59 protein-coding genes, 4 tRNA genes and 1 other RNA gene (1 of these 64 cut by a window edge) are annotated in these 57130 nt (G+C 49.3%); 17 read left to right on the top strand and 47 right to left on the bottom strand.

What is annotated here, in order from left to right:
• From namA to EDM58_RS19740, 12 genes are all read right to left on the bottom strand, one after another.
• A protein-coding gene (gene namA / locus EDM58_RS19795) for an NADPH dehydrogenase NamA (RefSeq protein ID WP_425455631.1) crosses the window boundary here: on the bottom strand, positions 1–214 show its start. The gene continues 812 nt to the left of window position 1, outside the view; 214 of the gene's 1026 nt are visible here — the first part of the coding sequence; the start codon lies at positions 212–214; its stop codon lies beyond the left edge, outside the window.
• Positions 215–275: 61 nt separating this feature from the next.
• Complete coding sequence (locus EDM58_RS19790; protein ID WP_122914845.1) at positions 276–1214, bottom strand: ArsR/SmtB family transcription factor; 939 nt, start codon at positions 1212–1214, stop codon at positions 276–278.
• Positions 1198–2037: a DNA alkylation repair protein gene (locus tag EDM58_RS19785; protein ID WP_122914844.1), complete on the bottom strand. Its 840-nt coding sequence runs from the start codon at positions 2035–2037 to the stop codon at positions 1198–1200. The genes EDM58_RS19790 and EDM58_RS19785 overlap by 17 nt, the downstream gene beginning before the upstream one ends.
• A 9-nt stretch (positions 2038–2046) precedes the next feature.
• A complete protein-coding gene (locus EDM58_RS19780) occupies positions 2047–3474 on the bottom strand; it encodes a pyridoxal phosphate-dependent decarboxylase family protein (protein ID WP_122914843.1) in 1428 nt (475 codons plus the stop codon).
• Between the two features lie 415 nt (positions 3475–3889).
• Positions 3890–4534, bottom strand: coding sequence for a hypothetical protein (locus EDM58_RS19775; RefSeq protein ID WP_122914842.1), 645 nt, complete (start codon positions 4532–4534; stop codon positions 3890–3892).
• A gap of 3 nt (positions 4535–4537) precedes the next feature.
• Positions 4538–5413, bottom strand: coding sequence for an ABC transporter ATP-binding protein (locus tag EDM58_RS19770; RefSeq protein WP_246000891.1), 876 nt, complete (start codon positions 5411–5413; stop codon positions 4538–4540).
• 2 nt (positions 5414–5415) lie between these two features.
• On the bottom strand, positions 5416–7518 hold the full coding sequence (locus tag EDM58_RS19765) for an ABC transporter permease (RefSeq protein ID WP_122914841.1): 2103 nt from the start codon (positions 7516–7518) through the stop codon (positions 5416–5418).
• Between the two features lie 218 nt (positions 7519–7736).
• A complete protein-coding gene (gene argH / locus EDM58_RS19760; RefSeq protein WP_122914840.1) occupies positions 7737–9158 on the bottom strand; it encodes an argininosuccinate lyase in 1422 nt (473 codons plus the stop codon).
• A 24-nt stretch (positions 9159–9182) separates the two neighbouring features.
• Complete coding sequence (locus EDM58_RS19755; protein ID WP_122914839.1) at positions 9183–9911, bottom strand: amino acid ABC transporter ATP-binding protein; 729 nt, start codon at positions 9909–9911, stop codon at positions 9183–9185.
• Positions 9912–9946: 35 nt separating this feature from the next.
• Entirely contained in the window at positions 9947–10606 is a 660-nt protein-coding gene (locus EDM58_RS19750; protein ID WP_023555480.1) for an amino acid ABC transporter permease, read from the bottom strand.
• A gap of 104 nt (positions 10607–10710) precedes the next feature.
• A complete protein-coding gene (locus tag EDM58_RS19745) occupies positions 10711–11538 on the bottom strand; it encodes a transporter substrate-binding domain-containing protein (RefSeq protein ID WP_023555479.1) in 828 nt (275 codons plus the stop codon).
• A 216-nt stretch (positions 11539–11754) separates the two neighbouring features.
• Complete coding sequence (locus tag EDM58_RS19740) at positions 11755–13047, bottom strand: hypothetical protein (RefSeq protein WP_023555478.1); 1293 nt, start codon at positions 13045–13047, stop codon at positions 11755–11757.
• A gap of 206 nt (positions 13048–13253) precedes the next feature.
• On the opposite strand from EDM58_RS19740, the gene EDM58_RS19735 reads away from it, so the two are divergent.
• On the top strand, positions 13254–13940 hold the full coding sequence (locus tag EDM58_RS19735; protein WP_246000895.1) for an MBL fold metallo-hydrolase: 687 nt from the start codon (positions 13254–13256) through the stop codon (positions 13938–13940).
• 1006 nt (positions 13941–14946) lie between these two features.
• On the opposite strand, the gene EDM58_RS19730 is transcribed toward EDM58_RS19735, so the two are convergent.
• Positions 14947–15975, bottom strand: coding sequence for a hypothetical protein (locus EDM58_RS19730; protein WP_122914837.1), 1029 nt, complete (start codon positions 15973–15975; stop codon positions 14947–14949).
• An 88-nt stretch (positions 15976–16063) separates the two neighbouring features.
• Between EDM58_RS19730 and EDM58_RS19725 the strand changes: the two genes are divergently transcribed.
• Positions 16064–16351 carry a hypothetical protein gene (locus EDM58_RS19725; protein ID WP_023555471.1) on the top strand — a complete coding sequence of 96 codons (288 nt, stop codon included), beginning with the start codon at positions 16064–16066 and terminating at the stop codon, positions 16349–16351.
• Positions 16352–16920: 569 nt separating this feature from the next.
• Here EDM58_RS19725 and EDM58_RS26575 read toward each other — a convergent pair.
• The 8 genes from EDM58_RS26575 to EDM58_RS19685 all read right to left on the bottom strand — a co-directional run bounded on the left by EDM58_RS26575 (position 16921) and on the right by EDM58_RS19685 (position 22998).
• A complete protein-coding gene (locus EDM58_RS26575; protein ID WP_483995136.1) occupies positions 16921–17013 on the bottom strand; it encodes an ATP-binding protein in 93 nt (30 codons plus the stop codon).
• Between the two features lie 509 nt (positions 17014–17522).
• Positions 17523–17878, bottom strand: a transfer-messenger RNA (tmRNA) gene (gene ssrA, locus EDM58_RS19715).
• Between the two features lie 176 nt (positions 17879–18054).
• On the bottom strand, positions 18055–18528 hold the full coding sequence (gene smpB, locus EDM58_RS19710; RefSeq protein ID WP_023555449.1) for an SsrA-binding protein SmpB: 474 nt from the start codon (positions 18526–18528) through the stop codon (positions 18055–18057).
• 131 nt (positions 18529–18659) lie between these two features.
• Positions 18660–21170, bottom strand: coding sequence for a ribonuclease R (gene rnr, locus EDM58_RS19705; RefSeq protein WP_122914836.1), 2511 nt, complete (start codon positions 21168–21170; stop codon positions 18660–18662).
• 146 nt (positions 21171–21316) lie between these two features.
• On the bottom strand, positions 21317–21559 hold the full coding sequence (secG, locus tag EDM58_RS19700) for a preprotein translocase subunit SecG (protein ID WP_023555447.1): 243 nt from the start codon (positions 21557–21559) through the stop codon (positions 21317–21319).
• Positions 21560–21679: 120 nt separating this feature from the next.
• Positions 21680–21994 (bottom strand): DMT family transporter, encoded by a 315-nt coding sequence (locus tag EDM58_RS19695; protein ID WP_023555446.1) that lies wholly within the window; start codon positions 21992–21994, stop codon positions 21680–21682.
• Positions 21994–22332, bottom strand: a complete 339-nt coding sequence (locus tag EDM58_RS19690) for a DMT family transporter (protein WP_122914835.1) — start codon at positions 22330–22332, stop codon at positions 21994–21996. The genes EDM58_RS19695 and EDM58_RS19690 overlap by 1 nt, the downstream gene beginning before the upstream one ends.
• Positions 22333–22413: 81 nt before the next feature.
• The gene (locus tag EDM58_RS19685; protein WP_122914834.1) at positions 22414–22998 is read right to left on the bottom strand and encodes a TetR/AcrR family transcriptional regulator; all 585 of its coding nucleotides are present in this window, start codon (positions 22996–22998) and stop codon (positions 22414–22416) included.
• A 221-nt stretch (positions 22999–23219) separates the two neighbouring features.
• Between EDM58_RS19685 and EDM58_RS19680 the strand changes: the two genes are divergently transcribed.
• From EDM58_RS19680 to EDM58_RS19665, 4 genes are all read left to right on the top strand, one after another.
• Positions 23220–23612 carry a YqzM family protein gene (locus EDM58_RS19680; protein ID WP_023555443.1) on the top strand — a complete coding sequence of 131 codons (393 nt, stop codon included), beginning with the start codon at positions 23220–23222 and terminating at the stop codon, positions 23610–23612.
• Positions 23613–23691: 79 nt separating this feature from the next.
• On the top strand, positions 23692–24450 hold the full coding sequence (locus EDM58_RS19675; protein WP_122914833.1) for an ABC transporter ATP-binding protein: 759 nt from the start codon (positions 23692–23694) through the stop codon (positions 24448–24450).
• On the top strand, positions 24447–25205 hold the full coding sequence (locus EDM58_RS19670) for an ABC transporter permease (protein WP_122914832.1): 759 nt from the start codon (positions 24447–24449) through the stop codon (positions 25203–25205). The genes EDM58_RS19675 and EDM58_RS19670 overlap by 4 nt, the downstream gene beginning before the upstream one ends.
• A 17-nt stretch (positions 25206–25222) precedes the next feature.
• Entirely contained in the window at positions 25223–25555 is a 333-nt protein-coding gene (locus tag EDM58_RS19665) for an HIT family protein (protein ID WP_122914831.1), read from the top strand.
• A 67-nt stretch (positions 25556–25622) separates the two neighbouring features.
• On the opposite strand, the gene EDM58_RS19660 is transcribed toward EDM58_RS19665, so the two are convergent.
• The gene (locus EDM58_RS19660; protein WP_122914830.1) at positions 25623–26642 is read right to left on the bottom strand and encodes an ABC transporter substrate-binding protein; all 1020 of its coding nucleotides are present in this window, start codon (positions 26640–26642) and stop codon (positions 25623–25625) included.
• Positions 26643–26849: 207 nt separating this feature from the next.
• Here EDM58_RS19660 and EDM58_RS19655 point away from each other — a divergent pair, with 207 nt between their 5' ends.
• The 5 genes from EDM58_RS19655 to EDM58_RS25830 all read left to right on the top strand — a co-directional run bounded on the left by EDM58_RS19655 (position 26850) and on the right by EDM58_RS25830 (position 30590).
• Positions 26850–27860 (top strand): FecCD family ABC transporter permease, encoded by a 1011-nt coding sequence (locus tag EDM58_RS19655; RefSeq protein ID WP_122914829.1) that lies wholly within the window; start codon positions 26850–26852, stop codon positions 27858–27860.
• Entirely contained in the window at positions 27857–28894 is a 1038-nt protein-coding gene (locus EDM58_RS19650; RefSeq protein WP_122914828.1) for a FecCD family ABC transporter permease, read from the top strand. The genes EDM58_RS19655 and EDM58_RS19650 overlap by 4 nt, the downstream gene beginning before the upstream one ends.
• Before the next feature lie 20 nt (positions 28895–28914).
• Positions 28915–29754 carry an ABC transporter ATP-binding protein gene (locus EDM58_RS19645; RefSeq protein ID WP_122914827.1) on the top strand — a complete coding sequence of 280 codons (840 nt, stop codon included), beginning with the start codon at positions 28915–28917 and terminating at the stop codon, positions 29752–29754.
• A 263-nt stretch (positions 29755–30017) separates the two neighbouring features.
• Positions 30018–30362, top strand: a complete 345-nt coding sequence (locus tag EDM58_RS19640) for a YkgJ family cysteine cluster protein (RefSeq protein WP_122914826.1) — start codon at positions 30018–30020, stop codon at positions 30360–30362.
• A 60-nt stretch (positions 30363–30422) separates the two neighbouring features.
• On the top strand, positions 30423–30590 hold the full coding sequence (locus EDM58_RS25830) for a hypothetical protein (RefSeq protein ID WP_183187565.1): 168 nt from the start codon (positions 30423–30425) through the stop codon (positions 30588–30590).
• 73 nt (positions 30591–30663) lie between these two features.
• Here EDM58_RS25830 and eno read toward each other — a convergent pair whose 3' ends face one another.
• From eno to EDM58_RS19585, 11 genes are all read right to left on the bottom strand, one after another.
• A complete protein-coding gene (eno, locus tag EDM58_RS19635; protein WP_023555433.1) occupies positions 30664–31950 on the bottom strand; it encodes a phosphopyruvate hydratase in 1287 nt (428 codons plus the stop codon).
• Positions 31951–32021: 71 nt separating this feature from the next.
• Positions 32022–33563, bottom strand: coding sequence for a 2,3-bisphosphoglycerate-independent phosphoglycerate mutase (gpmI, locus tag EDM58_RS19630; protein ID WP_122914825.1), 1542 nt, complete (start codon positions 33561–33563; stop codon positions 32022–32024).
• Positions 33564–33576: 13 nt separating this feature from the next.
• The gene (tpiA, locus tag EDM58_RS19625; RefSeq protein ID WP_122914824.1) at positions 33577–34335 is read right to left on the bottom strand and encodes a triose-phosphate isomerase; all 759 of its coding nucleotides are present in this window, start codon (positions 34333–34335) and stop codon (positions 33577–33579) included.
• 12 nt (positions 34336–34347) lie between these two features.
• Positions 34348–35532, bottom strand: coding sequence for a phosphoglycerate kinase (locus EDM58_RS19620; protein WP_122914823.1), 1185 nt, complete (start codon positions 35530–35532; stop codon positions 34348–34350).
• A 97-nt stretch (positions 35533–35629) separates the two neighbouring features.
• Positions 35630–36634 carry a type I glyceraldehyde-3-phosphate dehydrogenase gene (gap, locus tag EDM58_RS19615; RefSeq protein ID WP_122914822.1) on the bottom strand — a complete coding sequence of 335 codons (1005 nt, stop codon included), beginning with the start codon at positions 36632–36634 and terminating at the stop codon, positions 35630–35632.
• Positions 36635–36654: 20 nt separating this feature from the next.
• The gene (locus EDM58_RS19610) at positions 36655–38019 is read right to left on the bottom strand and encodes a Na+/H+ antiporter NhaC family protein (protein ID WP_122914821.1); all 1365 of its coding nucleotides are present in this window, start codon (positions 38017–38019) and stop codon (positions 36655–36657) included.
• Between the two features lie 20 nt (positions 38020–38039).
• Complete coding sequence (locus EDM58_RS19605; protein ID WP_023555427.1) at positions 38040–39065, bottom strand: sugar-binding transcriptional regulator; 1026 nt, start codon at positions 39063–39065, stop codon at positions 38040–38042.
• Positions 39066–39198: 133 nt separating this feature from the next.
• Positions 39199–39468: a glutaredoxin family protein gene (locus EDM58_RS19600; protein WP_425455630.1), complete on the bottom strand. Its 270-nt coding sequence runs from the start codon at positions 39466–39468 to the stop codon at positions 39199–39201.
• Positions 39469–39471: 3 nt separating this feature from the next.
• Entirely contained in the window at positions 39472–40848 is a 1377-nt protein-coding gene (rpoN, locus tag EDM58_RS19595) for an RNA polymerase factor sigma-54 (protein ID WP_023555425.1), read from the bottom strand.
• A 126-nt stretch (positions 40849–40974) separates the two neighbouring features.
• On the bottom strand, positions 40975–42015 hold the full coding sequence (locus tag EDM58_RS19590; protein WP_122914819.1) for a FecCD family ABC transporter permease: 1041 nt from the start codon (positions 42013–42015) through the stop codon (positions 40975–40977).
• Positions 42008–42964: a FecCD family ABC transporter permease gene (locus tag EDM58_RS19585; protein ID WP_051410155.1), complete on the bottom strand. Its 957-nt coding sequence runs from the start codon at positions 42962–42964 to the stop codon at positions 42008–42010. Before EDM58_RS19585 ends, EDM58_RS19590 begins: the two co-directional genes overlap by 8 nt.
• 226 nt (positions 42965–43190) lie before the next feature.
• Between EDM58_RS19585 and EDM58_RS19580 the strand changes: the two genes are divergently transcribed.
• On the top strand, positions 43191–44180 hold the full coding sequence (locus EDM58_RS19580; protein WP_122914818.1) for an ABC transporter substrate-binding protein: 990 nt from the start codon (positions 43191–43193) through the stop codon (positions 44178–44180).
• 144 nt (positions 44181–44324) lie between these two features.
• Positions 44325–44399: transfer RNA gene (locus EDM58_RS19575), tRNA-Arg, on the top strand.
• Positions 44400–44521: 122 nt separating this feature from the next.
• Here the strand turns inward: EDM58_RS19575 and EDM58_RS19570 are convergent.
• Positions 44522–45502 (bottom strand): ABC transporter substrate-binding protein, encoded by a 981-nt coding sequence (locus EDM58_RS19570; RefSeq protein ID WP_246000889.1) that lies wholly within the window; start codon positions 45500–45502, stop codon positions 44522–44524.
• 224 nt (positions 45503–45726) lie between these two features.
• On the opposite strand from EDM58_RS19570, the gene EDM58_RS19565 reads away from it, so the two are divergent.
• Positions 45727–46290: a TetR/AcrR family transcriptional regulator gene (locus EDM58_RS19565; protein WP_246000893.1), complete on the top strand. Its 564-nt coding sequence runs from the start codon at positions 45727–45729 to the stop codon at positions 46288–46290.
• Positions 46291–46354: 64 nt separating this feature from the next.
• Here EDM58_RS19565 and EDM58_RS25825 read toward each other — a convergent pair whose 3' ends face one another.
• Positions 46355–46507 (bottom strand): hypothetical protein, encoded by a 153-nt coding sequence (locus EDM58_RS25825; protein WP_183187567.1) that lies wholly within the window; start codon positions 46505–46507, stop codon positions 46355–46357.
• A 157-nt stretch (positions 46508–46664) separates the two neighbouring features.
• On the opposite strand from EDM58_RS25825, the gene EDM58_RS19560 reads away from it, so the two are divergent.
• Positions 46665–46799 (top strand): DUF4023 domain-containing protein, encoded by a 135-nt coding sequence (locus EDM58_RS19560; RefSeq protein ID WP_122914816.1) that lies wholly within the window; start codon positions 46665–46667, stop codon positions 46797–46799.
• A gap of 75 nt (positions 46800–46874) precedes the next feature.
• Here the strand turns inward: EDM58_RS19560 and EDM58_RS19555 are convergent, their stop codons facing one another.
• Positions 46875–48119 carry a branched-chain amino acid ABC transporter substrate-binding protein gene (locus EDM58_RS19555; protein WP_122914815.1) on the bottom strand — a complete coding sequence of 415 codons (1245 nt, stop codon included), beginning with the start codon at positions 48117–48119 and terminating at the stop codon, positions 46875–46877.
• 234 nt (positions 48120–48353) lie between these two features.
• The gene (locus EDM58_RS19550; RefSeq protein ID WP_122914814.1) at positions 48354–48815 is read right to left on the bottom strand and encodes a copper amine oxidase N-terminal domain-containing protein; all 462 of its coding nucleotides are present in this window, start codon (positions 48813–48815) and stop codon (positions 48354–48356) included.
• Between the two features lie 228 nt (positions 48816–49043).
• On the opposite strand from EDM58_RS19550, the gene EDM58_RS19545 reads away from it, so the two are divergent.
• Together EDM58_RS19545 and clpP are read left to right on the top strand one after the other, a co-directional pair.
• Positions 49044–49271, top strand: a complete 228-nt coding sequence (locus EDM58_RS19545; RefSeq protein ID WP_246000886.1) for a hypothetical protein — start codon at positions 49044–49046, stop codon at positions 49269–49271.
• Positions 49272–49408: 137 nt separating this feature from the next.
• Positions 49409–50011 (top strand): ATP-dependent Clp endopeptidase proteolytic subunit ClpP, encoded by a 603-nt coding sequence (clpP, locus tag EDM58_RS19540; RefSeq protein ID WP_122914813.1) that lies wholly within the window; start codon positions 49409–49411, stop codon positions 50009–50011.
• A 129-nt stretch (positions 50012–50140) separates the two neighbouring features.
• Here the strand turns inward: clpP and EDM58_RS19535 are convergent, their stop codons facing one another.
• The 10 genes from EDM58_RS19535 to EDM58_RS19490 all read right to left on the bottom strand — a co-directional run bounded on the left by EDM58_RS19535 (position 50141) and on the right by EDM58_RS19490 (position 57007).
• Positions 50141–50332 carry a hypothetical protein gene (locus EDM58_RS19535; protein ID WP_122914812.1) on the bottom strand — a complete coding sequence of 64 codons (192 nt, stop codon included), beginning with the start codon at positions 50330–50332 and terminating at the stop codon, positions 50141–50143.
• Positions 50333–50461: 129 nt separating this feature from the next.
• Positions 50462–50719: an HPr family phosphocarrier protein gene (locus EDM58_RS19530; protein ID WP_122914811.1), complete on the bottom strand. Its 258-nt coding sequence runs from the start codon at positions 50717–50719 to the stop codon at positions 50462–50464.
• A 51-nt stretch (positions 50720–50770) separates the two neighbouring features.
• Positions 50771–51718: a DNA-binding protein WhiA gene (gene whiA / locus EDM58_RS19525; protein ID WP_122914810.1), complete on the bottom strand. Its 948-nt coding sequence runs from the start codon at positions 51716–51718 to the stop codon at positions 50771–50773.
• A gap of 24 nt (positions 51719–51742) precedes the next feature.
• Positions 51743–52735: a gluconeogenesis factor YvcK family protein gene (locus EDM58_RS19520; RefSeq protein ID WP_122914809.1), complete on the bottom strand. Its 993-nt coding sequence runs from the start codon at positions 52733–52735 to the stop codon at positions 51743–51745.
• A gap of 76 nt (positions 52736–52811) precedes the next feature.
• On the bottom strand, positions 52812–53693 hold the full coding sequence (rapZ, locus tag EDM58_RS19515) for an RNase adapter RapZ (protein WP_122914808.1): 882 nt from the start codon (positions 53691–53693) through the stop codon (positions 52812–52814).
• A 209-nt stretch (positions 53694–53902) separates the two neighbouring features.
• The gene (gene trxB, locus EDM58_RS19510) at positions 53903–54862 is read right to left on the bottom strand and encodes a thioredoxin-disulfide reductase (protein ID WP_122914807.1); all 960 of its coding nucleotides are present in this window, start codon (positions 54860–54862) and stop codon (positions 53903–53905) included.
• Between the two features lie 68 nt (positions 54863–54930).
• Complete coding sequence (locus EDM58_RS19505) at positions 54931–56586, bottom strand: tetratricopeptide repeat protein (RefSeq protein WP_122914806.1); 1656 nt, start codon at positions 56584–56586, stop codon at positions 54931–54933.
• Positions 56587–56751: 165 nt separating this feature from the next.
• Positions 56752–56827: transfer RNA gene (locus tag EDM58_RS19500), tRNA-Gly, on the bottom strand.
• Between the two features lie 23 nt (positions 56828–56850).
• Positions 56851–56926, bottom strand: a tRNA-Lys gene (locus tag EDM58_RS19495).
• Between the two features lie 5 nt (positions 56927–56931).
• Positions 56932–57007, bottom strand: a tRNA-Phe gene (locus tag EDM58_RS19490).
• Positions 57008–57130: the final 123 nt, after the last annotated feature.

Genomic DNA, 57130 nt, shown 5'->3' with positions numbered 1-57130 from the left:
CATCGGGATCGGTTCTCCCGGCAGGAGAAACTGCTGTCGCCTCTACCATAATGAGCCCTACCTGTCCAACAGCCCTGCTTGGGTAATGGATTTTATGCCAATTCGTAACTTTTCCATCTTCTGCCTTGCAGGCATTCATGCCCATTGGCGACATGACAATGCGGTTTTTTAGAGATACACCGCCAATCGTAATTGGTGAAAAGAGGATGCTCATGATATCGCCTCAATCTTGAACTGTATTTTTGTTAAAAAAATATCGAGCTAAAAAATCCCGACTAATGGAACACATATCTTTCTAACATCTGCTTGACGTCATCAAATACTCCAGCTCGAATTCCAAATTTATCTTGGTTGGAAAAAGGAACATGATGGATCGTGATTAAACCCGCTGTTCGCAACAAAGACAGATGATAATGCAAATTGCTTTTTGACAATTCCATTAGCTCGACCAAATCTGTAAAGCTCCTGTTTCCTGATGAAAGGATTTTCATAATACGAAGTCTTTTTTCGTCCGATAACGCCTTCACCATTCTCATCAAGCTATCTGGAGGCGTGTCATCGTTTCCTGCAAGAGCCTCAACTGGATATAGAATGATCATAAACCCTTTGTAATCATCAAATAGGACGTTCGCAGGTCTTGTATGATAGACAGGAACCAAGACCACTTCTTTCAGTTCTTCGTGTCCTTCTATGATTAACCCATTGCATAGCATTTCTATCGTTTTTTGGGGCCCGTAATGACTCAAGTAGTTATCGAATCGCTTCCGTTCCTGTAAAAGAAGTTCCTGGATCCCCAGCTCCTGGTCTTTGTAGTACTGTGTATACCATTGTGTAAAAACAGAGATGACATCGTTTTTCATTGCCCCAATTTCATTGGGAACGTTCTCAAGGCAAAATGGCGAAACCTGTTCAAATACCTCACCGGCTGTTAAGGTTTTGAGCCAATTTATAATTGCATCCACCTTTGAATTGTCTGGGCATCTCCAGATGAATAAAGCAATCAGTGGAAATGGAAGTGACAGGCTGTCCAATTCCGCTACAAAATCTTGATCCAATTCCGTCTTCACTTTCTTTACCCATTGATCGTCCAAATCGAATGTTTTCGAACATTTATAATAGGCCATTAAGCTTGACAGAAGATCATAAACGGGGCTGATATGCAGTTTTACTTGATACGGCATCGCTTCTACTTCCTCCTCATTTGTCTTGCTCAAACGAATGGTCTCCAAAATACGTAAGGTAGATTTCAGGATCACGTTTCTTTACCGATCGCATTGTGCGATTGAATGCACGTTTTACGATTTTTCTCTGATCATTTGATAAAACCCTCAGTATATTTACACAATCTCCGATATATTTGATTCCCTCGGCAGACGAAAAGATGTATATCATATTCGATCTGACATGTTCATTATCTAAAGCGATCCAACGATGCAATCTGTTCATAAGATGTTTCGGATAGTATGTTAATAAACCATCCCCGATTGCAAACGCTCCTACGTTCTTTTTGACATATTTGTCTTCATCCCATAACAAGGGCTCAATCAAATCGATAAGAAGCTCTGCATAGGCTTCATCCAATTTTCTTGCCGTATATTTTACCGCTACTGCTACAGCCCTTCTCACATTAGGTGAAGGATTTCTCGTCCAATTCATCAGCGTAGGGTAAAAGCTTTGAAAGTGATTTGTTAAAACAATGGAACAAGCACTTGCCACCCACTCTCTTACTTCCCAGTGAGGGCTATCAGCAAGTCTTGCTAAAACCGCTTTTACTTCTGAAGGATTAACCTCATAGTGAGTGGCTGTTAGTATGGCCCCTAACTCTTGGCCTGTCGGACTTTCCGAATTTGCAAGCTGAATACCGACATGGTAGATTGTCGCTGCTTGCTGTAAACCTTGGGAAATGATTTGTATAGCCTTCTCTTTTACGGATTGTTTGGGAGTGATGGCATGCTTTGTTACTTGCATATGCAAAATATCAAGCATTGCTGCAATATCGCTTCTTGCTGCAGCCTCTTCAAACCGTTCTTGCCACAATGAAATACCCTACTCTCTTTTTTCAGCATTTGATGAATCATTAGACATACTCACTTTATTTAGTGCATTCCAGATTATTTCTATATCCTGCGCGCTTGTTCTCCAATTGCTGAATGCTGCTCTGATACCAGGCCTGCCTTGATACATGGTTGGCGTCATAAATACTCGACCATCCTCCTTCAGGGTGTCTAAAAATCTTTGTACTTCTTCATAGGAAATCTTCTTATCCTTCAAAGATAGGGTAAAACATACTACATTCAGTCTGGTTGGAGCCAACAACTCAAACCTGTCACTAAGCTGAATTTTCCGCGTTAAAAGCTGCGCCAGTTCTATATTCGTGTCAACGATCTTTTGGTACCCCAAACGTCCATATGCCTTCAGAGTGAACCACGCTGGCAGAGCTCGGAAACGTCTTGAATTTTCTGGCGTGAGATGAACAAATTCGGGCTGATTCATTGAATTCCCTAAATAGGCGGCATTGTTTTGAAAGACTTCGACCTGCAAAGATTTATGTCTAGTGAATTGCATAGCGGAATCATAAGGCACATTGAGCCATTTATGAGCGTCAATGGTAACGGAATCTGCTTTATCCATTCCATTGACGAAATGAGAATAATTCGTGGAACACGCAGCAAAGCCACCAAAAGCAGCGTCCACATGGAGCCAAAAGGAAAACTCTTTCTTCAACTCACCCAATGCTCGCAGGTCATCATAATCAACGGTGTTCACTGTACCTGCGTTTGCCACAACAATACATGGCACACCTTCTTGCTCCTCCAAAAATCCTCGCAATTTATCAATATTTATTGCCTCTCTGTTTTCGATACATGGAATGAGGGTAACGTTCTGTCTACCCATCCCCAATATCGCCAAAGATTTATAGATACTCGAATGCGGTGACCCGCTCGCAATATGTATTTTTGGCAAGCGATACAATCCTTCTTGGGAAATATCAACGCCTTGTTGATGAGCGATCCATTGCCTGGCCTGCGCTAGCCCAACGAGATTCGCCATCGTTGCACCACTAACGAATGTTCCACAAAACTCCTTCGGCAGCGCAAAAAGTTCTCGGAGCATTCCAATCGTCTCCAATTCAAGCTGGCCCGCTACAGAGTCCTCAACACTCGTCACGTTTTGATCATAAATACTAACAAGCCAATCTCCTGCAACCGAGGCAGGTGTTGCTCCCCCAGTTACAAATCCTAAAAATCGCGGCCCGACACTGCCGCTTAGGCTTTTCGAATATGTAGATAGAAAATGCTCCATTACTTTCATAGTCCCCAAGCCTTCTAAGGGTAGACTCTCTTGGAAGAGGGGTTGGGGATTTACAGCAGCCGGATGAGAATCTAGGTTGTCATAGAATTGCATGGCCATATTCACTACAGAATCGAGGATTTCTTTTATTTCTTGCCGATCAACTTCGAACTTATCAGACATCGAAATTCATCTCCTTTATCGGATCGAAACAGTAAGCTTCATCCATGCAAAAGCAAATTTGACGAAGAAGTTCAAAAAATTTTGAACCGAGCACTGCAGCAAATCTATCCTTTCCATAAAAGGTTTCCTCGTATGATTATCTGAAAGAAGTTACAAACATCTTTGATGATGTATTTCGTTATTCTTGAATCGATTATTAGTTCAATTTATTTTGAACTAACTTATTGATACCATTATTTTGATGCATTTTCAATAACATTTTGTAAATTTTCCCTTAAACAATTCCAACATCACTGCCATATAAAAAATGCCCCGCTTTGTTCAAGCATGGGCATTGTCTTCCTGCAGGTCTTTGTTGTGGGCGAGCTGCATTCCTTTCAATACGGTCTGCAGACCAATCATAATTGTTTTCTATTTAAACAAAATGCCGAATTTTTAAAAATAGCATATGTGCTAAAGCCCAAAATATCGTTCCCATTAATACAGAGAATAAAGCTGGTCCCCATAAATCCGAGATCGGTAAAACGCCTTGATTAAATATAAAAATATTTACTATGGGAATCAGGGTCCCTCTTGTTAACACCTGAGTACTTGTATAGACAACCAATATCACCAAAGCCCAGCCAGACTTTAAAAATAGAACCATAGATAAAAAACCTACGCCTGCAAAAAAGAAAGATTGAGTACCCAGTTGGATTGCTAAAGGAAGTAGTATCTCTTCCGTAACCAACCATTGATCAATGATAAACAGCATGATCAGCATTAAAATAATATAGATGATGAAAAAAAATCCCACTCTGGCAAGACCTAATTTCCATCTTTTTATCGGATAGCTAAACAATGTTTCACTCCCCGGTTCTTCTACTACATCCTGAAACAAAAAAATACTCCACCAAGCTGCAAAAACAGGAAATGTTAATTCTAACGCCGGAATAATATGTGTTAAAGCATCCTGTTTCATTTTACTGTAGCTTATTAAAACCAAAACTACTATAAACGGAATATATGCATTAACACCCATTGCCTTCCAGTCGAATATAAGATTAAGTCTACCTTTCATTATTTATCCCTTCTTGTTCATCAAATATAGGTAAGCATCTTCTAACGAAGGAGTAACAAGCGAAGGTGAAAAAAGACCGGCATTCATAGGTGGTTCTTCGGAAAGAATGCGGAGACGATATATGTTATCCGTCCGATGACTAGATATAACATTACATTTTTCATACATAGAGTGGAAATCATCTTCGGATACAGAAACTTCCCATACTTTCCCTTGAGCTATCTTCCCTAAGGTATGGATGTCTCCACTCTTTATCAATTGCCCTTTATGCAAAATGGCAGCCTTATCACAGGTCGCTTCTATATCTTCCACAATGTGTGTGGAAATAATGACAATGGTTTCCCTTCCTAATTGCCGCAATAGTCTTCGAAATCGAATCCGCTCCTCTGGATCTAGCCCTGCTGTCGGTTCATCTACTACAATAATTTTGGGATCACCTAAAATAGCCTGTGCAATTCCAAGACGTCTTACCATTCCACCAGAAAGCTTACCAATTTTTTTATCTCTTTGATCAGATAAATTTACTTTTTCAATTACTGAATCAACCGCTTTGTCGTTATTTGATTGAATTCCCTTTAACTTCGCAATATGTTGTAATGCTTCACGTACTTTAATCTGCTTATATAAATAAAATTTTTGCGGCAGATATCCAATTATATTTCGTATTTTATGAGGCTCATTCCAATTTAGATTGCCAAAACGAATTTCTCCGGAAGAAGCCGATAATAATGTTGTTAATATCCGCATCAATGTAGTTTTACCTGCTCCATTGGGCCCCAGCAATCCGAACATTCCAAATTCAATTTCAAGAGATACATTTTGCAAAGCGATGTGTTTGCCATAATTCTTCGATACTCCAGACAATATAAGAGTTTCCACTTTCAAACCCTCCTATCAAACATTTCTAGTATATCGTTTTCATTCATTGGTTCATTCTGATCAAGCCTATCTAACCAATTTTGAAAAAAAGCTCGAAGGAGTTTTTCGTTATGTTTGTTATTGTCAATAAATCTGATAATCTCTTCCGTAACGAAAGCTTTTTGCTTATATTTCGCTTTTGTCTCTTCTCTGCTTGTTGGAATGGTTTTATAGAACTTTAGATGTTGTTTCATTAAGGGTATCTCATTATTGAAGTTAGACTTATCTCTTAGGCTATACCAGTAACTGTAGGATTCGAGGAATAAGGTTTGCATTTCCATCTTTTGATTTACAATGTTGGAACTTCTAATCATGGAGGACAGGACAGACGGAACAAGAAATAATTCATTGTGTAAAAGGTCGCCATTATTGTACATTTGGTTGACTCCAATAATCATATGGTCGTCAAGACTCCAAATATTTAATGGAAATGTCATTGATTCATTAGGGATCGAGAGTAAATAAACGGTCGAGATATCAGAAAATCTTTGCATAGAAAAATCAGATTGAATGTTATTTCTTATCACTTCTACTTTGTCTACATATTCCGGAACGGTATGAATCATTTTATAAAGGGATATCGGATAAACGATTTTCGTTTTACGAATTGTCGTTTCTGTTAGCATCCCACTCACAATGGTTAAGCCATTTGGGACTTTTCCACTCCATACTCCCTCTCCTTTTATCGAGAGGTTTGTATGCAATGGTTCCGGTCCAGAATAACGTAAAACGTATTCAGTTGAATGATTGGGTAATAGCGGATAACGCCTTAATTGCAATCCTTCTGCTGTCATTGCTTGATAGGAACCCGCAATAGGCAACCAAGGAAAATAACTCGGGAGCATCACGGCTTGTTCATTTGCAAAATAATATTGAGAACTGGTTCCCTCATAGTTGATAATGATTGTCTGCAGTTTTTCAGCCGGTAAGAGTTCGGGGAATATAACTTTGACTTGATCCCCCATTTGATGAAAGATCAAATCTGTATTATTTTCTGTTGTAACACTTTGTACCTTTAATTGATGATAAAGAGTAAATACAAGATGATTGGTTTCTTTTAAGGGCTTTACTTTCATTTTTGTCCGAACCTTGAGATTACGAAAAGATTTTACATCTATTTCGTACGATTCGATTACACTATCCATATTTTTGAAATTTGCTTTCGTGTTCATTGTGTAGTAGTTAAGATCATATTTTCGTACTGAATCTACTTCAATACCTGTCTTTACTACCTGTTCTTCTTGTAAAAATAAATATATGAAAGGAAACATTGCTATGAAAAACCCGGGCAATAATAGTAATCCCCACTTCGGGAATCTTTGATAATTGATTTGGATTGTCCGGAGTGAAAACAAGAAAACAACAGTAATCAGCCATAACCCTTTTTGCAACCAACGGTGAATTTCCATAGGTAATCCGTATACTGGATCAAAAGGTGAATTTGGATCAGTCTGACCTAGGTTTAAGAAACCCATAATTGGTGTTAAATCTGTATGCAAAAGTGCCATAACATTTTCTGTGATAGGTACATTAAGTGGTCCCATCAATAGTGCTGCCAGTATCAATATGGGATAAACGATTCTAGAATTTTGATAGGTTCCTACCATCATTCCTATGATTCCTGCAATGAAAAAGGGTATTGCCCAATATAAAGTCAGGTAAGGAATAGACTTCCAATAAAAAATAAAAGGTATCTCAAAAATATAGTAAAGCAAATACAATATCAGTACAGATAGGAAAATAAATAGAACAATTGCTGATAATAACGCTAAGCATTTTCCGAATAATTTCCCACTATATCCGTTGGGTATTACGTAAAACATTTCATCCGAAGAAGACAGAACCTCGCTTCGTATAAGGTAAAGTCCAAATATCATGCTAACAAACAGTCCACCTTGGACAATAAAGGCTGTTGAAATTAATGCTCCCCCTGGATCATCTGTGACCACTCTACTATAAAATTGAATTCCAACCATTGTTAAAGACAGTAATAGAGTTGCCCATGTCCATACATTACGAAAAAGGATTAGTAGCTCTATTTTCCAACAAGATATGATCTTTTCCATGAAATACACTCCTGTAGAAAATATTTTGAGTTTTACCTTATTTTGTCATAATATGTAGTTTGTTTCATTTTAGATTATATGAAATACTTCTTCTTGGTAAAAATCACCCTTTTTTTAGAGGGCTAAATTACCAAAAAGCTACAAGTTTTTCCCCAACTATCTCTGGGCATAAAAAAAATGCCCCGCTTTGTTCAAGCGTGGGCATTATATCTTCCTATTCAGTACCGAACTTCTTCCTTCTGCAAAGCCTCTTCCGTCCACTTTTCCAGCTCCGCAATACAAACCTTGGCCTTACGGATACTCTGCTCCACTTGCTTGCTGCCTGTTCCACCCAGTACATCGCGCGCATCCACAACCGTACGGATGTCGATCGTCTGGTAGAGATCCCCCTCAAAGCTAGCGCTGTGCTGCTTGTACTCCTCTAGCGTAAGATCAGCCAGGTATTTGCCATTGGAAATGCAATACAGCACCAGCTTTCCGATCACTTCATGCGCCTGACGGAACGGCATGCCTTTGCGCACCAGATAATCGGCCAGATCGGTAGCGTTGGAGAAATCCTCTTTCAGTGCCTGAGCTACACGGTCCTTGCGCACTTCCATCGTCCGGATCATTCCAGCAAACAGCTGCAAGGAGCCTTTTAGCGTATCCACTGTATCAAACAGACCTTCCTTGTCTTCCTGCAGATCCTTGTTGTAGGCGAGCGGCAAGCCTTTCAATACGGTCAACAGACCAATCAGATTGCCATAGACGCGTCCTGTTTTCCCACGCAGCAGTTCCGCCACATCCGGATTCTTTTTCTGCGGCATGATCGAGGAGCCTGTACAGTAGGCATCATCCAGCTCCACAAAGCCAAATTCTGTGGAGGACCATAGCACCATCTCTTCACAAAAACGAGATAGATGCATCATTACAAGCGATGCGGCACTCTGGAATTCCAGAATAAAGTCCCGATCGCTGACGGCGTCCATCGAATTCTCATAAATTCGCGCAAACCCCAGCTCTGCTGCCACCATTTCGCGATCGATTGGGAACGTGGTACCAGCCAGAGCTCCGGCACCAAGCGGCAGTGAATCAATCCGCTTCAACCCATCCTGCAAACGCTCCACATCACGGGAGAACATCCCGAAGTATGCGAGCAGATGATGCGCCAGCAGCACTGGCTGAGCCCGCTGCAAATGGGTATAGCCCGGAATCATCACGTCAAAATTCTTCTCTGCAGTCTCAACCAGCGCATCCAGCAGGTCGACCAAGTGAGCAATGATTTGTTTTGACTCCCGGCGCAAATAGAGATGCAGGTCGGTTGCCACCTGATCATTTCGAGATCGTCCCGTGTGCAGCTTGCCGCCAACCGGTCCGATTTTCTCGATCAGAACCTTTTCAATATTCATATGGACATCTTCATTCTCGACATTGAAGACAAACGTCCCCGCTTTTACTTCCTGCAAAATGCTGCGCAAGCCTTCGCTGATCTTGTCGGCATCCTCCTGCGGGATAATGCCGCATGCACCCAGCATCTTCACGTGAGCCAGCGAGCCGCGGATATCGTCATGAGCCAGCTTTTGATCAAAACCGATCGAGGCCGTGAACTCCTCCACGAGCTTGTCCGTTTGTTTGGTAAAACGTCCGCCCCACAATTTCATCTATGTTCACTCCTGATTATTCGTCTAGTGATTCAGCACCTTGCCCAAGAAATCCTGTGCCCGATCCGTCTTCGGATTGCTGAAAAACTCCGCAGGCGGTGCCACCTCGACAATCCTTCCCTCCGCCATAAAGACGATTTGATTGCAGATTTCCTTGGCAAAGCCCATCTCGTGCGTGACAACTGCCATGGTCATCCCCGTACCTGCCAGCTTGCGGATTGCGTCTAATACTTCCTTTACCATTTCCGGATCAAGCGCCGAGGTAGGCTCGTCAAACAACATAACCTTTGGATCCATCGCCAATGCGCGGGCAATCGCGACCCGTTGCTGCTGTCCACCCGATAGCTGCCCTGGATAGGAGGCGAATTTCTCCCCCAAACCAAGGCTGGCAAGAAGCTCTTTTCCTTTTTCCTCTGCTTCCTTTTTGCCAATCCCTTTTACATTGATAGGAGCAACAGTTACGTTTTCCAGCGCGGTCAGATGCGGGTACAGGTTAAACGACTGAAACACGAAGCCGATATCGGCTCTCAGCTTGTTGATATCTGTTTTTTTCTCGTGTACGGAGGTCCCATCTACGAGAATCTCGCCCGCCTGAATGTCCTCCAACGCATTGATCGTCCGGATCAGCGTGCTTTTTCCCGCACCGCTCGGGCCGATCAAGGCGAACACCTGCGATTGCGGAATTTCCAGATTGATATCATGAAGTACTTTTACCGTTCCAAAGCTTTTCGTCACATTCTTAATCGAAATCATGTCGGTATGATTCCTCCTTTCGTCACGATAACCTGCTATTCATGCACGCGGTATTTCCGTTCCAAATAACGGACGATTTGAGAGAGAGAAAAGGTGATGCAAAAATAGACAGCTGCGATGAAGGTCCAGATTTCAAGCACGCGGAAGGTGGTCGCCACCAGATTGTTCCCCACGAGACTCAAGTCCACGACGGAAATGACCGAGGCGAGCGAAGAATCCTTGATCAGGATGATAAACTGGGATGCAAGCGGAGGCAGCACCTTGCGGAAAGCCTGCGGAAGAATCACAAGGCGCATAGCCTGCACGTAGCTCATTCCCGAAGAACGGGCAGCTTCCATTTGTCCGCGCGGAACGGATTGAATACCGGCACGAATAATTTCTGCCACAAATGCGCCCGAGAAGATAGCCAAGCCAAGTACAGCAGCCCAGAACGAATCGATGCGCAAGAATCTCCCCAGTACAAAGAAAATCCACAGCAGCAACACGAGAAGAGGAATCCCGCGAATCAATTCCACATATGCAGTGGCGATAAAGGAAAGAATCCGATTCCGGGAAATGCGGCACAAGCCTGCCACAATTCCGATTGGAAGACTAAAGATGAGCGCCATCGCTGAGATTTTCAGCGTTATCAGCAGCCCTTCCCAGAAAAGAGGAAGATTGTCCGCAATCACGCCCCATTCCATTTGGTAACCCATGAATGTACCCCCATTTCCTTGGTATTTTCCAAAACATACAATAAGAGAGGAAGAGCCATAATGGACCCTTCCCGCCCTGTAAGAGATGCTAGTTCATTTTTCCGCTACTCTTTCTTTTCTACTTCGCTTCTCCAATCACTGGAGTGGAACCATTTTTCAATGGAAGCTTGATCTTCCAGACTGCCTTTGTAGGAAGCGAGGAAGGAATTAATCCAGAGGACCGTTTCCACGTCGTTGAGCGGAACCGCAATTCCCAGATTGTCAGTAGAAATCAAGTCGTAAATCCCTCTTGTCTGGAAAGAAGGGTTTTGCTCATATTCACGAACAACCACTTCCTCTGTGACAACACCATCTGCTTGTCCCTGATTCATTGCCATTGCAGCCGCAGGGACGCCTTCGAAATCCAGTACTTTGGCTTGCTTGAAAATTTGCTTCGCTAACAGCGCACCTGTAGTCCCTTGGGAAACGGCGATCTTTTTATCAGGCTTGTCCAGATCTTGCCAGGACTGGGTAGTCGTGTCCGTTTTCGGCACCATGAATACCTGTCCTGTCGAATAGTACGGGTTGGAGAAGCTGACAGAAAGCGCGCGATCGCCGCGAATGGTCATCGCCGAAACCGCCATGTCGATATCGCCAGTTTGCAGGGCTGGAATCAACCCGCTGAATTTCATTTGCTTAAATTCCACTTCAACGCCAAGCGCTTTGCCCAATGCCGTCATCATGTCGATGTCATACCCGATAAAGTTGCCCTGCTTGTCCTTCATCTCAAACGGCATATAGGCTGAACCTGTACCCACCACAAGCTTCTTCTTGTCTTTTACCTTCTGAATGGTCGATGGCGCCTTTTGTTCCGGTCCGGCACCGGCTTGTTGCGAACAACCTGTTACGGCCATAAGAAGAAAGGATAACATCACGATTATTGCCTTTTTCATCAAACGCTTCCCCCTTAGTAATCTTGTGTATGTCCAACTTCTACACGCCAAAAATTGGCACTACGAAAGCTGTCACCGCTGTTGAACCCGAGATGTCCTATTTTCGGGTTAGTTAAGGGTAAATACCCTGTAAATGATTGTACTCGCATCACTCTGACATATCAACGGATTTTTTCAAAGAATCTAAAAAAAATAATCATTCATTGAAACGAATGATTATACCAAGCGATATATTTTACTAGGACGGCCCCGTGTTGAGTTCGATTCCTCGCCGATGCATTCCGCCAGCTCCACTTCGCACAGCATAGCGACAATCCTGCGCGCATTCCGTTCGTCCAGATAGAGGTGGGTGGCTAGGTCTTTTATGGTGAAATCACTCCAGGCCATCCGGCGGATCAGTGCTTCGATCTTGTTATAGGTTTTCACGCTGATGTTTCCTTTTTTCAGCTTCTCCAATAAATCCTTATCATCCATGCGGAAGGAGTACGTAATCTCTTCCTTCCCGACCGATTCGCTGATCGTACCATTTTCTTGCACGATAATCATGCCTCGTTCTGCCTTTTCCTTCGAGTACTGGATCGCCTGTCGAGCATTGACCTCCGCCGTAAAAACCGTCTCTCCAAACCCGATGCCCACCGCTGCAGTCGTTTCCGATTCCAGTGATAGCTGGAAAACCGTGTTTTGCACCATTGTCAGCTCTCTCTCAATCGCCCCGCGGGAACTGAAGATCACATAGCGGCCATATCCTTTTTCCAGCAGCGAGCCATCCAGCTTTTCGCAGAGCCGCAGCAGGGCCTCTTTCCAGCGCAGCTCCTGATACTGGAGATGGTAGGGGCTTTTCGCCTTTTGGGCAATCTTGTCGAACTGCTCGATTTCCATGATCACCACGCCGATTTGCGTATCCTTGAAATAGATGGTCCTGACCTTTTCCGCAAGAATCCGAAGCGTCTTGCGAATCTCCATACGGGTCGGCGAAATCCAATAAGTTGGCACTCCCGCTTCACGCAACGACTGGTAGACAAATTGAAAGCAGGTAATCGCTCCGTCCGTCTTTCCAGCATTCCAGAGATCCAGATGGAATTGCAGCAATTCCTTCAGATCTGTCTCTTCGTCATATAGTTTCATATAAATCTGGCTCGGGACGTTCTCCAATTGCGAGATGGCTTCCTCCGGGTCCGAGGTGTCAATCTCATCGATGCTTACCCGATCCATATAGGTCCCCAGCTCACAGGCCATGTTGAGAAAGCATTTATACAGACTGGCCTCCGAGTGTTGAATATGCATCATGTTTTCATCCGATCCCAGCGTCTTTCGCGCAATTCTGTACGGAATCTGTGCCGAAAAGAGCCACACGTCCACATGATGGTCATGCTCCAGAACAATCTCGGGCGTATTTTTAAACGATTCGTACGGATAGGGAATAAACTCCATCATCTGCTCAAATTCTTTCGCCACATCCAGAATCCGACCGACAGAGAGATGCGGCCCGACAACACCGATTCTATACATTCCGTTTTCCTACTTTCCCCAAGATTCTTAATACATTGTATACATGTTGGAAGTAGGAAAGCTAGTGTGTCATCCTTTTTTTCCGGGATCTGTATATTGCGGGTTGTTCTATTTTTTTCAAGCTCTTTGTGATGGAAGACATATTCATAGAAGGTTTTCGGCACCTTTTAGGGAATTTACATGAAGTCTTTATCCGATCCATGGAGGTGGCAGTATTGGAGACTAGGGAAGGAATCAAAGTGATCAAGCTGGAGATGAAAGTCGATGACGGTTTGTTCGTGGTTCATACGGCGGTGCTGTGGGATGAGGAAGGAGCCATCCTGGTAGACACGGGAATTCCGGGACAGCTGGAGCTGATCAAGACTGTTCTCGCAGAAGAAGGCATTCCCTTTTCAAAACTGAAGAAAATCATCATTACCCATCAAGACCGGGATCATATCGGCAGTCTCCCGGAAATCGTCGATGCCTTTGAGGGGAACATCCAGGTGCTGGCACACGAAGCAGCCGTTCCTTACCTTGCTGGACAGATTCCATTGATCAAAAGCGGCAGTTTCGCTACACCTGTCAATGTCGACCATGCCCTGACCGATGGAGATCTGTTGCCCGACTGCGGCGGAATCCGTGTCGTCTATACCCCAGGCCACTCCCCGGATCATGTGTCCTTGTATCATCTTCCCAGCAAGACGTTGATCGCAGGTGATGCGCTCACGGCACAAGACGGACTGCTCATGACATTCAATCCCGCTTTTACCCCGGACAAAGCGTCTGCGCTGCAGTCGATCGCCAAGCTTGCGGATTTGGATATCGAGACGGTCGTCGCGTATCATGGGGGAGTTTGTACGGGGAATATAAAGGAGCGGCTCGCAGAGCTTGTAGCGAATACAGCTTTGTAAACGTGATGAAACCAGGCGGGCACATGATTTATGTGTATCGACTGGTTTTTTTATAGCGTTCCTACCTCCGTATAAAAACTGCTGTAGTAACCGATTGAGATGACGATAGCTGGTAGCAAATTCTCTCTATTTATCAAGGTCGCTTTGTTCAGTGGCTCTTTCAGTTCGGCATCCGTATCGTAAGTGGACACCGACACAAATAGCTCGCCAGCCGCACCTCGACAGGGTAAAAACCTTTTTTGTGACTAACTCTTTAAGGGATTCTTTTTCCAGTTTATCAACCTGTCACTTTAATTGCTTCAGTACTTCTAGGTTAGACTCGAGTCTTTATTCAGCTTGTAGAACTTATTTGCATTGAAAGCTATGCTCGAATATAAATAAATAAAAAACTTTAAAGCATATGTTCGCCTAAAGTTTTTTAAAGCATAACCTTGCCACTGTGGCAAAAATATGGTTAAAGTCATATGTTGTTAAGGTATAAAGTGACCATGAAATGGCACAGCATTTCTTTCTTCAAACTCGCTGAAAAAGATGACGGGACAAGGTCAAGCGTACTCCTGGACGCTAGACTTGTCCCGTCCTAGACTCCCCAAGAATTGAAGAAGGAGGCAAGTATACAAAGCAGCGAGATTAAGGGAGAATAACTCAAATTTTGAGGGGTTAAACCGCTCATAGTTACAAGATTGAACAGAGATACGCGAATGTGCATCATGTTGTTGTCAGAGAAGAGTTTGAACAATTGAGCATGAAGGACAAGTTTTTCCCCATACAGGCTATGTTCAAAAAGTATTCCAGTATTCGCTATTAGCTATTTAAGAATTACGATCAAGAATGGGATTCCGCTACCTTGATTGTCATTGCTGGGGCAACCAGACGAATAAAATAAAACTCTCCGAACTTATCGGAGAGCTATATGGCAACAAAGATCAACTGGTGTCTGTAAGGTATTTCTACAAACTTAAAATATTTTGATTAGGGAATTAAAAGGCTACAGATTAATGGAGCATTAATAGTCTTTTCCTATCGTAAATTTGTTTCTCCAAGGATATACCCAGTTCGCGCCTTTAATTGTAATAGATATCGGCCCATAGCCTATACTAAAACCATCAACATATTTAGGTGCACTTGAGTGTACATATCTAGATACAAACGTCCCTGTTTCTCCTTTGTGAGATTTAGGTATACGCACCTTATCTTTCAGATAGCCATCATGTATTCCTTCATGATAGTCAATATCAATTTCTGCAAGTGAACCGTAGACATCCTGCTCAGTATCTGGATCATAATCAATACTTCCAAGTTTTCTACCGCTACTACTAAAATAAGTCACATCATAATCAGCGCTTGTTCTTATCGATGTTGTATGGTATTGCCAAGCATGCGCTACTCGATCAGTAAAATAAAGTGTAGGACGTGAACTCCATTCAAATTTAGTGTAGTAAGAATATTCATATTCACTATCCTCTATACCATGATAGATAATATAACCCCAGCCTCTAAAATCTCCATCCTCATAATCACCAATTTCAGTTCCAGCAATCGTTACATCTCCCGTAACATCTTCGTTTACCAATCCCATTTCTTGTAGTTTTTCAAAATCTTTCTTTGCAATTTTTTTAATTTTTTCTTTGTTTTTTTCATTGACGACGTGTTGAACTCCATCTAGATCAGTATAGATAGTTGGTTCATACTCAACTTCCGAGTCCACTTTAACGCCACCTTCAGCTAACAATTCCTCTTGCATTTCCTCTGGTAAAGTATCAATCTCTTTTTCAGAAAAACCCATTATCTTAAGTATTTTTTTTCGTTCGTTTTTTGAAATCCTTTGGGATTTCGATTTTCCGAGACCTTTCACCCTTCCGTCTTCATAAACTGTTACATCGAGATCGCCGACCTTAACCATGTCAAAACTAACCTCTTCTTCAATCTCTTTAAAGTCTTTGCTGGCCGCACTTACAGTAAATGGGATCAAGCTAGTCAGTGTAACAGTTGCAACTAGAATAGCTATGAATTTTTTCTTCAGAAAAGGAATCATTTTGAAAACCCCCTAATATATGGTATATTGGAATCATAACCATGTCATAAAAAATTGTCAATACTTGGATAATAAAGGGGATTTGTAAATGAAAAAGAAAAAACTTATTGTTTTTTTGGGTACATTGTTTCTTGTAATGATGGTGCTTTTACTAATATGGAGTATTTATTTTAAGGAAAAGACAGTAGCAGTCGTAAAAGTAATAGAGGTTAGCAATGACTTCATGGTAATTAAGGATCAGCTCAACGTGAAAACAACTATTAATGTCCCGAGGGTTATTACGAAATTAATTAATGTGAACGAAGAATATTTTGTAGAGTATGAGTCTAGCTTTATAGGATCGCCGAAGCTTGTTTCTATAGAACCTCTAAATTAAAGGTGGACTATTCCAAAGTAACGCTAACAAGATGTTGCTTCCTATTATGCTCTGCCATTAATAAGGATGGAAATTGTATACAATTGGTACTAAGGAGTACATTGAATCTATCCTCAAAAAGATAGCCCCTGCACATGGGTAACGTGTGTTCTGGCTCTTAAGCCCCAAAATTGGATTTGAGTATACACCCCTTATCTTCTTAAGCTGATATCAGAAGAACAGAGGGGGATTTTTTATGCAACGAAAACGCCATCCAATCGAGTTTAAACAATAGCTGGTTCAAGGCTGACAAGTGGATACAGCTGGGGTATACAGCCAAATTGGTGCTACGTATTGTCGGCATCCTTGAAGCAACCTACTATCGGAAATATAAGGCCTTTCAAAAGCCACGGGTTTACCATGGGGGCGGCCGATCTGGTTTTTCAAGTAGAAAATGCTCAGTTTTGCAGTCAAAATTGCCTAAGCACTTGCCAGCCGTTTGAAACTATAGAGGAATTCTATCCATTGCCTGCTTGAAGTGGAAACTCTCACCCGTAAATGAGAGGATATGAGCGTGGTGCACCAGGCGATCAACTAACGCCGATAAACAATAACTCAGACCCGATTTGGCTAAACGGCACGTAGCCAACTTCATCAAGAATGAGTAAATCTATCTTTTTCAATTTCTAGCGAAATCGGCTGAGTGTTCCTGCCGCAAATTTTTCCTGAAGCACGGAAACTAAATCGGAAGCCCGGTAGAACTGTACCACACTCATTCGGTTCTGTTCAGTCTTTTACTCTCCCCGAACCAGTATTATTACTGTTTCAGTGAAATACGACGTACTGACATTGAGAGGTCTACTGGATAGCGAAACATCTAACCCGAAGAACATTTTGTCAACTGGTTGAGAAATACGTCAGCAGAGTTTTCATCCAGCTAGAATCCAAGATGATACACATGGTTATGCTGTTCAAATCAGTCGATGCTATATGTATGAAAAGACCGTCGTAGCTGAATACACGTCGTAACCATTGCGCTAACCGACTCGAATAGAACACGAGGTTCCTCGCTATACATTGACATACCGCTCATAAACACAGTCACATCAGCGATGCTGAAACCGTCCTGTATAGCGAGGACGCCAAAAACACAAAAAAACCACCTTCATCAGGTGGTATCCTCGTTATGTAATGGTGGAGGCGGGGGGATTCGAACCCCCGTCCGAAAACAGCGATACATGAGCATCTCCGAGCGCAGTCACTCATTTGAATTTCGGTGATGGATTCGCGGAGTGACGCGCTGACCCAGCACCTAGCCTGATTGATCTTCTTCCTTCGGCCCCAGGCGGAGACCTCCGGCGTATCCCACTAAAGTTGAGCGCTAGTCACGCCACATGGGCGATGGAGTGGTAGCGCCTCACTGGTTATTAAGCAGCGAGAGAAAGTTGTTTGTTGCCAGTTAATGGCGTTCCGCGTTGTTGACGAGGTCCGCAGCCCCCCGGCTCGCTTCTCATGCTCTACCATCCCCGTCGAATCCAAAACGCCCCCAGGGTATGAGAAGAAAAAGGTGACAAAAAGTCTAGGCGAAGAGAGGCAACGACCGTTCCACACCTAGACTGTGTTGTTAACAGTGTGTTTATTGCTCCTTCATAATAGCACAAAACCGGTGCACTTCTCAACGTTGATTGCTGCCAGGCCTGCCAGCACGAACCAACCGAGCTATGCTATACCTTCTGCCGCTCACGCAGCGCACGCTCGACTTCGCGTGCAGCGTCCTTCTTCTTGAGGTCCTCGCGCTTGTCGTAGTTCTTCTTCCCTTTGACCAGCGCCAGCTCTACTTTGGCCCAGCCGCCCTTCAAATAAATGCTGAGCGGGACGAGCGAGTAGCCTCTCTCCCGGATCATCCCGTTGAGCTTGAGAATCTCCAGGCGTTTCATCAGGAGCTTGCGTGTGCGCTCCGGCTCATGGTTATACCGGTTGCCTTGCTCATACGGGCTGATATGCACGTTGTACAGGAGCAATTCGCCGTCCTGCACGCGGGCAAAGCTGTCCTTGAGCTGTACACGGGAAGCGCGCACCGATTTGATCTCCGTACCAGTCAAGGCGATGCCCGCCTCAAATACTTGCTCGATATGGTAGTCGTGACGTGCTTTTCGGTTTTGGGCAATCGTTTTGGTACCTGCTTTATCCTTGGACATGGAGATCACCTCGCTTGCAGCATTTTTCCGCTGTTAGTATCAGTTAGTCTAGCAAATTTTGCCCGTCGTGGCAAGGCATTTTCCCGGTCATAACAGCCTTTTCCAGCCTTATACGCGCCCTAAACAACTGTTTAACGCCGTTTTCGTTTCACTTGGCTGGCCACATTTTTACGCTTCTTTTTCTTGGACTGGACAAGATCCTCCCAGAAGCCCTTCTGCTTCTGAACCGCGGTATCTGCACCTTCTCCTGTCGTCAAAGCGACGACGTCCTCACTGCCAGCAGCCCCTGCCTCACCAGTGCGTCGCTGCGGTTTTTTGCCTCCCGCTGTCGTTTGGCTGGCTCGGCGCTCCTTGTATTTCTGCCGGATCGCGGCAGGATGCGTCTTGTCTTTATCCCGGCCAGGACGATCTGTACGGGAACGATCCTGCTTGGAACGTGCCCCGGCTTTTCGTTCCTTGCCGCGTCCGTCGATGACCTTCGGCGTCCGCTCCCGGCTGCCGCGAAATCCTGCTGCCTTGGTCATGCCGACGATTTCAAAATCGATGGTTCTCTCGTCCACGTTGACGTTGCTGACCCGCACCTGCACGACATCCCCGATGCGGTACTGCTTTCCAGTCCGCTCGCCCACCAACGCATACATTCTTTCATGGTAGTGGTAGTAGTCGTCGGTCAGGTAGCTGACATGCACGAGACCCTCGATGGTATTGGGCAGCTCGACAAAAATCCCGAAGGACGTAACGCTCGAGATGACGCCCTCGAACTCCTCGCCGACGCGCTCCAGCATGAATTCGGCTTTTTTCAGATCGTCGGTCTCCCGCTCCGCATCTACTGCCAGACGCTCGCGCTGCGAGGCATGCTCGGCGATTAGCGGCATATGCTCCTGCCAGTACGCCAAGCGCTTCTCCGGCAGCTGCTCGCCTTTCTCGATCCAATCGCGAATGCGCCGATGGACGATGAGGTCCGGATAGCGACGGATGGGGGACGTGAAATGCGTGTAAAAATCCGTGGACAAGCCGTAGTGCCCCAGACTTTCCGCGTCATAGCGCGCTTGCTTCATCGAGCGCAGCATCACGGTGCTGATGATGATCTCCTCCGGCTTGCCCTTTACTTCCTCCAGCAGCTGCTGCAGGGCACGCGGATGGACGGAATTGCCCTTGCCGCGGATCGAATAGCCGAAGTTGGTGACGAACTCCATGAATGCCATGAGCTTTTCCTGATTGGGATCTTCGTGAATCCGGTACATGAAAGGCTGTTTCATCCAGTGAAAATGCTCTGCGACCGTCTCATTGGCCGCCAGCATGAATTCCTCGATGATCTGCTCGGCGATGGAGCGCGTCCGAAACCCGATGTCGGTCGGGGTGCCCTCATCGTTGACGTAGATCTTCGCCTCGCGGAAGTCGAAGTCGATGGCTCCGCGCTGCATCCGCTTTTTGCGCAGCTTGAGCGCCAGCTTCTCCATCTCCTGGAACATCGGGACCAGGTCACTGTACTTCTCGATCAGCGCTTCGTCCTTGTCCTCCAGAATGCTGCGAACATCCGCATAGGTCATCCGCTCATTGGTGCGGATCACGCTGAGAAAAATATCGTATTTGACTACCTTGGCATCCGGTCCCATCTCCATATCGCAGGAGATCGTCAGACGGTCTACCTGCGGATTGAGACTGCAAATGCCGTTGGACAAACGATGCGGCAGCATCGGGATGACCCGATCCACCAGATAGACGCTGGTGCCGCGGCGATACGCTTCCTGGTCCAACGCGGAATTTTCCCGGACGTAGTAGCTGACGTCCGCGATATGCACGCCGAGGCGCACGTTGCCATTCGGCAGTTTTTCCAGCGATACCGCGTCGTCCAGGTCTTTGGCATCCGCGCCGTCGATGGTGACCATCATGCGGTCGCGCAGATCGCGGCGTCCCTGGATCTCTTCTTCGGAGATCTCGTCCGGCGCTGCGTCCGCCTCTGCAAGTACTTCCTCAGGGAAAGATTCCGGCAGCCCAAACTTGCGGATGATCGACAAAATATCGACGCCCGGATCGTTTTTATGCCCCAAAATCTCTACGACTTCCCCTTCCGGATTGACGCGCCCTTCCGGATAGCGAACGATTTTGGCCACTACCTTGTGCCCGTCGACCGCTCCGTTATAGGCTTCCTTGGGGATGAAAATGTCCTTGCCGAGTCGTTTTTCATCCGGGATCACGAAAGCGTAGTAGGTCTCATCCTTGAATGTCCCCACCACTTCGGTGATTCCCCGCTCCACGACCCGAATGATGCGGCCCTCCAACCGATTGCCGCCTACTTCCTTCTCCACTCGGACGAGCACGGTATCGCCATGCAACGCTCCATTCATATCGTTGGCGTGCACGTAGATGTCATCCGACTCAGGTGTTTCTTGAATCACAAAGCCAAAGCCTTTCGGGTGGCTCTGCAAACGGCCGCGCACCAGATTCATTTTTTCCGGCACTCCGTAGCGATTGGCACGCGTGCGAACCACTTCGCCGCTTGCCTCCAGCCCGTTCAGCGTTTTGACCAGCTCTTTGAAGGCATCTGCATCCTCGATTCCGAATGCCGCCTCCAGCTCCTTCACGGTCATGGGGTGATATGCTTGCTCCCGCATGAACGCCAGGATATCTTCTTCTTTCATTCACAAACCTCCTAAAGTTAGCGCAGGCATCTGCCTGGCTTCGTTGCATCCTCTTGTACTATGTAGTATTCACCGCTCTGTTGCGACGCAATCCCAATAGCGAAAAAGACAGCAAGGCTAGCTTGCTGTCTCCTACCGTACGTCTATTACGCTCCCGTTTTTAAGAAATACCCGAGCACAATCGCGAAGATCATGAACAAAACCGCAAATACCACGGTCAGTTTTCCTAAAAGAGCATCAATTCCGCGGGCTTTTTGCTTGCCCATCAGTTGCTCCGCGCCCCCGCCAATCGCTCCAGACAGGCCGGCACTTTTTCCGGATTGCAACAATACGACGATAATTAAACCAATACTTGCGATCACAAGTATAATTTTCGCAGCTAATGCCATCTCATTTCACCTCAAAACGGATTTCAAGACGGTGCAAAACCAATGAAACTACTTTACCATATTTAGATAGGATCAGCAACCTGCTTTCCCTTCCATATATATTCAGTTCTTAATCTTTCATCAACTGGTCACGCGCAAAGCCACCACGCTCAAGACAAGAATCGCCAGAGAAGCCACCTGCCCCTTGCTTAGCTTTTCCTTAAACCATACATAACCCAAGGTCGTAATCCCTACCGAACCGATCCCGGTCCATACCGCATACGCGACGCTTGCCGGAATCTCTCGCATAGCTTGGGTCAGGCAGTATATGGAGAACGCCAGCCCGAGCGTCATGACGACCAAGGGCGTTTTCCGCTTCAAACCGTCTATATGCTTCATGGCAACGACAGCGACGACCTCTTCCAATCCCGCCAGGATCAATAAAATCCATGCCATTATGCCCGCTCCCCTTTCGTTGCTCTTTCATTGTCTTTGGTAAACACCTTCAACCCGATAATGCCAATCAGCACGCCAAGCATGGCAATCGCTTGCTTCAGCGAAAACGGGTCCCCCGTCAAAACGCCTGTAATATAGGTGCCGATCGTTCCAATCCCTACGAAGACAGCGTAGGCGATCGCAACCGGGATTTTTTTATACGATTGGATCAACAGGATAAAGCTGACCGCAATGAGCAGGACAATTCCCGTCCACTGCAACGGTGTCGAGGCGATTTTCAGGCTGGAAGCCCATACCACCTCCAGCATCCCTGCTGTAATCACTAAAAACCAACTCATGATGAATGTCTCCCTTCGTTTATGAATGAATGTCAGTCATTTTTTGTTTGAAAAAAAAGTATTGGATGATCTCCAATTACTTTAGGGCTTGAGCAACGCTCTTTTTAAAAAGCTGAATATCTCTTTCTTGAAACCATCCAAAGTATCGTCCTGCTCCATGCCGATATAAAATCGTTCTGACGCATTTTCAACCATATTGATAATGATTCTGGCCGTCCACTTCACATGGATGTCGGCAGCGATCTCGTTGTTCCTCTTTGCTTGCTCTAACAGCTCCTCCAGCCACTCATAATAAGGCTGATAGATCGCTTCCCATTTTTCCATGGAATGTTCGATGGCCAGCCCGGAATAGCAAAAGACGATGACATCCTTGTACGTCTTGGTGATGTGGAAGGTTTCGTCGATCACAACCTCCAGCACGTCCCACAGCTTTTCCTTCGTTTGCGTCTTCTCCTTGATGCGCTCCAGCGTGATCCCGAGAAGATTCTCCGCAATCGCGGGTATTAAAGCTTTTTTCGATGAGAAATATAAATAGAAGGTTCCCTGCGCCACTCCAGCCTTTTTTACGATATCTGAGATAGAAGTGTTGTCGAGCCCTTTTTCAGAAATAACGTCGATGGCTGCTTCTAAAATTTTTTGATGCTTTCCGTCTTTGCTTCCGGACATCAAGCTTCTCCCCCAACACAAAAATGAATGACTATCATTCATTTTATCAGAAGGCTGTGTAACTGTCAAACCTGGAGTATTCCTTATTCTTCCAAAATGAAGTGTATAATATGGAAATTGTGTACTTTCTTTGTCCTTTTCCTAGTCTCCTTGCAACTGTCATGATTTTGCCGTAAAATTGCATGTGAACCTTTATACTTGCCTTGGGAGGTCTTTGTCAGATGGCTGGGTCCAACAAAAAAGACATGAATCAAAACGACGTAATTGATTCCGCGAAGGCCTTTTTCACTTCGTTCGGTATCTTGTTTCTTGTATTTCTCATTGCACTCGTAGGATCGATCTTTTTCCCGCCAAGTCACGGCAACGAAGCGCAAGGCGGAGCACCTACTGCCAACATTGATGCAGAAGCTATCTTCAAACAAAACTGCTCATCCTGCCATGGCCAAAACTTGGAAGGAATCTCTGGGCCTGCTCTGACGAACGTAGGGTCCCACTTGAGCGCTGATGAGATCGCGAAAATTATCAAAGATGGTAGAGGCGGCATGCCACCAGGAATGCTGAAAAAGCAACCGGAAATCAAAGCGGTTGCGGAATGGCTGTCTGAACATAAGTAAGTACATAGATAGCCCGTACGTTATGGAAAACACCGGAGACTCGTCCTCTTCGGTGTTTTCCGTATTTAAGGAGGCAGTAATGACAACAATCCTTCAGCTGGAAGGTCTGGGCAAACAACTCCATCCTCCCGATGGTCCCTGGCTTTTTCGCGACTTCAGTGCTTCTGTGGCAGAGCCATTGATCATCAGCATTCTGGGCAAATCCGGCCAGGGAAAAAGCACCCTGCTGCGCATCCTGGGCCGTCTGACCGCTCCTGACTGCGGTTCGATGCGGCTGCAGGGCAGAGACCTAAGTCAATGGACACCGGAAGCGTGGCGAATGACCGTGAGCTATGTCGCCCAGCAGCCCGTGATGCTGCCCGGGAGTGTAGAAGATAATTTGCGGGCTGCAGCGCTTCTCCATCAGCGCAGCTTCGACCTCACACAAGCCCGCCAATGGATGGAACAGATCGGGTTGGATCATCTCGATTGGAATTCAGGCGCCCAGCAGTTGTCTGGCGGGGAAAAGCAGCGGCTGGCCTTGATCCGTACGCTGCTTCTGCGGCCTGCTGTGCTGCTTTTGGACGAAGTGACATCTTCCCTCGACTCGATCAGCAAACAGGCAACAGAACGCCTCCTCGTCGATCTGCACGCCCATTCCGGTACGACGATCCTCTGGGTGACGCATGATTGGGAAGAAGCCCGGATTACCAGTCAGCGCATCTGGTTTATGGCGGATGGCAGGCTTTTGGAGGATGCGGACAGTCGGACCTTTTTTGACTCTACTCGCACAGAAGAGGCAAGAGCGTTTCTTCGGCCATCGCATCTGCTGGCAGAAAGCCTGGAGGGAGCCCGATGACCTATCTCTCCATGTCGTTTGCTGCCGCTTTTGTTCTGATCGCGCTTATGCTCTCCACCTGGCAGAAGCTCGGGATGGGCAAAGACATCGTCATTGGCACCGTTCGCTGCACCGTCCAGCTCCTCGCGATCGGCTATGTCCTGCAGTTTGTGTTTCATTCCAATCATTTCGGCTTCATCGGAGCGCTTCTGCTCATGATGATATCCGTAGCTTCCTGGAACGCGTCCCGTCGCGGCGCTCGTCTGAAAGGAATCTATTGGCTGATTTTTGCCTCTTTGAGTGTGACGGAGATTGTGACGATGGGACTCATGATCTTGCTCGGCCTCGTTACTCCGATCCCGCAGTATTTGATTCCGATGAGCGGCATGATTATTGGGGCTTCCATGATTGTTTGCAGCCTTTTTATCACTCAGATGAATCAGGAGACCGCCAGTTCCCGCGGCGAGATCGAAGCGCTCTTGTCATTGGGCGCAACCCGCCGTCAAGCGATTCAGGATGTTATGAAGCGTTCGATAAAAGCCAGCATGATCCCTACCTTCGATACGATGAAAACAATCGGGCTGGTCCAGCTTCCCGGCATGATGACGGGGATGATTATCGCCGGAGCGAGCCCGATCGAAGCAGTCCGCTACCAGATCCTGATCATGCTCATTTTCTCGTCTGCAGCAGCGATTTCGGCTGTCATGATCAGCCTGTTGAGCTATCGGCTGTGGTTTACCAAGGATTCGATGCTGCGCGCGGAACAGGTTAACTAAGAGGAGGAGTACTCAATATGTCAGAGGACTTTTATTGTGAAGAGGTTCTGAGCGGCAAGACTACCGTGGAAAAAGTGTATGAGACGGAGCGTGTCCTAGCTTACTACCATACCCGCCCCTTCTACGAGGTCCACATCGTCGTCATTCCGAAAAAACATATCTCCTCCCTCCTGACGCTTGCGGAAAGCGACTCTGATCTGCTTCTCGAACTGATCGATGTCGTCAAAATCGTCGCGGAGCAGGTCGTCTCCCAATACGGGGCCAGCCGGGTACTGACCAATCTCGGTGCATACCAGGACTCCAAGCATCTGCATTGGCATGTTTTCTATGGAAAGCAAATTCGCAACTGAATCGCATCTCAGCAACAAAAAAAAACACTTGGCCCAATGAAAAGCCAAGTGTTTTTTCTATACCTCGTTATTTGTTGCCCAGAATATACCCTTCCATCTCATCGACAACCTTGTTGGCCGCGATGACGCCACCGGAGGTATTCCAGATCGTATCATCTACTTTGTATGCTCTGTTGTTTTTCACCACGTTGAGGTTTTTCCAGAGAGATTCATTGGTCCATTCTTGCTCCAGCTTGGACCCTTCCCCATCCCCTGTCTCATAGGTGAAGTAGAACATGATGTCTCCATCCATTTCCGGGATGCGCTCTTTGGTCACTTCGTCAGCGAACTTCTCTTGGTTCTGAGCAGCTGGTCGGGAAAGTCCGAGATCCTTCATGATCGCTCCCAGGAACGTGTCATTGTAGTAAATGCGCACGCGGCCCGGCATAAAGCGAACGACCGAAACTTCTGTGCTCAGCTTGTCGCCCACTTTTTCCTTGAATGCGGCTACCTTCTTATTCCAATCTTCCAGCACTTTTTCGCCTTCTGCTTTTTTGTTGACGGCTTCTGCAAACAGCATGAAGTTGGCTTTCCAGTCACCACGCGGCTCTTCCACGAATACGGTAGGCGCGATAGCAGACAGTTGTTGGTAAACTTTTTCTTGGCGGAATTTCATGCCGAGAATCAAATCAGGCTTCAGTGCAGCGATCGCTTCCAGGTTTGGTTGCGACTCGGATCCTACTACCTGCACGCCTTCCAATTGCGGTTTGACAAAATCGTAAAAGGTGGTCGGATCGGTAAAGGAACCAACTGCGCCGACCGGTTTTACACCGAGTGCAAGCAAGGTTTCCACACCTTGCGTCGTAAGCATGACGACACGCTGAGGCGTTCCTTTGATGGTCGTTTCTCCCATCGCATGCTTGATGGTGTAGGACTGATCAGCAGCCGGAGTTGCCTCATTGCTTGGAGTTTGTGCAGCAGGTTGAGATTCCGCAGGCTTTTGCTCGCCGGTCTGCCCGCCGCCGCAACCCGTCACCAGCATGACCATTGCCAGAAGAAAGGCTACGAGTGCTTTGCCCCCTAATGTGCGATATGTACGAGAAAACATGATGAAAAGACCCCTTTCGAATCATCCAAAAAGTGAGAATGATACTCAATTACATTCATTATCCTACAACCTCAGTGAAAAGATGTCAACCATTAAATGATAATGACTCTCATCATCATTGACACCTTCCCTGCGTTCCATTTACAATGACGATAGGATCAACGGTTCGTGAACACCATTTCCCTTACAATGAAGGAAGTAACAGACATGTATCCATTGCTATCAAGTAACATTCGCAAGATTCTGGGGGTTGTCCTCTGTCTTGTTTTGCTCATCTACCTCTGCTATGCCAGCCTGGTTTTTGGCGTAATCGACACCAGTTGGCAGACTGCGATTGATGCTTATACGCATTTTAACGGCTCCAATGAACATATCGTCATCAAGGAAGTGCGCGTCCCACGAGTTTTGAACGCGTTGAGCGTCGGGTTTTGTCTCGGCCTGGCCGGCACCTTGCTGCAATCTCTGACGCGCAATCCCGTAGCTGATGTTGAACTATTCGGGCTAAACGCTGGTGCCGCGCTGTTCGTTGTCTTCGCCGTGACGTTCATCGGGATCAGCTCCTTGACCCAGTTTACCTGGATTGCCTTCATTGGATCTGCTGCGGCGGGCATCGTCGTCTACCTGCTCGGCTCGCTGGGCCGGGACGGCTTATCCCCCGTCAAGCTGATTCTGGCCGGGGCTGCGATTACTGCGCTGTCCGCATCGATTCGCCACGGCATGATGGTGCTCAACGAAAAAGCTGCTGACGAGGTGCTCTTTTGGCTGGCTGGTTCCGTCGGCGGCAGGAAGCTGGAGTACCTGGAAACGGTATTCCCTTATATGCTGGTCGCGTGGATTCTGGCCTTTCTCTTGGCACGGCCGATCCAAACCCTCTTGATGGGAGAGGATGTCGCCAAAGGACTGGGGCAGCGCACCTTGCTGGTCAAAATCATGACAGGACTGGTCCTCGTCCTGCTCTCAGGCTCTGCCGTCGCGGTGGCCGGACCGATCGGCTTCGTCGGGTTGGTCACGCCGCATCTGGCACGTTTTTTTGTTGGAATCGACACGCGCTGGGTCTTGCTGTACAGCGGAATGTTTGGCTCGGTCCTGCTGTTGGCCGCCGATATCGCCGCCCGCTTCGTCGCCATGCCTGCGGAAGTGCCGATTGGCGTCATGACGGCCCTGATTGGCATCCCGTTCTTCATCTATGTGGCACGAAAGGGGCTGGATGAAAAGTGAAAGAATATCTGCCTCTTCGCCTCGGCAAGCGCTTCTCGTCCTTTCAGCTACATAAAAAAGCGCTGTGGGTCACCCTGCTGGCATTGTTCCTGACCGTCCTGATGATGATTATCAGCCTCGGGATGGGCGAAATGAAAATCTCGCCGCTTGACGTGGTAAAAGTCCTGCTCGGCATCGGCTCTGAGCAACACGAGCTGATCGTCCAGCAGTTCCGGATGCCGCGCATCATCATTGCGGTTCTCGTAGGGGCGGCGCTCGCCTCCGCAGGTGCGATCATGCAGGGAATCGTCCGCAACCCGCTGGCATCTCCGGACATTTTGGGCGTATCAGGCGGTGCCTCCGTCGCGGCGGTGGGCTTCCTGTTGCTGTTCGAGACAGCCAGTATCCGCTGGCTCCCGCCCATTGCTTTTCTCGGAGCTACGCTGACGACCTTGCTGCTGTATGCCCTCGCCTGGAAAAAAGGAGTTACTCCCCTTCGCCTGGTGATGATCGGCGTCGGCATCAAGATCGCGTCGGGCGCCCTCGTGACGCTATTGATCATGTTCAGCCCGTTTTTGCTGCAAAATAAAGCTTTGCTTTGGCTGACAGGAAGCATTTACGGTGTATCCTGGGATGACGTCCAAATGATTCTGCCCTGGATAGTCGTACTGATCGCCTTGGCTGCCTTGCTGGCCAGAAGGGTAAACATTCAGCAGCTTGGCGACGAGATCGCCACTAGCGTAGGCAGCCGCTTGCAGCTGGATCGCTTCCTTCTCCTGATGATCTGTGCGGCATTGGTCGGCACGGCTGTCTCCGTCGGCGGGGACATCAGCTTCGTCGCCCTCCTGGCACCGCATATCGCCAAGCAGCTGATCGGGCCTTCCTTCGGCGGAGCACTGCCTCTCTCCGCTCTGATCGGCTCGCTGATCGTACTCATTGCCGACTTGATCGCCCGCATGGCTTTTTCACCGCTCGATGTGCCGGTCGGTGTCTTTACTTCAGCTGTGGGAGCGCCATTCTTTATCTATCTGCTCTATAAAAACCGCAATCACTGACAGAAAGGGGTCGGAATACCATGCATGCATTGGAGACACGTCAGCTCACCTTGTCGTACGGGGAGCGCAACATTATCGAAGGGCTTGACTTAACCATTCCACGCGGGAAAATTACCGTTTTGATCGGCAGCAACGGCTGCGGCAAATCTACCCTCCTGCGCTCTCTCGCACGTCTCTTGAAGCCCAAGGGAGGAGCGATACTGCTCGACGGAGAAGCCATCGCCAAGCGCTCGACCAAAGAGGTAGCGAAGCGGCTCGCCATCCTGCCGCAAGGTCCCACGGCCCCCGAAGGTCTCTCTGTCCTGCAATTGGTCAAACAGGGACGTTACCCCTACCAGACCTGGCTGCAGCAATGGTCCGAGGAGGACGAGAAGATGGTCAATCGGGCACTGGAGGCAACCCAGCTCACCAGCCTGGCAAACAGGGCTGTAGACTCTCTCTCCGGCGGCCAGCGCCAACGCGCCTGGATCGCCATGACACTGGCGCAAGGCACCGAGACGATCCTCCTGGATGAGCCTACGACCTATCTGGACATGTCGCACCAGATTGAGATTCTCGATCTGCTGTTTGAATTGAACGAGACCGAGCAGCGCACCATCGTCATGGTTCTGCACGATCTCAATCTAGCTTGCCGTTATGCGCATCACATCGTCGCCGTCCACAATCAGACGGTCGTAGCGGAAGGAGCGCCGGAGGACGTCATGACACAGGAGTTGGTCCGTCAGGTTTTCCAGATGGAATGCGAGATTACTAGCGATCCACTGTACGGCACTCCGATGTGCATCCCCTACAGCAAAAGCCGTCTGGCTGCCGCAGTGGCGAACAAACAGGAAGCCGCCAAAGAACCGGTGATGGTGTAAGTCAAACAAACGCGGGCATATGTTGATATGTCCGCGTTTCTTTTTTACCTCCGCTAGTGCATCGTAAATCCCACCATCTGCGGCGCCAGGAAGAGATCCCTGCGCGCTTCCCATTCTTCTCCACAAAATAATTGACAAATAATTATTTTTGTGTTATTGTAAAAAATTACGAGTATTTACATTTTATCTTATACCTTTCATAATATTCTTTGAAAATAATCAGTCTTCTTCAAAGAATCTTGAGAGGAGTTGAGACACGGCACATGGAGACATTACCTTGCCACGGGTGCAAAGGCTTGTGCTGCGGACCAGTCCCGGTCACAGAGAAAGAATTAAAGAAAATCCAGAAAAAAATCAAGACGATGCCGCGAAAAATCCGCGTCGAGCTGGAGAACCAGCCGCGTTTGTTCGGCACCTGCATCTTTTACGACATCAATCAAGACCGCTGCGGCATACATAGCGTTCGCCCCGAAGTGTGCCAAGCCTTTGGGTACCATCAAGACCTGGTTTGTTTTCGCAAGCCGGAATTGGCCACAAAAGAAAAGCTGATTTTCAAGGAAAGACCGATCGGGCATCTCAGCATAGACTTTACCTGGAAGAACTTTTGATACACCAAACCAGGGAAAATTTGGTATACTGGAGCTATACCAGTTCGGGGAGGGATTTCCATGTGGTACATCCTCGGTATTGTCGCTGCCGTTGTCGGGGCTGGTTGGGGCCTGACCGGCTTGCTAAGTCTGAAAAGCAGAGACGCACATGCGATCAAAAACTACAGCGGCGAAATCTACGCCCATCAAAGCCAAATGTATCATCAAGACAGCAACACGCCCTTTTAAGCACCCAAAAAAAGGACCGTATTCCGCAGCTTCTGCTGTGTGAATACAGTCCTTTTTCGTTTCCAGCCTCGATTTATTTCTTCAGGTTATAGAAAGCTGCACGTCCGCCAAAGCGAGCTGTGTCGCCCAGTTCGTCTTCAATGCGCAGCAATTGGTTGTACTTCGCTACGCGGTCTGTGCGGGATGGAGCACCTGTCTTGATTTGACCCGCGTTGGTCGCTACCGCGATATCGGCAATCGTGGTGTCTTCGGTCTCGCCGGAGCGGTGGGAGATGACAGCTGTATAGCCAGCCACTTTCGCCATTTCGATCGCTTCGAAGGTCTCAGTCAGCGTACCGATTTGGTTTACTTTGACCAGGATGGAGTTTCCGGTGTCGCTTTCGATCCCGCGGGACAGACGCTCGGTGTTGGTTACGAACAGGTCGTCACCCACGAGCTGCACCTTGCTGCCCAATTTATCAGTGAGAGCTTTCCAGCCATCCCAATCATCCTCGGACAAGCCGTCTTCGATGGAGATGATCGGATATTTGCTGACCAGATCCTCGTAGAAGGCGATCATTTCTTCGGTCGTTTTCACGACACCTTCGCCCTCGAAGTGGTATTTGCCATCTTTGAACATCTCAGTTGCTGCTACGTCCAGTGCGATGAAGACGTCTTTACCAGCTTCGTAGCCCGCTGCCTTGATCGCCTCGAGAATGGTAGTGATTGCTTCTTCATTGGATTTCAGGTTCGGAGCAAAACCGCCCTCGTCACCAACTGCGGTGTTCATGCCTTTGTCGGAGAGAACTTTTTTCAGGGAGTGGAAAATCTCTGCTCCCATGCGCAGCGCTTCCTTGAAGGATTCTGCGCCAACTGGCATAACCATGAATTCCTGGATGTCGACGGTGTTGTCTGCGTGCTTCCCGCCGTTGAGGATGTTCATCATTGGCACTGGAAGAGTTTTCGCGTTGAAGCCGCCCAGGTAATTGTACAGGGAGACGCCGAGGGAATCTGCCGCTGCACGAGCAACTGCCATGGATACGCCAAGAATCGCATTCGCACCCAATTTTCCTTTGTTTGGCGTGCCGTCGAGCTGCAGCATGGCCATGTCTACTCCTACTTGATCCAGAGCGTCCATGCCGATCAGTTCAGGAGCGATGATCTCGTTTACGTTTTCTACAGCCTTCAATACGCCTTTGCCCAGGTAGCGGGACTTGTCGCCGTCACGCAGCTCTACGGCTTCATACGCGCCGGTAGAAGCGCCGGATGGCACCGCAGCGCGGCCCATTGTGCCGTCCTCGAGGTATACCTCTACTTCAACGGTCGGGTTTCCGCGGGAATCCATAATTTCACGTGCATAAATGTCTGTAATCATTGCCATCTCTCATCCATCTCCTTTACATGAAACTCGTAGTAAGCTGTCTATCCTTCTACAGTTTGTGATACCCAGGACTATTTTGCAAGCAAGGATTTTCCTGTCATCTCTGCAGGTTGTTGGACCTGCAGCAGATCGAGCAAGGTCGGCGAAAGATCTGCCAGGATTCCGTCCGTTCTCAGCTCTGCGCCTTCCTTCGTCACGATCACTGGGACCGGATAGGTGCTGTGGGACGTGATCGGGCGTCCTGCTTCATCGAGCATCAGGTCGGCATTGCCGTGGTCTGCTGTGATGATGGCGGCACCGCCCTTGGCGAGAATGGCATCGACTACTCTTCCGAGGCAGGCATCGACTGTCTCGACCGCCTTGATCGTCGGCTCCATCATGCCAGAGTGCCCGACCATGTCACAGTTGGCGAAGTTCAGGATGATCGCGTCGAAGTTCTCCGCCTCGATCTCCTTCACCACTGCATCCGTCAGCTCCAGCGCACTCATCTCGGGTTTCAAATCGTACGTCGCAACCTTCGGAGACGGAATCAGGATACGAGTCTCGCCCGGGAACTCCTGCTCGCGTCCGCCGCTGAAAAAGAACGTCACGTGCGGGTATTTCTCCGTCTCTGCGATGCGAAGCTGCTTCAAGCCGTTCTGGGAAAGCACTTCTCCCAGGGTATTGTCCAGATTGGAAGGCTTGTAGGCGACATAGCCGTCTACCGATTCCGAGAAATGCGTCAGGCAGACAAAATGCAAGTCGCGCGGGCGGTTCTCGCCGCGGTCAAAGGCGCGAAAATCATCGTTCGTAAAGGCTTGCGAGGTCTGGATCGCCCGGTCGGGACGGAAGTTGAAAAAGATGATTGCGTCCTTGTCCTGAATCGTGGTAACAGGCTTGCCCTGCTCGTCTGTGATGACCGTCGGCATGACGAATTCGTCCATGATCGACTTTTCATACGATTCCTTCACAGCTTGGAGCGGATCCGTATAGGAAGGGCCGTCACCGTAGGCCATCGCCCTGTACGCCTTTTCTACCCGCTCCCAGCGCTTGTCGCGGTCCATCGCATAGTAGCGTCCCTGGACTGTCGCGATTTTGCCGACGCCGATCTCTGCGATCTTGGCCTGCAGCTGCTCGATGTAGTCCACTGCGCTGTCAGGCGAGACATCCCGTCCGTCCAGAAAAGCGTGGATGTAGACGCGGTCGAAGTTCTGCCGCTTCGCCAGCTCCAGGATTGCGTACAAATGCTGGATATGGCTGTGTACTCCGCCGTCCGACAGCAGGCCGAAGAGATGAACCTTCGTACCGTTTTCACGCGCGTGGTTGAACGCTGCGACCAGGGTCTCGTTGTTGTAAAAATCGCCTTCTGCAATCGATTTGGTGATGCGCGTCAGATCCTGGTAGACGACGCGTCCGGCACCAATATTCAGATGGCCGACTTCGGAGTTGCCCATCTGTCCCTCCGGCAGGCCGACAGCAAGTCCGCTCGCCTGCAGGGTGGCGTGCGGATAGGTATTCCAGTAACGATCAAAATTCGGTTTTTTTGCCTGTGCGACAGCATTGCCGTAGGTTTCGTCACGCAGCGCAAAACCGTCCAAAATCAGCAAAGCGACCGGTTTGGGCCGATGTGCCATCTGACTTCCCTCCCTATTCTTGCAGTGATCCCTTGACGAGTTGAAGGTAGCTTGCCGCGTCCAGACTGGCTCCCCCGACCAACGCTCCATCGATATCCGGCTGCGACAGATAGCTGGCGATATTCTCCGGCTTCACACTGCCGCCGTACTGGATGCGTACACGCGCACCGGCATCTTGTCCAAAGCGCTCTGCGATCACCTGGCGAATCACTGCGATTGTCTCGTTCGCCTCCTGTGCGCTGGAAGATTTGCCAGTGCCAATCGCCCAGATTGGTTCATAGGCAATGACCACATCAGCCACCTGTGCCGCTTCCAGCCCTGCCAATGCCGCCTCTGTCTGCGTGCGCACGACCTTGGCAGTCTCGCCAGCCTCGCGCTGCTCCAGGCTTTCCCCGACGCAAATGATCGGCACCAAGCCGTGCTTGAGGGCCGCCAGCACTTTTTTATTCACGGTCTCGTCTGTCTCATTGAAGTATTGACGACGCTCGGAATGACCGATGATTACGTATTCAACGCCGATCTCCTTGAGCATGGACGGGCTGATCTCCCCGGTAAAGGCTCCCTGCTCTTCAAAATGCATGTTCTGTGCGCCAAGCGCCAGACCGCTGCTCTGAAGCGCTTCTGCCAGAGCAGACAGGGCTGTATAAGGGGCACAAATCACCTTTTGCACACCCGCAATGTCGCTTCCCGCTTTGGCTTCCTCCGCGAATTGCTTCGCTTCGGCAATGGTCTTGAACATCTTCCAGTTTCCCGCGATAATAGGCGTTCTCACCTTGATTCCCCCCTAGTTGTTATCTGACAGAACGGTCACTCCCGGCAGTTCCTTGCCTTCCATAAATTCCAGCGAAGCGCCGCCGCCTGTCGAGATATGCGTCATCTCTTCTGCGACTCCTGCCTTCTCCACTGCAGCTACGGAATCGCCGCCTCCGATGATCGTCGTCCCCGAGCATTCTTTCATGGCGCGTGCCACCCCGATTGTCCCTTGCGCAAAGGCGTCCATCTCGAATACGCCCATTGGACCATTCCACACCACGGTTTTGGACTCGACAATGACGCGGTGGTAGGCTTCTACGGTCTTCGGTCCGATATCGAGCGCCATCCAGCCCTCTGGAATCGCATCGATCGCGACCGTCTTTTTCTCCGCATCCGCCGCGAAGCGATCCGCGACGACGACATCGATCGGCATCATCAGGTTTACACCGCGTTCCTTCGCCTGTTCCATCAAGGAACGAGCCAGATCCAGCTTGTCATCCTCGCACAGCGATGCCCCTATCGCATAGCCCTGCGCTTTCAGGAAGGTATTCGCCATCCCGCCGCCGATGATCAGGTGATCCACTTTCGTCAGCAGATTTTCGATCACGGCGATCTTGTCCTTCACCTTGGCCCCTCCGACGATGGCTGTGAAAGGCCGTTCGGGATTCGAGAGCGCCCCGCCCATGAAGCGGATCTCCTTTTCCATCAAAAGTCCGCTTACAGCAGGTATGTACTGAGCGATGCCTGCTGTAGACGCATGCGCGCGATGGGCTGTGCCAAACGCATCGTTGACGAACAGATCCGCCAGCTCAGCGAAGCTTTTCGCAAGCTCTGGATCATTCTTCTCTTCGCCAGGGTGAAAACGGACATTCTCCAGCAAGAGGACGTCTCCATTCTTCATCCCTGCTACCGCCGCCTTCACTTCTTCCCCCACCGAGTCCCCCAGCTTGGTCACTTCTTTGCCGAGCAGAGCAGACAGATGAGCGGCAACTGGAGTGAGGCGCATCTCTTCTACGACCTGGCCTTTGGGACGGCCAAAATGACTCGCCAAAATCACCTTGGCCCCGGCGTCTGCCATGTAGCGAATGGTCGGGACGGCAGCCCGAATCCGCGTATCATCGGTAATCACACCGTCCTGCATCGGAACATTGAAGTCGACACGGCAAAACACGCGCTTCCCCGCCAGCTCAACATCGCGGATAGATTTCTTATTCATGAACGATCCTCCCAAATCAGTGGCTTATTCTTCGTAAAATCCATATGGGAAAAGGGAGATCTCTCTCCCTTTTTTCCAAACAAATCTATTTTACTTTTTACAAGCCACGCTGCGCAACATAATGGCACAAGTCTACGACGCGGTTGGAATAGCCCCACTCATTGTCGTACCAGGAGACGACTTTCACCATATTGCCTTCCAATACCATGGTCGACAGCGCATCGATCGTCGAAGAAGCCGGGTTGCCGTTGTAGTCCGAAGAAACCAAAGGCTCTTCCGAATAGCCCATGATACCTTTCAGCTTGCCGTTTGCAGCTTCTTTCAAAGCCTGATTCACTTCATCTACGGTTACATCTTTTTTCAGTTCTGCTACCAGATCCACTACCGATACGTTCGGTGTAGGAACACGCATCGCAAAGCCGTTCAGCTTGCCTTTCAGCTCAGGCAGCACGAGCGCTACCGCTTTGGCAGCCCCGGTCGAGGTCGGGATGATGTTCTCTGCTGCTGCGCGGGCACGGCGCAGGTCCTTGTGCGGCAGGTCCAGGATTTGCTGGTCATTGGTATAAGAATGAACGGTAGTCATCAGACCGCGCACGATGCCGAACTGATCGTTCAGTACCTTGGCGAACGGAGCCAGGCAGTTGGTGGTGCAGGAAGCGTTGGAGATGACGGTATGAGCCGCTGGATCGTAATTTTCTTCGTTTACGCCCATGACAACCGTGATGTCTTCATTCGTAGCAGGCGCCGAGATGATGACTTTTTTCGCTCCGCCCTCCAGGTGTTTCGCCGCATCCTCGCGCTTCGTGAAGCGTCCGGTAGATTCCACGACGATTTCCACACCGTAGTCCGCCCATTTGAGTTGAGCCGGATCGCGCTCCGCCAATACCTTGATTTCTTTGCCGCCGACAAACAGCGTGTTGTCTCCCGCTTCTACGTCAGCATCCAGTACGCCGTGCACCGAATCGTATTTCAACAAATGCGCCAGTGTGCGCGCATCGGTCAAATCATTGACTGCGACGATCTCCACATTGGGATTGTTCAGCGCTGCACGAAACACATTGCGACCGATGCGTCCAAAACCGTTAATACCAACCTTTACCATATCCAAAACCTCCTGCTCATTTACATCGCTTTTTTTGTATCGAGAATCCCCCCGGCTTTGCCGTCAAAACGACGAGCCGACCAGAGCGTAACCAATGGTAACAACAACGAGTACAGCACATACGGCAATGTTTCCAGTGTCGGGACGCCCAAGCTGATCGCGATCACCATCGCCAAGCCGTTCCAGGGTATCAGCACGGGCATGACCAGTGTCGAATCCAGCATCGTTTTCCCCAGGAATTCCTTGCCCCGGCTATACCGGGAAAATCGTCCGATCAGCGTCGAGCCCATCACCAGGATGGGAATCGTCTGGTTGCAGCTGATCATGACGACCAAAAGCGAGAGCGCAATCGACTTCCCGACCAGAACCACGCTATTTTTCGTCTCTCCCATCATCCGCTCGACGAAGGGAGTCAACAGTTTTGCCTTGTTTAAAATACCGTTTAAAAATCCAGCCAGCACGATCAAGATCAGCACGCTGAAAATGGAAAGCATCCCTCCGCCGTGAACCAGCTCATCGATCAGCGTCCCCGTCTTCGGTTCGTAGCCGTACATGATGGTTTCGATCAAAACGGGCAACGGAAGCGGTCCTTTCAGCATGACCAGCACGAGGCTGCTGACAACGCCGTAAAGCAGCGCCTTGATCGCCTTCACGCGAAACGCGAAGACAGCAATCAGGACCACCAATGGCATCAGCGTCAGCCAATCAATCGAAAAATGGCTGGTCAACAGCTCCTGGTACATGCGGATTGATTCCCCGGAATCCACCGAAGCACGAAACAAATCGAGGATCAGGAACAGCACCGCGCACAGAACGGCTGTCAACCGAGCCGCGCCTTGTGTTGCAACATCCTGCTTTTCGGTCATCCCGACATGAGCGAGGATCAGCATACGGCTGCTGGAGATGGGAGAAAAACGTTCGCCCACCATCGCTCCCGAAATCAACGCGCCTCCGACCATCCCCGCCGGTATCCCAGCCGCATGAGCAATCCCCATCAGAGAAAGCCCGATGGTACTCAAGGTCCCGACTGACGTCCCCAGCAGGTAGCTGACTGCTGAGGTCAAGAGAAAAGAGATAACCAGCAAGTACTGGACATTGACAATCGACAAGCCATAGTAGATGATCGCCGGAATCGTCCCGCCCATCATCAAGAGCGGAATCAACAGCCCGACCAGAAACAGAATGATCAGGACGGGCTTGGTCTGCCGTATGCCATCCCAGCCAAAGCCGAACTGCCTTTTCCAGCTATAGCCTTTTTGTTTCACACTTACCAGTGTGACCAAGATCGCAAAAAGAATCCCCAAAGAGAGCGGAAAATCAAGCGTTAAACTAAGTACAATTCCCAGAATCAGCGACGAAATCGAAAGCACCGCCGCACTGTTCATGCCAACCAACGTCCTTCCGGTTACAGTCGTGCGGACAATAAGGACCTGGCAGCTCCTTCATCCGTTACAAGTACATTCTGACACGACTGTTTGGCAAAGGAAAGGATCGCTTTTGCCTTGCTTTCTCCCCCTGCAATCGAGAGGACGCTCTCTGCTTTTTTCACATCTTCGAGCTGCAGCCCGATCGTCGGCATGTGATGGACCGTCTCGCCGGCTTCATTAAAGTAGTAGCCGAACGCCTCGGAGACTGCCCCTTTTTCCTGCAACTCCGCAATCTCCGCCTCGGAGTGGTTCCGCCTCTTTGCCATCGAGATGGCGTCCCCGATCCCGTGCAGGACGATGCGGGCCTGACGAAGCAGATTCAGCACTTCTTGCACCTGCTGCTCCTTCTTCAAGGTCTGCAACGCCTCTGGCTGCAAGCGGTCGGGCACATGCAGGAGATGATAGCTGGCCCCCGTTCTGGCTGCCATCTGCGAAGCCAAGGTATTGGCTTGCAGCTCGGCCCGCTCGGACAAACCGCCGCGCGCCGGAACGAACTGGACCGTTTTGAATACGGGCGCAGCGGACAGGTGATGGGCCAGACTGGCGACGGATGATCCGCCGGTGACCGCTACGATGTCGTTTTCCTGGACGATCTGCTTGAGGACTCGCGCTGCTACTCTCCCCAGTTCTTCCTTGACCCAAGGGGACTGGTCGGCATTGCCCTGAACCACGATCACTTCCGGAATCCCCAGGAGCCGCTGCAGCTGCTCCGCCAAATCGGTCAGTCCGAACAACTCCCCGACCAAAGGCTCCATTTCGTCCAGAACCTGCTGTCCCTCCACGCTTAAATTCATGCCGGCTGCAGACACATGCAGAAGTCCCGAGTCTTTTAACAGCTCTACTTCTGCGCGCAGGATGCGTTCTGTGGTCCCCATCGCCTGCGCGAGGCCACGTCTGCCGATGGGCTGCAAATGATCGATGGAACGAAGCAGCATGTATCGCTCCCGCAGTACCTGGACCAGGTCTGGCAACAGCTTTTGTTGCAACTCCACTAGACGGCGCATGTACATTCTTCCTCATATGGTAAAATCGTCTTGATCGGGACTTAAAATGTCCCGGTGATACAAATTACGTCCCACTTCGAGCAAAAAAAAGAAATGTGCTACAAATCAAATGTAGCACACCTGGTAAAAAGGTTCAAGTTCCCCTGCGCTGAAATTCCTGATCCAGCTCCGCCAGTGTTACGACGTTCGTGATGGAGCGAAACACCACTTCTCCATCAATCGCTACCGCCGGAATCACCAGCATGAATTCCTCGTGCAGCGGGGGATCTGACTCGATGTCGACAACTTTCAGGTCCAAGGGATAGATCGCGCCAAGGATTCGTATCGATTCCTCCACCTCGTCGCACAGCTTGCAGTTTTTTCTCCCGTAGAGAACGATCTCCATACGATTCGACTGACTCAACGTTTAAAACCTCTTTCGTTTGGCTGAGGAAGGGATGAGCATTTCCTCCCGATACTTGGCTACCGTCCGGCGCGAGATCTCGATTCCTTCCGCAAGCAGCATTTCCGACAGCTTTTGATCAGACAGCGGCGCTTTCCGGTCCTCTTGCTCGATCAGCGCCTTGATTCGGCGTTTGACACTCTCCGAGGAGGCAGACTCCCCGCTCGCCGTAGCCAGCGCAGAGGTGAAAAAGTACTTCAATTCAAAGATGCCCCGCGGCGTCTGAACGTATTTATTGCTCGTCGCGCGGCTGATCGTCGATTCGTGCAGGCCGACCTTCTCTGCGATCTCCTTTTGCGTCATCGGCTTGAGGTAGTGAATCCCCCGCTCGAAAAAGTCCAGCTGCAGCTCGACGATGGCCTGTGTGACCCGCAGCAAGGTCAAGCGCCGTTGCTCCAGGCTTTTTGCCAGCCACATCGCGGCGTTCAGCTTGTCGTGGATGAACTGCTTCGCTTCCTCCTGGCTTTTTTGCTGATTCAGCATTTTTTCGTAAAAAGGGCTAATTTTCAAACGCGGTGTGGCGACGTCGTTGACGAGGACGACATACTCGCTCCCTACCTTTTCGACGGAGACATCCGGGATCACATATCGGGTATCCGTAGATGAAAAGGCTGCTCCTGGACGCGGATTCAGCGTGCGCACGAGATCGGCCATCGCCTGCACGTCCAGGACCGTACAGCCTACTTTGTCCGCGATCCGCTGATAGCGATTGTCCGCCAGATCCTGAAGATGATGGCGCACCACCTGAACAATCTTTTCGTCATCCAGCGCCAGATGCTCCAGCTGCAGCAGGAGGCATTCCTCCAGATTGCGTGCCGCCACTCCCACCGGATCGAAATGCTGCAGGATGGACAGAACGTCCTCGACCTCCTGCAAATCTGCCTGAAGGGCAGCCGCTGCTTCCTCTGTGCTTACCTCCAGATAGCCCTTTTCGTCCAGATTGCCGATCAAAAACAGGGCGATTTCCTTTTGCCCGGGCGTGAACCCTTTTACATAGCCGAGTTGCGTCTCCAGGTGCTGATAGAGCGTCAAAGAGCCCTGCGAGACGTGATCCAGCGGATTGTAAGTGCTGTCATTTTTCATCGGCGAAAAATCGCCTGTGGCTCGATTGCCTACGATCTCTTTCCAGTCCAATTCGTGAGTCGGCTTTTCCACTCGGGTCGAAGCTGTCTCCCCAGCCGCTTCCTGCAGTTCAATCACGGGATTTTCTATCGCTTGTTCATGCAAGTAAGAGATTAAATCAATCGTGGAATATTGCAAGATCGTAATCGCTTGACGCAGTTCCGGTGTCATGACCAGTCTGAGCGTCTGCTCTTGATATAACCCCATTCCCATGTTCATGAAGCTGCCCTCCCCCCACTGCTTCTGACTGTACTCCTGATCCCATTATATTCGTTCTCTCTTGCAATTTTCCTGCCAAAAGTTGATTATTCGTCAGCGGGGAGCGGACTTTCATTCAGGGAAGGCTCAGGCTTGTCGATTTTTGTATAAAAGAAACAGAAAAAACGGAGCCCCAACCGCTGCGGTAAAGACGCCTGCGGGGACATCGAGAGGAAGAAACAGCGTCCTGGCCGCCAAATCGGCGATCAAAACAAACAAGGCTCCCAAGCACGCTGACGCGGGCAGCAAGCTGCCAAAGGACGAGCCGACCAGCTTTCGCGCCATATGCGGAGCCATCAGCCCGACAAAGCCGATTCCGCCGCCAATCCCGACCGCTGCAGCAGCCAGAGCTACACTCACAGCAATCATGAGCAGACGCTTGCGCTCGACTGATACGCCTACCCCGTGTGCTATATCGTCACCCAGCTCCTGTGCATTCAATGTTCTGGCGTTCATGAGCGCGATCAGGACAAATACGATAGTCCAGGGAAGCAAAGTGAACACATGATCCCACGAGCTTCCATACACCGTGCCCGACATCCAGCTCATCGCCTGAGCGGCCATATACAGCGGTCCGGAGATCAGGAAGAAGATCGTGAGGGCTGCCATTGCTGTCGAGATCGAGACGCCGATCAGCGCAAAGCGAAACGGAGACAGCCCCCGCTTCCAGGATGCCATATAGGTGAGGAATGCAGCGAAAAGCCCGCCGACCAACGCTACAAATGGCAGCCAATGAATGCTGTGGGCCCCGTTGGAATAAGCAATATAGGCTACTGCGGCAGCCGCTGCTCCATTCGTGGTGCCGATCAGATCCGGGGATGCCAACGGATTTCGAATCAAAGCCTGCAGAATCGCACCCGATACAGCCAGCGATGCCCCCACCAGGACTGCCACCGCAATGCGCGGCAGCCTCAGCTCCAGCACCACCAGTTGATGCGTATTTTCGCCCAGCCCGACCAGACTTTGCAAAACCTCCACGACAGGGATCTGAATGCTGCCCAGTCCGATGCTGACGATGCTGACCCCCGCCAACAAAACGAACAGCAGGCTCAGAATCAGCAGGCAGCGCCTGTTTACTTGATACGAATACAGCGGCCGTTGACTGCGCAAGACGATAAATTTATTCATACGCCCTCCTCCTGACAATGGCTATGACGAACGGCACCCCGACCACAGCTGTCGCCACTCCAACCGGCACCTCTTCCGGCATCAGCAGAAAACGGGATATCAAATCCGCCAACACCAGAAAAATCGCGCCAAACACGATGCAATAAGGAATCAGCCAACGGTGATCAATCCCGATCAGATACCGGCAAATATGCGGAATCATAATGCCCACGAAGCCGATCGGACCTGTCAGGGCAACCGAGCCGCCAGCCAGCAGGACGACAACGATGACGACTGCGGATTTTACCCATACGGTTTTCTGTCCCAGGCTTTTGGCCACATCATCTCCTAGCGACATGATGTTGAGGGATTTGGCCAGCAGAACTGCCAGCAGCCATCCGCCGACCAGGTACGGAAGAATCATGAGCGCATGGCGCAGATCTCTTCCCGATACCGAGCCGACCAGCCAATACAGGGCTTCATCAAGCGTTACATTGTCGATCAGCATCAAGAGCGACGTAAGCGACGAAGCGAATGCAGCCACCGCTGCCCCGGCCAAGGTTACTTTTACCGGAGACATGCCTCCTCGCCCTGCTGAACCCAGAAGGTAAACGAACAGAGCCGTCAATCCTGCTCCGATAAAGCCTACCCACATCAGCTCGCGAAATGAAAAGATGGAACCAAACAGATAGAGCGCAAGCACGATCAGCAGCGCCGCTCCCGAGTTGATTCCAAAGATGGAGGGAGAAGCGAGCGGGTTGCGCGTCAATGCTTGCAACAAGGCCCCGGCTACTGCCAGACTCCCTCCGACAAAGGCCGCCGTAATCGCCCGGGGAAACCTTGTATGCTGGATGATGAGATGCTCATTGCTGCCGTCAAAGCCGGTATAAGCCTGAATCGCTGTCGATATGGGAAAATTCTGCAAACCATACAGAATGCTCGCTCCCATCGCCACGAGCAGGATCACCATGCCGGCGATGAGGACCGCAGTCTTTTGAAACCGAGTGGACAAGATGGATGCCACGCTATTCCCTTCTTTCCTCAACACATTACCTGTATTGTACGTACACCTAATCTACCCGTCAATGATAATGATTATTGTTATCAAAAAATGATTGACAGAGCCTCTTCCTGAATTATACAGTTAGTCTTGTGATAATGATAATTAATTTCAATGATTTTGGGGTGATTTTTTCATGAAAGCATTTCGCATCTTCGGCCTGATCGGTTTATCGCTGCTCCTGTTCGTCAGCGGTTGCGGCAGCGGCAATCAAGCTGCTTCCAACCACCAACCGGCGGCAACTGCGTCCTCCGGAACAGAAGCGCCGGCACCAGAAAATTCGGGGGACGTGCGCGTCATTCAACATGCCATGGGTGAAACCAAGATCACAGGTACGCCCAATCGGGTCGTCATTCTCACCAATGAAGGAACCGAAGCCCTTCTTGCTCTCGGCATCAAGCCTGTCGGAGCTGTGAAGTCCTGGCAAGGAGAACCCTGGTATGCCCACATCCAAGACAAAATGCAGGACGTCGCGGTGTTGGGTGAGGAAACACAGCCGAACCTGGAGCTGATCGCCAGCCTGAAGCCCGATCTGATCATCGGGAACAAAATTCGTCAGGAAAAAGTCTACAGCCAGCTGTCCGCAATCGCTCCAACCGTCTTTTCCGACGAGTTGTCCGGCAACTGGAAGACCAACTTCAAGCTGTACGCCCAAGCGGTAAACAAGGCAGCAGAAGGTGAAGCGATCATGGCTGATTTCGACAAACGGGTAGAAGAGGCCAAAGCTAAGCTGGGAGACAAGACAAAAACCCAGGTCTCGCTCGTCCGTTTTCTGAATGGAAAAGTCCGCCTGTATATGAAAGATACGTTCGCAGGTGTCCTGTTCAATCAACTGGGCTTCGCCCGTCCTGCGGCACAGGATAAGGATGAATTCATGCAAGTGATCACCAAGGAACAAATGACATTGGCCGATGGTGACGTGCTGTTCTACTGGGTATCTGATTACGAGGACAAAGATGCTGCTGCCTATAAAGAAGAATGGGTCAATGACCCGCTTTGGAAAAACCTCAATGTCGTAAAGAATAATCAGGTGTTCCAAGTAAACGAGGTGATCTGGAACACGAGCGGCGGGATCTTCGCAGCCAACATGCTGTTGGACGATATCGTGAAGCACTTCGACAAATAGGAAGGAATTTGCCGGGCATTCTCTTCGTGAGAATGCCCCTTTCCTGCAATAAAGTTCACACACATGAAAAAAATACGCTCAGACCAGCTTTATCCATTGCATCTCTTTGGTTAATGTTTTATAATGGAAAGGCATCATTATTCTACGCCTGTAGCTCAGTGGATAGAGCAATGGTCTCCGGAACCATGTGCGGGGGTTCGATTCCCTTCAGGCGTACCATCATCATACACGTAATAGAAGCGATCTCTTGCGAAGCGGGGGATCGCTTCTTTTTGTTTCTTGCAGCCTCGGATGGGAACAGTCCCCAATCCGCAGATTGAGGACCTCCTGCTGATCATAGCTTACGGCTGGACTTCGGACACAATCTTCTCGATGTCCTTGACCAGCAATTCAGCAGCGATGATTCCCCCTGCGGAGTTCCAGATCGCTTCGTTTACCTGGTAGACATGTCCATTCTTCTTCACCTTCAAATTTTGAGCGAGCGGATCGTCCAACCATTCCTGGGCGGTCTTCGTTGCTCCGTTGTCCCCTTCCCGATCAGAAGCGAAGTAGAAGAAGATATCGCCATCCAGCTCAGCCATTTGTTCCTTGGCGAGATCCTTGGTGAATTCATCTTTGTTCTGCGCTTCAGGTCTCGCAAAGCCCATCATGTCCAGGATGACCCCTGCGAAGTTATTTTTGTAATACACTCTTACTTTTCCTGCCTGAAAACGAGCCAGAGAGATTTCGAGATTGGTTTTGTCGCCCAATTTGTTTTTGGCTTCTGCGATGGTTTTCTCAAATTCCTCGAGCACCTTTTTGCCGTCTTCCTCACGATTCAACGCTTTTGCATACAAGGTAAAATTATCGATCATGCTGTCGCCCAGATTTTCGGTGAACACCGTCGGCGCAATCGCGGAGAGCTGGCTGTAAATTTTCTCTTGGCGAACCTTCGTACCCAGGATCAGATCCGGCTTCAGACTCGCGATCAATTCGACGTTGGGCTGGACCTCGTCTCCAATCACTTCTACCCCGTCCATCTGGTCCTTGATGTGGTCAAACCACGGATCGCCAATCCACGATTTGACGGCTCCCACCGGCTTGATGCCGAGCGCGAGCAAGCTTTCCGTTCCCTGAGTAGTCAAGACGACGATTCGCTGCGGCGTTCCTGGAATGACGGTTTCACCCATCGCGTGTGTGACAGTTCGTGCTTCCTCTTTAGTCGACTGCGCAGGGCTTTCAGCCGGATTGTTTTGCGACGCAGTTTGTGGCTGTTGGGCTGAAGGTTGCGAAGCGCCTCCGCAGCCAGTTGCCAATAATGTCATGATCAGAGCGAGTGACATCCATATTTTCCCCTTACGTATCATTAGGTTCTCTCCTCCAAATAGCGTTCTAGATAACAATGAGTATCATTATCATTTAAAAAATGTTAAAAAAATAGGCCCGTGCGCATGGGTCAACTCAAATGTTACAATTGTAACACTAAACCTTTTTTTGCCTCTTTTCAATTCCTTTCCCTTTATTTGCAGCCAAAATAGACAAAACCAAGGATGTGTCACGTTTGACAGTGAATGCAGGTACCCGATCGAGGCAATCAAAAGAATGGATTATCCTCGCCCTCTTGCAACTGATGGAACATCAGGTGTACTCCGATATTTCCATTACCGATATCGCTCGCCGTGCCGGTCTCGCCAGACAGACGTTTTACCGCAACTATCCGGATAAGGATGACATTCTGTTTGATTTTCTCAGCAAGCAATTCGCTCAATTTCAGAGCCATTGGGACGATCAAGACATTCTCAGTGAAAAGATGTTCGTCTCGCTATTCCGTACCTGGCAGGATCAGACCCCTGCGTCACTGGTGGCGAACATCTGCAACTATGACCGGAAAATCAGGCAGATCATCTTTCGCAGCCTGGATCATTTTATCCAGGCGTTGTTCCATGTGCACCTCCCAGCTGACGAGAAGCAGCAGCGGAGCAGTCTGCACTACTACGCCCAGCGTACCTTCTCTTCTACTCTCCACGTCCTGCTGATCGAATGGACGCTGAACAGCTTCGCACAATCGCCGGAAGAGATGGGCCGCCTCACCTTTCAATTGACCAGCTCCATGCGCTCCCATCTGCAATAAAAAGACAGGTGCAAAAACAAGCAAAACCTGCTTGGAGCCACTTTTCGGCTCTTGGCAGGTTTCGTTATGACTCTACATCATTTTTGGTTTGGAGCGGTTTGACGGGATCAATGGTGTCTGGCTTGCGGCTGTACGCTTTGTTCGTAACCCAAATGCTGACCCATATGATCAATAGGCATACAATGACCAATGCGGCAATAAATCCGGGTGTCATCATTACAACCTCCATTTTCGTTCTACCTTGCTTCCCCCATTATAGCTGATTTCGAAACTTTCCGGCCAAAAGGGTTATTCCAAAATAGTGAAATGTTGACTGCCATTCGCCATAATGGGGCATCCTACTCTCCATATGCCGATTCCTTTGGAGGTGCACAATGGATTTTACCAAAATGAGCACAAGCGAGTTTATCGCCAAAATTCATGAAGCCCAGGTGAAAAACATGCGCAGCAGAAAACACCAGGGCTACGGTCATCCAGAAAAAAGACTTCCCAGCAAGCAAGGCATCTGACTTTCCTTCCATGCGATCCAAGACAAAACCCTGGAGCATTCATCCCCAGGGTTTTGCTATTTCATTTGCTACTGCTTATTTCGCTTCGCCAATGTAGACCTTTTGGCCATTCTCATATTTATACACATACACAGACGCGAATTCGTTGTCACCTTTTTCATTAAAGGTTACATTAACAAATTTGCCTTTGTAGTCCTTGATGTTGTGTACGGCTTCCAGAACCTGCTCACGCGTTGGCTTTTTGCCGCCGTTGGCCTTGATTGCTTCTTCCAGGCCATGCAGCATAACGCCCATGGAATCATAACCGAAGGAAGTGAAGATACCGACTTTGTTTCCGGTCGCCGCTTCAAAATCAGCAATCCACTTTTTGCCCTCTTCCGTTGCCCCTACGTCTCCTACAGTAGATGTAAAGACGACGTTGTTGGCATTTTCAGCACCTGCGATTTTCACGAGGTCTGCAGAGTCGTAGCCGTCACCACCCATGAAGATGCCGGTGAAGCCTTTTTCGCGAGCTTGCTTGACGATGATCCCGGCATCGGAGTAGTATCCGCCGAAGTAGATCATTTCCGGCTTGGTCGCGAGGATTTGGTTCAATACCGCGCCGTAATCCTTCTCCCCTGCTGTTACCCCTTCAAAGCCCAGGATTTGCACGCCATCCTTCTCGAACTGCTTTTTCACTTCATCTGCCAGACCTTGGCCATATGCTTGCTTGTCATGCATGATAAATGCGTTCTTTACTCCCAGTGAATTCTTCGCATAGATGGCTGCTTTGGAGCCTTGTTGGTCGTCGCGCGCGCAGATGCGGTGCACGATCTTCTTGCCTTGCTCCGTCAGATCGGAACCGGTCGCAGATGGCGATACCATGACCAGCTTCTCCTGATCGTATTGCGCCGCTGCTGTGACAGAAGCACCCGTCGTAGCATGTCCAACCACACCGATAACGTCAGGATTGGAGATCAGCATTTGCGCGACCGCTACCCCTTGTTTCGGGTCTGCCTGGTCATCCTGCGAGGACAATTGCACGTCGAATCCAAGCTGTTTGAACGCTTCCTGCTTTTCCTTCAGGGCGTACTCTGCCCCCGCCTTGGCAGTGCTTCCATAATCGGAGTATTGTCCGGACATCGGCCCTACGACTGCGATGACCAGCTTCTCAGTAGCTCCGCCTCCGCCGCCTCCGCCGCTGCCCGAATTTTGCGCTGGCGTTTCACCGCCCGATTGCTGAGTACCCGTGCCGCCGCCTCCACCGCCAGCACAACCCGCCAAAAGGGCACTGACTGTAAAGGCTGCTGCTAGAATTGACAATGTTTTCTGTTTTTTCATAGCCATTCTTCCCCCTTTTCCTTTGCAGACAAACGATAAAAACGATCGAAACTGTAACCTATTGTAAGACAAATGAGAAAATTTGCAATAGAAAATACGCTTTTTCGCCTAAATATTTTTTCCATTATTATATTGAATGAAAAATGAAACTTCCGAGACAAAAATGACCACCTCTGCAATAGAAGTGGTCCCGAATCTAAGACGTCAAGTATTTAGGAAATGATGGCGCAGCACCTATTTCACGATTTCAATCTGGAGGTTGTACGTGAGCGTATTCTCGTCGTAGGTGACCTCAGCACCCAATTCCTGCGCGACGTATACGAGCGGCACCAGAACAGCGCCGGTAGTGGTACGAGGCGGAGCAGGTACTCGGATTTCCTTGCCGTTCTTGTAGGCAAAAGTGCTGTTTTCATACATGCGCAAAGCGTAGTTGTTGTTTTTTGCAATCAGCACGGATTTGATCATGCTGTCCCATGCTGCAGTTCCGCCGAGTGCGATGGCGAGAGTACTGGCGTTTACATAAGCCACTCCGTCTTCCGTTACAACGTCTTGTGGGAACGCTAGTGGTCTTTCGTTCAGGGTTACACTGATTTTTTGCTGTTGCACAGGTGCTGTCTGGGCAAAAGCGGCTGTCGCTGCAACGCTGCCAGTCAAAAGAGCAGCCGTCAGCAGCATTGCTGGAACTTTACGAAGCATTTGATACACTCCTTCTTATTGTAGAAATACTATCCAATAATGTAACATACGCTTAAAGTTTGATTTTTCCTCCTTTATTTTCTAACATTTTACTATGCAAGGTTTTTTCTCTTCATGCCAGACTATCCTTGATGCCCTTTATTACCGCTTTTTCTGATTCTATTCCACGAACAAATGTTTTTGTGCACAAGCTGTGGATTATTTTGTGGATAACTCCAAAAGGATGTGTTGACCATCGCCGGAGAACGTTTTTATCTGATCTATCAGGAAGCCAATGACGAGGAATGCCTGCTGACAATTCAGCCCTATCAGGATGAAACAGCTTTGGGAGAAGCCATTCAGCAGCTTCAGATGAAACAGATCGAGGAGTACACCATCATCAAAGGCAAAAAAATGTCCGCCACTCTGCGCTTGAGCGTAGAACTGACGGAAGTGAATGAAACAAAGGAAAATTAAGGGCACAGGGTTTTTTCCTCGCCAGGTTTAAGGAGATGACAACTGGCAAACATGGTAGGGAGGACCCATACATAAATGTTTGACCTTTACTGACCTTTTGCTGTATGATATTCTTACAAAGAGAGGAGGAGAACTAGATGCACATGAATTTGATTCCAACCGTCATTGAACAGACCAACCGTGGTGAACGTGCGTATGATATTTATTCGCGCCTGCTTAAAGATAGAATTATCTTTTTGGGAACTCCCATCAATGATACGGTAGCCAATATCGTAGTTGCCCAGTTGTTGTTCCTTCAGGCAGAAGACCCTGACAAAGACATTCACCTCTATATCAACAGCCCTGGCGGTTCCATTACGGCAGGCATGGCGATTTACGACACCATGAACTTTATCAAACCGGATGTATCGACGATTTGCATCGGTATGGCTGCTTCCATGGGAGCGTTCCTGCTTGCAGCAGGTGCGAAGGGCAAGCGTTTTGCCCTGCCGAACAGCGAAGTCATGATTCACCAGCCGCTTGGTGGCGCTCAAGGTCAGGCGAGCGATATCGAGATTGCGGCAAAACGCATTCTGAAAATGCGCGACAAGCTGAACCAAATCCTGTCTGAGCGTACCGGTCAACCGCTGGAGCGCATCCAGAAGGACACCGACCGCGACAACTTCCTTTCAGCTGCTGAAGCAATGGAGTATGGCTTGATCGACAAGGTGATCTCTTCCGAAGCGGCAGCCAAAAAATAAAGCAATACAGAAATGAAAGAACACCCGTAGCGAAGCGGGTGTTTTTTTGATACGCAAAAAGCCGAGCAGACGAGGAAATGGATCTTCCCTTCTCGCCCGCTCGGCTTTATTCAGCTTTCCTGCTGATGCCTACGTCATCTGTTCGTCGTCGTAAAGGGCCTGCTCTTCTGATGTCGCACCAGCCAATGTGTCCACAGATGTCTCCTCGATCAGTCCGTTCTGTTCGGTCACTTGTCCTCCTCCCAGCCCTTCGTTGACCATCCGATCGATATCCATGTCATAGGCGTCGCGGCCTTCATAGACCGAATCACGTTCACTCATGCATTGCTCCCCCTTTCCTGAACAGTCCAGTTTTTTTCTGCTGTACGGTTTAGCAATGCCCTGATGAACGCAAAATCATGTAAGTAAAAACACCTTCCAGCGGGGAAAGTGTCTTTGTCTTGGCTTTGCCTATTCTTCTTTGCTAACCAGTTGGGTAAGGCTGGAAACAGCCTGATTCGCATCTGGCCCTTCTGCACTTATGGTAATATCCGTTCCGGAACTGATGGCGAGGCTCATGATTCCCATGATGCTTTTGGCGTTTACTTTCTTGTTGTCTTTTTCAACGAATACCTCGGCTGCAAAACGGTTGGCCTCTTGTACGAAGAAAGCGGCCGGACGCGCTTGCAAACCGGTTTTCAACTTGACCGTTACTTGCTGCTGAACCATCTATAGACCTCCTTACGCGAAAGAATCATTATCCTATAGTATAGCATGGTTTTAGAGCGAAACATTTTGTTTTTCTCGTAATTTGTCAGCGATTTCGTTAATTTTTCGCAGGCGATGATTCACTCCCGACTTGCTGACAACTCCACTTGGGATCATTTCTCCCAACTCTTTTAAATTGATATCCGGGTGGATCAGTCGAAGCTCTGCCACTTCCCGCAGGCGCTTGGGCAAATTCTCCAACCCCATCTCCTGATCGATGAGCTGGATGTTCTCCATTTGGCGCGTTGCCGCGTTCACCGTCTTGTTGATGTTGGCGATTTCGCAGTTGTGCAGGCGGTTTACAGAGTTGCGCATGTCCTTGACGATGCGGACATCCTCGAAGTACAGCAAGGCCTGGTGCGCACCAATCAGACTGAGAAACTCGGTGATCTTCTCACCTTCTTTGATGTAGAGCACATAGCCTTTTTTTCGTTCAATGCACTTCGCATTCAATTTATAGCGATTCGCCATCTTGGTCAAGGCTTCGCAAAAATCCTGATAGGAAGTGAAGATCTCCAAATGATAGCTGGACGCCTCGGGATGATTGACAGATCCACCAGCCAAAAATGCTCCGCGCAGATAGGCAGCACGGCAGCATGATTTTTTCACCACGTCCGGCGAAATCCCCGGAATAAACGACATGCTCTGATCCATGATGCCCAAATCCTGCAAGACCTCATTCGCCTTGTGTGGAATTCGCACGATGTAGACGTTGTTTTTTTTCAGGCGCATTTTTTTGCGTACCAGAAGCTCGGCATGGATGCTAAAAAGCCGCTTGATCAGCGTGTAGATCCTTCTGGCAATCGCCGCATTTTCCGTCGTCACATCCAGTATGAGCCGACCTGAGCCAAACTGCAGGCTGCCGTTCATCCGAATCAATGCGGATAACTCTGCTTTGCTGCAGCAATCGCCGGCCTCCTGCATCGTCAATTCCTTTTTGGTATGCGCGGCGAATGACATGGACACCCACTCCTTCTACTCTCTTCAGCTCCTTCGCCTGCGCTTGAGAAGGGAAACGACCTGCCTGCTCACCGCATGAGCATCATGCCTCAAATAGCCATCCTCAAACGTAACCAATGGTTTCGCCACGATTTGCAATCCCAGTTGGCGCAGTTGCTTCAGGTCGCAACGGACAGGTTTGGCTCCCTTTTCCGCATATTTCTCCAATACATGAAGAGGCAATTTCGCTGAATTCACAATTATTGTATCCAAAAAGGCTTCCCCTACGTGCTGATACATGGCATGAACATGGTGGGAAGCCGCAAATCCATCCGTTTCACCAGGCTGTGTCATGACATTGCAAATATAGATTTTGGGGGCCGTCGAGCGGCTGACAGCAGAAAACAGTCCGCGCACCAGCAGATTGGGTATGATGCTGGTGTAAAGACTGCCTGGACCGATCAGGATCGCATCGGCATCCGCAATCGCAAGCAGGGCTTCATTCAGCGGAGCAGCATCGGCAGGCTCCAGGAACACGCGCTTGATTTTTTTCCCCGCCAAGGGAATTTGCGATTCTCCCGCAACGAGTGCTCCATCCGTCATCTCTGCGACGAGCTGGATCGATTGCGTAGACGCAGGCAACACATCCCCGCGTACCGCCAAAACGCCGCTCAGGGCTTTGACAGCGGTAACAAAATCGCCTGTAATCTCGTTCATTGCTGCAAGTAGTAGATTTCCCAAATTATGCCCGGCTAATCCAGTCCCTGCCGAAAAGCGGTATTGCATCACTTTCTCCATCAATGGCTCCGTATCCGCCAACGCCGTCAAGACGTTCCGGATATCCCCCGGCGGCGGCATATCCATCTCCGCACGCAAACGGCCGGAGCTTCCCCCGTCATCAGCGACAGTCACGATCGCGGTGATATGAACCGGCTCGTACTTTAAACCGCGCAAAAGTACGGACAACCCTGTTCCCCCGCCGATGACGACAATCCGCATTTCCTTTCGCTGCGGCCTCCCCATTCCCTTCGTCGGCATATGTCACCCCATTATCCCTCTTTTACAGTTGACCCTTTATCCGAACCAAATCCATGATTTCCTACCATTCATATGCTTACTTGCTCTTTTCGATGTCTCGGTGGCTGGTCCGAACCGTGAAGTCCTGTCCAAAGGTTTGGGCCAAATGCTCCACGATGGCGACCGAGCGATGCTTTCCTCCCGTACAGCCAATGCCGATTACCAATTGACTTTTTCCTTCCCGCTGATAATGCGGCAAGGTGTATGCGAGAAAATCAGTCAGCTTTTCGACGAATTCCTTCGTGTCTTTATGATTCATGACGTAATCCGACACCTCCGGATCTTTCCCGGTTTTGGGACGCAATTCGTCCACATAGTGCGGATTAGGCAGAAAACGCACGTCAAACATCAGGTCAGCATCAATCGGTGAACCGTACTTGAAGCCGAACGATTGCAAATTGATGGTCAGCGGCGATCCTTGCTGTCCGTATTGGCTGATAATTTTCTCCCGAAGCTGTGCGGGTTTCATCTGACTGGTATCGATAATCTGATGCGCCCAGCCTTTCATCTCTTGCAGCAGGCGGCGCTCAGCATGAATGCCTTCCAATGGAGAACCGTTCGATGAGAGCGGATGGCGTCGGCGTGTTTCCTTATAGCGGGAAACCAGTGTCTGGTCATTTGCATCCAGGTACAAGATATGGAAGGACAGTCTGTCCATTTCATTCAGCCGATCGATCGTTTGGGACAGATCTTCAAAAAACTCCCGCCCGCGAAGATCGATGACCAACGCAACCCTCTCGATACTTCCGCCAGATTGCAGTACCATTTCGGCAAATTTGGGAATCAGGACTGGCGGCAGGTTGTCTACACAAAAGAAACCCAGGTCCTCCAGGCTTTGTACAGCTACAGTTTTCCCCGCCCCGGACATCCCTGTGATGATGAGCAGGTTAATAGCCTTGTCTTTTCCCATTTCAGTCACGCAACTCGCCTCCTACGATTCTCACAATAGCATACCATATCAATCGGCTTTTTCGCATCCTTTTGCGCTTCTCTCCTGATGATGACGTTTTTGGAAAAAAAGAGACGTGGCTTACACTTCAGCCACGCCAATCAGGTTTATATAGATAAGGGGGTTAATTCATTGTCTTTATCTTACTCCCCAAATATTTCACTTATGTTACAACCAAGTTAAGAGATTGTGACATTTTGTTCCTGCAGCTTTTCGTTCAGCTCTTCTACATAATGCTGAGCGGATTGAGCGGCAATCGAACCGTCTCCTGTCGCGGTGACGACTTGACGCAGCATTTTTTCACGAACGTCACCAGCAGCGAATACGCCTTTTACTTTGGTTCTCATTTTTTCATCTGTCAAAATGTAACCAGCTTCATTGGTGATGCCCAGATTGCGTACGGCCTCTGTCAGCGGGTCCATCCCGACGTAGATGAAGACACCGTCAGTAGCCAGCTCGCTTTGCTCATTTGTTTTGACATTTTCGAGAAGTACAGACTGCACTTTGCCTTCGCCGCGGATTTCTTTCACCTGGGTGTCCCAGATCACGGAGATTTTCTCGTTCTCCATCGCGCGTTTTTGCAGGATTTTCTGTGCGCGGAACTGATCGCGACGGTGTACGATCGTAACTTTGGAAGCAAAGCGTGTAAGGAACACAGCTTCTTCTACCGCGGAGTCTCCGCCGCCTACGACAACCAGTTCTTTACCGCGGAAGAAGGCGCCGTCACACACTGCACAATACGAGACACCGCGTCCGGACAGTTCTTTTTCGCCTGGGGCTCCCAAGAGTCGGTGCTCAGCCCCTGTCGTGATGATGACGGATTTTGCCAGATATTCCTTGTCGCCTGCTATCACACGCTTGTATGGTTCTTCGTCACGTACTTCCTTGATTTCACCATAAGCGTACTCGGCACCGAATTGTTGTGCATGCTCGAACATCTTTGTGGACAAATCAGGTCCAAGGATCGAACCAAAGCCAGGGTAGTTTTCGATTTCTTCGGTATTGGCCATCTGACCGCCCGGAATTCCACGCTCCAGCATCAGGGTGCTCATGTTTGCACGAGATGTATATACAGCAGCCGTCATTCCGGCTGGACCGGCTCCGGCGATGATGACGTCATAAATTTTTTGATCGCTCATGTGACACATCCTCCTTCTCAGACACTACAATGATTGAATCTACTTTAAACTAATTATAAATTAATAATCTATTTAAAATCAAGCGCAGACATTATTTTGACGCACTTTGCGACAGTAGCTGCCGATACGCCGTACTTTTTTGCCAGGGAAGCCTGCGACACTTTTTGATTCGTAACAGTTCCGTATACATATTCCAACGCAGCTACCCATGCTACTGTTTTACGCACCTGCCCCGCCTCTGCGGCTGACTGCTGCTGGAACTGATGCCATGCGTTCAGGCACCATTTGGCTGCTTCCGGCTGGCCTGCCTCATGAAGCTGGCGTTGGATGACTTCCTCTACGGATTCTTCGGACTGCTGCTGGTTGTTGCGAGCCAATTGACGTTTTTTTGCCGCAGGAGGTGTGGTGCATGGCAAGGCTGCCCCCATATCTACTAGCGCAAGCAAAGCCAATTTTTGAAGCTGGGGATCGGTCGTCTGCTCGTAAAACTGACGAACCGCTTGTTCTGCCTCATCGTCAGCGATCAGGGACAGAGTCTGCAGAACCGCTACCTTCACTTCATCGCGCCCATGCTGCAAAGCCCACAAAAGGGATGCCCGAATCATCGGGTCGGACTTGAAGTTCTCTACTCCGGTAAAGGATGCATTTTCCCAGGACACCTCGCGTTGCGGCGGGTTGTACTGGTAGGGGATAGGTTTTATTGTTTCCCCTTCCTGCTCGTTTTTTACCATTTGAATATATTGGTCCGCGATCCCTGCCTCCGGATCAAGCTGCTTGGCCTTTTGCCACCAGCGCAACGCCTGATCCTTACGTCCGCTCAGATAAGCCGAGATCGCCGCGTAGTGGTACGTGCACGCTTCGTGGGGTTTTCCCGATCTCAGCATGCGATGGTAATGCATGTAGGCCTCTTCGTGCTGTCCGAGAACTCCCATGGTAGTCGCCAGCTTGTACGTATTCTCCGGATGAAACGGAACGACTTTTTTTAGCATGTCCATCAGCTTGAGCAGTTCTCCTGTATGGTTCTGGTGGGAGAGCAGCACTGCCAGGTTGCAAAGGGCATGCAGATTGCCATTTTCCATCTCCAGGGTCTTGCGGATGGTATCCAGCGCCTGTTCAAAATCGCCTACATAGTAGTATGCCAGGGACAGGTTGTTCCAGGCCGGTAAAAACGAAGGGTCTGACTCGACAATCTCCTTCAGCGTATCCAACGCCTCGAGAAAACGCCCTTCTTCCAGACTGCGGCGCGCTCTCTCATGCTTGCTGTAGACGTCCTCGTTTTCACTGGGGAGAAAGTGGCGCGGCGGCATATCCAATTCAAAATAAATATAATCAAGCAATTCCTCTGCATCTTCTCGATAGGGTCCATTGGCGTCTTCTTGCAAATAGCGAATCGCCATCTCTTCTGCCATCTGAAAGTCTTCCAGATTCGCGTAGTTGTTCGCCATGTAAAAGTACACTTCTACTAAACTAGGATCCCATTTTTCAATCACTTCTGCCAGCACTTCATTCGACATCTCGAATTTGCCGGTCTCCGCCAATGCGCTAGCCAGGTGGCAATGGCATTCGGCATTCGTTGGCTCAAGCTCTATCGCTCGGCGAAAAGAACGCAACGCCTTTTCATAGTCATATCGATGCAAACATTTCATCCCGCGTTCCACAAAAAACGCAGCGTCTTGCTGAAAGTCAACGACAGTTTTTTTGACACTACTTTTATTTTCTTTCATAGAACCTCCAACATCGTAGGAGCAGCACTCCAAGTATCGTACCAGAAGCGCAGCCATGCCACAAGCCGACTCACCTTGTAAACTGCCAGTAAAAGCAGGAAAACACCACTGCCGCTAAAGCAAGTGGTGTTATGAACCCGGTTTCGGGTGTGTATCTTAGTAAGATGGAGCGGACGACGGGTCTCGAACCCGCGACCTTCGCCTTGGCAAGGCGACGCTCTACCAATTGAGCTACATCCGCAAGACGTGATTCTTTGAAAAAACTGGTGAGCCATGAAGGACTCGAACCTTCGACCCTCTGATTAAAAGTCAGATGCTCTACCAACTGAGCTAATGGCTCGTACATGGTGGCTCGGGACGGAATCGAACCGCCGACACGAGGATTTTCAGTCCTCTGCTCTACCGACTGAGCTACCGAGCCACTTAATTATGAACCGCCATTTCAATGAAATGGCGGACTTGATCATTCCTTCAAAACTGAATCTGCATGAATGCTTTATGGATGTGTGTGGATAAGTCCTCGACCGATTAGTATTCGTCAGCT

The sequence above is a fragment of the Brevibacillus panacihumi genome, from assembly GCF_003710985.1.
In the GTDB taxonomy this organism is placed as follows: domain Bacteria; phylum Bacillota; class Bacilli; order Brevibacillales; family Brevibacillaceae; genus Brevibacillus; species Brevibacillus panacihumi.
The sequence above is the reverse complement of the archived record's forward strand: the minus strand, read 5'-3'. Positions and strand labels throughout refer to the sequence as shown.

Excerpts from the sequence above, each read along its gene's own strand:
- EDM58_RS19780 (WP_122914843.1), bottom strand. The coding sequence starts at position 3,474 with ATGTCTGATAAGTTCGAAGTTGATCGGCAAGAAATAAAAGAAATCCTC.
- EDM58_RS19655 (WP_122914829.1), top strand. The coding sequence starts at position 26,850 with ATGTATCCATTGCTATCAAGTAACATTCGCAAGATTCTGGGGGTTGTC.
- EDM58_RS19560 (WP_122914816.1), top strand. The coding sequence starts at position 46,665 with ATGGATTTTACCAAAATGAGCACAAGCGAGTTTATCGCCAAAATTCAT.
- secG (WP_023555447.1), bottom strand. The coding sequence starts at position 21,559 with ATGGCATTAGCTGCGAAAATTATACTTGTGATCGCAAGTATTGGTTTA.
- EDM58_RS19520 (WP_122914809.1), bottom strand. The coding sequence starts at position 52,735 with ATGCCGACGAAGGGAATGGGGAGGCCGCAGCGAAAGGAAATGCGGATT.
- EDM58_RS19570 (WP_246000889.1), bottom strand. The coding sequence starts at position 45,502 with ATGTCACTCGCTCTGATCATGACATTATTGGCAACTGGCTGCGGAGGC.
- argH (WP_122914840.1), bottom strand. The coding sequence starts at position 9,158 with ATGAAATTGTGGGGCGGACGTTTTACCAAACAAACGGACAAGCTCGTG.
- EDM58_RS19555 (WP_122914815.1), bottom strand. The coding sequence starts at position 48,119 with ATGAAAAAACAGAAAACATTGTCAATTCTAGCAGCAGCCTTTACAGTC.
- EDM58_RS19755 (WP_122914839.1), bottom strand. The coding sequence starts at position 9,911 with ATGATTTCGATTAAGAATGTGACGAAAAGCTTTGGAACGGTAAAAGTA.
- EDM58_RS19530 (WP_122914811.1), bottom strand. The coding sequence starts at position 50,719 with ATGGTTCAGCAGCAAGTAACGGTCAAGTTGAAAACCGGTTTGCAAGCG.
- EDM58_RS19660 (WP_122914830.1), bottom strand. The coding sequence starts at position 26,642 with ATGTTTTCTCGTACATATCGCACATTAGGGGGCAAAGCACTCGTAGCC.
- rnr (WP_122914836.1), bottom strand. The coding sequence starts at position 21,170 with ATGAAAGAAGAAGATATCCTGGCGTTCATGCGGGAGCAAGCATATCAC.
- EDM58_RS19685 (WP_122914834.1), bottom strand. The coding sequence starts at position 22,998 with ATGTCCGGAAGCAAAGACGGAAAGCATCAAAAAATTTTAGAAGCAGCC.
- EDM58_RS19665 (WP_122914831.1), top strand. The coding sequence starts at position 25,223 with ATGTCAGAGGACTTTTATTGTGAAGAGGTTCTGAGCGGCAAGACTACC.
- EDM58_RS19675 (WP_122914833.1), top strand. The coding sequence starts at position 23,692 with ATGACAACAATCCTTCAGCTGGAAGGTCTGGGCAAACAACTCCATCCT.
- EDM58_RS19580 (WP_122914818.1), top strand. The coding sequence starts at position 43,191 with ATGAAAGCATTTCGCATCTTCGGCCTGATCGGTTTATCGCTGCTCCTG.
- gap (WP_122914822.1), bottom strand. The coding sequence starts at position 36,634 with ATGGTAAAGGTTGGTATTAACGGTTTTGGACGCATCGGTCGCAATGTG.
- EDM58_RS19695 (WP_023555446.1), bottom strand. The coding sequence starts at position 21,994 with ATGGCATGGATTTTATTGATCCTGGCGGGATTGGAAGAGGTCGTCGCT.
- EDM58_RS25825 (WP_183187567.1), bottom strand. The coding sequence starts at position 46,507 with ATGATGACACCCGGATTTATTGCCGCATTGGTCATTGTATGCCTATTG.
- EDM58_RS19750 (WP_023555480.1), bottom strand. The coding sequence starts at position 10,606 with ATGGGTTACCAAATGGAATGGGGCGTGATTGCGGACAATCTTCCTCTT.
- EDM58_RS19535 (WP_122914812.1), bottom strand. The coding sequence starts at position 50,332 with ATGAGTGAACGTGATTCGGTCTATGAAGGCCGCGACGCCTATGACATG.
- EDM58_RS19610 (WP_122914821.1), bottom strand. The coding sequence starts at position 38,019 with ATGAACAGTGCGGCGGTGCTTTCGATTTCGTCGCTGATTCTGGGAATT.
- trxB (WP_122914807.1), bottom strand. The coding sequence starts at position 54,862 with ATGAGCGATCAAAAAATTTATGACGTCATCATCGCCGGAGCCGGTCCA.
- EDM58_RS19585 (WP_051410155.1), bottom strand. The coding sequence starts at position 42,964 with ATGGTGATCCTGCTCGTGGCGATGGGAGCGAGCATTCTGTATGGTTTG.
- gpmI (WP_122914825.1), bottom strand. The coding sequence starts at position 33,563 with ATGGCACATCGGCCCAAACCGGTCGCTTTGCTGATTTTGGACGGTTTT.
- EDM58_RS19620 (WP_122914823.1), bottom strand. The coding sequence starts at position 35,532 with ATGAATAAGAAATCTATCCGCGATGTTGAGCTGGCGGGGAAGCGCGTG.
- EDM58_RS19690 (WP_122914835.1), bottom strand. The coding sequence starts at position 22,332 with ATGAGTTGGTTTTTAGTGATTACAGCAGGGATGCTGGAGGTGGTATGG.
- EDM58_RS19745 (WP_023555479.1), bottom strand. The coding sequence starts at position 11,538 with ATGAAAAAGGCAATAATCGTGATGTTATCCTTTCTTCTTATGGCCGTA.
- EDM58_RS19740 (WP_023555478.1), bottom strand. The coding sequence starts at position 13,047 with ATGTATAGAATCGGTGTTGTCGGGCCGCATCTCTCTGTCGGTCGGATT.
- EDM58_RS19775 (WP_122914842.1), bottom strand. The coding sequence starts at position 4,534 with ATGAAAGGTAGACTTAATCTTATATTCGACTGGAAGGCAATGGGTGTT.
- EDM58_RS19680 (WP_023555443.1), top strand. The coding sequence starts at position 23,220 with ATGGCTGGGTCCAACAAAAAAGACATGAATCAAAACGACGTAATTGAT.
- EDM58_RS19590 (WP_122914819.1), bottom strand. The coding sequence starts at position 42,015 with ATGAATAAATTTATCGTCTTGCGCAGTCAACGGCCGCTGTATTCGTAT.
- EDM58_RS19765 (WP_122914841.1), bottom strand. The coding sequence starts at position 7,518 with ATGGAAAAGATCATATCTTGTTGGAAAATAGAGCTACTAATCCTTTTT.
- EDM58_RS19640 (WP_122914826.1), top strand. The coding sequence starts at position 30,018 with ATGGAGACATTACCTTGCCACGGGTGCAAAGGCTTGTGCTGCGGACCA.
- eno (WP_023555433.1), bottom strand. The coding sequence starts at position 31,950 with ATGGCAATGATTACAGACATTTATGCACGTGAAATTATGGATTCCCGC.
- EDM58_RS19730 (WP_122914837.1), bottom strand. The coding sequence starts at position 15,975 with ATGATTCCTTTTCTGAAGAAAAAATTCATAGCTATTCTAGTTGCAACT.
- smpB (WP_023555449.1), bottom strand. The coding sequence starts at position 18,528 with ATGTCCAAGGATAAAGCAGGTACCAAAACGATTGCCCAAAACCGAAAA.
- EDM58_RS19725 (WP_023555471.1), top strand. The coding sequence starts at position 16,064 with ATGAAAAAGAAAAAACTTATTGTTTTTTTGGGTACATTGTTTCTTGTA.
- EDM58_RS25830 (WP_183187565.1), top strand. The coding sequence starts at position 30,423 with ATGTGGTACATCCTCGGTATTGTCGCTGCCGTTGTCGGGGCTGGTTGG.
- EDM58_RS19670 (WP_122914832.1), top strand. The coding sequence starts at position 24,447 with ATGACCTATCTCTCCATGTCGTTTGCTGCCGCTTTTGTTCTGATCGCG.
- clpP (WP_122914813.1), top strand. The coding sequence starts at position 49,409 with ATGCACATGAATTTGATTCCAACCGTCATTGAACAGACCAACCGTGGT.
- rpoN (WP_023555425.1), bottom strand. The coding sequence starts at position 40,848 with ATGAACATGGGAATGGGGTTATATCAAGAGCAGACGCTCAGACTGGTC.
- EDM58_RS19505 (WP_122914806.1), bottom strand. The coding sequence starts at position 56,586 with ATGAAAGAAAATAAAAGTAGTGTCAAAAAAACTGTCGTTGACTTTCAG.
- whiA (WP_122914810.1), bottom strand. The coding sequence starts at position 51,718 with ATGTCATTCGCCGCGCATACCAAAAAGGAATTGACGATGCAGGAGGCC.
- EDM58_RS19605 (WP_023555427.1), bottom strand. The coding sequence starts at position 39,065 with ATGCGCCGTCTAGTGGAGTTGCAACAAAAGCTGTTGCCAGACCTGGTC.
- EDM58_RS19550 (WP_122914814.1), bottom strand. The coding sequence starts at position 48,815 with ATGCTTCGTAAAGTTCCAGCAATGCTGCTGACGGCTGCTCTTTTGACT.
- EDM58_RS19645 (WP_122914827.1), top strand. The coding sequence starts at position 28,915 with ATGCATGCATTGGAGACACGTCAGCTCACCTTGTCGTACGGGGAGCGC.